Below are 57,671 nucleotides of genomic sequence, written 5' to 3' on the forward strand. Positions count from 1 at the left end.
CTCTTATACGCATATGCCACTCTACTGTAACATTTTGATCGTATATATCTTTGTTAAATTCAAATAAATGCACTTCAATTGATAATTGACGCTCATCTTCTTTAAAAGTTGGTTTATATCCAATATTACATACACCATCGTACCATTCATCGTGAACTTTTAATCTCACTGCATAAACACCTACAGGTGGCAATAAATACTCATCACTTAAACCTACATTAGCTGTTGGAAAACCAATTTGACGTCCACGTTTGTCGCCGTGTATAACTGTTCCCGCTACAGTATAGGCTCTACCTAAAATAGATGGAATTTGCTCCATTTCGCCATTTCGAATTAACTTTCGTAATGCTGTAGAACTTACTTTCTCTTCTTGAAATTCAACTTTTTCAATCACAGTCTGTGTAAACTCCCCTCTTGCATGAAATGGTAAAGTCTCCATCTTTCCTTTTCCTAAACGTCCATATGAATAATCAAACCCTGCTACTACATGCTTTACATTTAAACCAATAATATAATCATCTACAAATTGTTGCGGTAATAACCCTGCAAATGATTCATCAAATTTAATTACATATAATATATCGATTCCTAAGCTTTCGACTATTTTTTCTTTATCGCGCATCGGTGTAATATACTCCACATGCGCATCCTTTTTTCCTAAAACAACAGATGGATGAGGATGAAATGTCATAACTGCACTTTTATATCCTCGGTCGTCCGCTATTTTTTTCGCAGTTCGAATTACACATTGATGTCCTAAATGAATGCCATCAAAAAATCCTAATGCCATTACAGTAGGTGGTAATTCTAATTTATTTTGTTCATGTGGATGAGTTAAATGAATAAGTTTCACGCTTGAATTCACCTTTTTCTGTAATAATCCTTCCAATAATTCATTATAGCTTTAGTTCTTGATTATTCACAAGTACTTTCATCGGCTTTAACATACCAGGATGTTTCGGATGATGTTCATAAATTGCTAAGCAACGATCATTTTTATCAAACACTGTAATAAATGGTGCTGTTATTTCTAATTCATTTTTTAAGAACATACCATTCTTTATTTTCTCTGCTTGCTTTTCATCTACAACCATTTTTGGAAACTTACTTAATGCTTCATCAATTGAAATGAAGATAGACTCTACTGTTCCATTTTGCACGTTTTCTTCAATTTCTTCAAATGATATGCAATCTTCTAATAAAAATTCACCAGATGCCGTTCTTATAAGGTGCGACATATGTGATGGGAAACCAAGTTTTTCCCCGATCATTACAGCTAACGTTCTTACATATGTTCCTTTACTACACGTTACACGGAAACGGAATGAAATATTTTCTCCTTCAAAAACTTCACGATCATCAAGTAATATGAATTCATGAATTGTAATTGTACGAACTGGACGTTCCACCTCTTGCCCTGCTCTTGCATATTCGTATAATTTTTTCCCGTTTACTTTTACAGCCGAGAACATTGGTGGCATTTGTTCAATCGTGCCTGTTAATTCCGCAAGGACTTTCTCTACTTCCTTACGAGTAATAGTACGATCTACATTTTTCGTTTCAACAACCTCACCAGAAGCATCTTCAGTTGTCGTTGAAAACCCTAATGTTACTTCACCTTCATATGTTTTCGTTTCACTTGTTAAAAATTGTGCAATTTTCGTTGCTCTTCCAACGCAAATTGGTAATACTCCTGTTACATCAGGGTCTAATGTTCCCGTATGACCAATTCTCTTTTCTCGCAATATCTTTCTTAATTTAAATACACAATCATGTGATGTCATGCCTTTTGGCTTATGTAATAATACTACACCTTCCATATATGTTCACCTCATCATAATTCTCTCGTAGTAAATATCCAAAACTTATTTTGCATTGAAAAAATGGATAGACAAATGTCTATCCATTATTCTTCACGTTTACCGTCTTTATTAATTTCATGTAAAAGTGTATCAATTCGATGACCATATCCGATAGACTCATCAAACTCAAAGGTAATTTCTGGTGTTTTACGAAGACGAATACGTTGGCCAATTTCTGAACGAATAAAGCCTTTTGCCTTCGCTAAACCTTTTAAAGTATTTTCTTTCTGTTCTTCATCACCTAAAACAGAAATATATACTTTAGCAATTTGTAAATCACCACTCACTTGTACATCAGTTACTGTAACAAATCCAATACGTGGGTCTTTAATTTTACGACTGATAATGTCGCCTAATTCTTTTTTCATTTGCTCGCCCACACGGTTCGCACGTAATTTCATAACTCTTCACCTCATTCAATACCATTCCAAATGTGTTATTGTACGTTCAATTTCAGGAAATGAATCGATGTACTCAAGTACACGATTCATTTCTTTCTCACAGATAACACGATTTGAGGATACGGAAACAATTGCAATTTCTGTACGTTGCCATACATCTTGGTGCCCAACTTCAGAAACAGCTACATTATAGCGCTGTTTTACACGAGTTAACACACGTTGTAAAATTGCACGTTTCTCTTTTAAAGAATGCACATCGTAAATCATACACTCGAATGAGAGTGAAGCGATAATCATCGCTTCACTTCTTCCATAATGTACGCTTCAATGATGTCCCCTTCTTTAAGATCATTATATCTCTCAATTGTAATACCACACTCATAGTTTTGTGCAACTTCTTTTACGTCGTCTTTGAAACGTTTTAACGTATCAAGTTGTCCTTCGAAAATTACTACGCCGTCACGGATAATACGTACGCCACTATCACGCGTAATTTTACCGTCTGTTACGTAACAACCTGCGATTGTTCCAACTTTTGTTACTTTAAACGTTTGACGAACTTCTGCTTGACCGATTACTTTTTCTTCGAATTCTGGATCAAGCATACCTTGCATAGCTGCTTCAATCTCTTCGATTACTTTATAAATAATACGGTGTAAACGAATATCAACGTTCTCTAATTCAGCTGTACGCTTCGCGTTCACATCTGGACGTACGTTAAATCCAATTACAATTGCATTAGATGCAGAAGCTAAAATGATATCAGATTCTGTAATCGCACCTACACCAGTGTGAATGATTTTAACTTTTACGCCTTCAACATCAATTTTACGAAGTGATGCTGCCATCGCTTCAACAGAACCTTGTACGTCTGCTTTTACGATTAAGTTAATTTCTTTTACATCGCCCTCTTGGATTTGTTGGAATAAATCTTCAAGGCTTAATTTAGATTTCTCACCACGTTGTGCAACTAACGCTTCTTGTGCACGTGATTCACCAATTTGACGAGCTTTCTTCTCATCAGCAAATGCCATGAAACGATCTCCAGCCTGTGGTACTTCGTTTAAACCAGTAATTTCAACAGGAGTTGATGGACCAGCAACTTTTACACGACGACCAATATCACTTACCATTGCACGAACACGTCCGAATGAAGTTCCAACAACGATTGGATCTCCAACTCGAAGCGTACCATTTTGAACAAGTAATGTCGCGATAGTTCCTTTACCTTTATCAAGCTGTGCTTCGATTACTGTACCAGTTGCATAGCGGTTTGGATTTGCTTTATATTCTTCTACTTCACTTACAAGAAGGATCATTTCTAGTAAGTTGTCAATGCCTTCGCCTTGAATTGCAGAAATTGGTACGAAAATAGTATCTCCGCCCCAAGCTTCTGGAACTAATTCATATTCAGTTAGTTCTTGCATTACGCGATCAGGGTTTGCAGCTGGTTTATCCATTTTATTCACAGCAACAATAATTGGTACTCCTGCTGCCTTCGCATGGTTAATTGCTTCAACCGTTTGTGGCATAACACCGTCATCCGCTGCAACAACAAGGATTGTAATATCCGTTACTTGTGCCCCACGAGCACGCATCGTTGTAAATGCTGCGTGACCAGGTGTATCTAAGAATGTAATCTTCTTATCGTTTACTTCAACTTGATATGCACCGATATGCTGAGTAATTCCACCCGCTTCGCCTGCAGTTACTTTTGAGTTACGAATAGAATCCAGTAATGTTGTTTTACCATGGTCAACGTGTCCCATGATTGTAACTACAGCTGGACGTTCTTTTAAGTTCTCTTCATCATCTTGCTCATCAATGAATGTTTCAAACTCAGTCTCGCTTACAATTACTTCTTCTTCTACTTCAATACCGTAGTCGTTAGCAATTAACTCAATTGTATCTTTATCCAAGTCTTGGTTAATTGTTGCCATAATTCCAAGCATGAAGAGCTTCTTAATAATTTCAGATGGCTCTTTGCTTAATTTTTTAGCAAGATCTCCTACTGTAAGGCTTCCAGAGAAAGTAATTTTATCTGGTGTTTCTACAATTTGAGTTTGTTGTCTACCAGCAAAGTTCTCTTGACGTTTGTCTTCGTTTCCTTTGCCTTTTTTCTTTTTCTTATTGCTGTTCTTTTTACTGCGAACAACTTTTTCTTCTACTTCAAACTCATCTGCAACAGAAGGTTTTTCAGTTTGATATTCATTATCTAATTTATTTACTACTTCATCGTCTAACATTGTCATATGATTCGAAACCTCGATATTCATTTCTTTTAGTTTTGTCATAAGATCTTTACTTGAGATATTATGTTTTTTTGCATATTCATGCACTCGAATTTTACTCATACCTTCACCCCCGGTAATTTGTATCGAGCATGCTACGCAGCTTTTTCGCAAAGCCTACATCTAACACAGCTACAACGACTCGCTCATCTCTCCCAATCGCATGCCCTAATTGTTGTCGATTTTCGACCTTTCTCATTGGTACGTTGTAGTACGTAGTTTTATCTGTGATGCGTTTTGTAGTATTTACTGACGCATCTTCAGATAGCAATACAAGTTTTGCTTTGCCACTTCGTACTTCTTTTAAAACGAGTTCTTCACCCGAAATAATTTTCCGAGCCCGGTTTGCTAGTCCTAAAAACGATTTCCAATCGGACACTTATTTCGACTCCTTCTCAACAAGCTCAAGAAGCTCTTCATATAAAGAACCGTCGATTTTCGCTTTTAGATGATGTTCCAAAACATTTTTCTTTTGAGCTTGAAGAATGCTCTCCTTGTCCTTCGACAAGTAAGCACCTCGTCCTGATTTTTTCCCAGTTAAATCAATGGACACTTCTCCCTCTTTGGAACGAACAATGCGAACGAGCTCTCGTTTTGATTTCATTTCTTGCGTTGCAACACATTTTCGTAACGGAACTTTTCGATTGCTCATACTCATCACCTCTATTCGATTTCGTCTTCCACTGAATCGAATCCAAATGCGATTACGCTATCTTCTTCTGTTACAATACCAAGTTGTTTCGCATCAGACTCACTCTTAATATCAATTTTCCAGCCTGTTAATTTAGCTGCAAGACGTGCATTTTGTCCACGCTTACCGATAGCTAATGATAACTGGTGGTCTGGAACAACTACTGTTGTCGCTTTTTCTTCTTCATCTACAAGTACTTTAACAACTTGTGATGGGCTTAATGCATTTGCAACATATTCAACTGGATCATTTGACCAGCGGACGATGTCAATTTTTTCACCTTTTAATTCGTCTACAATGCGTTGTACACGTTGCCCTTTTGGTCCTACACAAGAACCAACTGGATCAACATCAGTGTTCTCTGCATATACAGAGATCTTAGAGCGATCGCCAGCTTCACGTGCTACAGAACGAATTTCTACAGTTCCATCATAGATTTCAGGAACTTCCATTTCGAATAAACGTTTTAAAAGACCAGGATGTGTACGTGATACGTAAATTTGTGGTCCTTTTGTCGTTTTTTCTACTTTCGTAATGAATACGCGAATACGATCATGTGGTTTGTATTGCTCATTAGGCATTTGCTCACTTACAGGTAATAAAGCTTCTACTTTTCCTAAGCTTACATAGATGAAACGAGCATCTTGACGTTGTACAATACCTACCATAATATCTTCTTCACGGTCACTAAACTCAGAGTAAATAACACCGCGCTCTGCTTCACGCACTCGTTGTGTGACAACTTGTTTTGCAGTTTGTGCTGCAATACGACCAAAGTCTTTTGGTGTTACTTCAATTTCTAGTACGTCACCATCTTGGTAGTTTGGATTAATTTGTCTTGCTTCCTCTACAGAAATTTCAAGACGTGGATCAAACACATTGTCTACTACGTCTTTACGTGCTAAAACTTGAATTGTTCCCACTTCTGGGTTAAAGCTCACACGAACGTTTTGTGCTTGATTAAAATTGCGCTTATAAGCAGAGATTAAAGCTGCTTCAATCGCATCAATAATAATGTCTTTGCTAATGCCTTTTTCAGATTCTAATACGAGCAAAGCATCTAATAACTCAGTGCTCATGAAGATCCCCCTTCTAACTAAAACGTAACAGCAAGTCGCGCATTTGCGACTTTATCCATCGAAATTTGGATTTCTTTTTTACGTGTTTTAATTGTTAATAATAATGTTATTGTTGTACCATCGTAAGAAAGCAGTTTTCCTTCAAACATCTTTTCACCATCAATCGGCTCATATGTTTTAATTGCCACTTGTTTTCCTACCGCTTGCTGGAAGTCTTTTTCTTTCTTTAATGGGCGTTCCGCTCCAGGAGATGATACATCCAAAAAGTAAAGATGAGGAATTGGATCCTCTTTATCTAAAGCTTCGCTTAAACGTTCACTTACCGCACCGCATTCTTCAATGTCGACTCCCTTTTCAGAATCGATGAATACGCGTAAGAACCAGTCTTGTCCTTCTTTCACATACTCTACATCTACAAGTTCAAGATTTAACTCTTCAACGATCGGCTGCGCAAATGCTTCTACAACTTCTGTGACTTTCTTATCCATAAACAGCCTCCTTCCTGCCGTCATGTACCATTTAAAAGAAGAAGACCCCGCCACTTTAAAAACGGTCTATCTTATTCTTTCTCGTTAGCTAACAAAAGCCCCTGCTGTTCAGCAGGGATTATCTGTCTTAGTATTACCAAATTTAAGAAGTAAAACTTGTAACAAAATATGTATATACGACAGAAATCTTTTACCTATCTACGTAGAGAAAACATAGATAGTAACACGAAAGAGTGGGTTTCCCCACTCTTTTCTTTACACAATATACATGACATGGTTATCTCGGTTAATAGTATATCATAGGAAATGTTGATTTGCAAAGACTTTTCCTACCTACTAGAACAGTGATAACTGGTTTTGATCCGGTAAATCTCCTAAACAACCTTGACTATCTAAATACTCAATAATTGTTTTCGAAACCTTACTACGCTGCTGCAAGTCCTCTTTTGATAAGAAGTCTCCATTTTTACGTGCTTCCACAATACTTAAAGCTGCGTTTGTACCAAGACCAGGTACCGCATTAAATGGAGGAATTAATGTGTCTCCATCAATAATAAATTCTGTTGCATGTGAGCGGTATAAATCCACCTTTTGGAATGAGTATCCACGCTCACACATTTCAAGTGTCATTTCTAGTACTGTTAATAAACTTTTCTCTTTCGGCGCAGCATCTAGTCCCTTTTGAGCAATTTCATCAATTCTTGCACGTATAGATGCTGAACCTTTCGCCATTGCCTCTACATCAAAATCATCTGCACGAACTGTAAAATATGCGGCATAGAATAACAGTGCAAAATGTACTTTAAAGTATGCGATACGTACAGCCATAAGTACGTAAGCAGCCGCATGGGCTTTAGGGAACATGTATTTAATCTTCTTACATGAATCAATATACCAACCTGGTACATTATTATTTTTCATGTCTTCTTCCCATTCTTCCGGTACACCTTTACCTTTACGAACCGACTCCATGATTTTGAAGGCTAATGATGGATCTAGACCTTGATAGATTAAATATACCATGATGTCATCACGACAACCGATAACTTCGCTCAGCGTACATGTACCGTTATAAATTAACTCGTTTGCATTACCAAGCCATACGTCAGTACCATGTGATAGTCCAGAAATTTGGACTAACTCTGAGAATGTCGTCGGTTTCGTCTCTTCTAACATCTGTCTTACGAATTTTGTACCAAACTCTGGTATACCAAGTGTACCTGTTTTACAGTTAATTTGCTCTTCCGTTACCCCTAACGATTCTGGACCAGAGAAAATTTTCATTACTTCTGGATCATCCGTTGGGATTGTTTTCGGATCAATACCACTTAAATCTTGTAACATACGAATAACGGTCGGATCATCGTGTCCTAGTATATCAAGTTTTAATAAATTATCATGAATTGAGTGGAAATCAAAATGCGTTGTTCTCCATTCAGCACCAATTGAATCAGCTGGGTACTGTATTGGTGAGAAATCAAAGATATCCATGTAATCTGGCACAACGATAATACCGCCTGGATGCTGTCCTGTTGTACGTTTTACACCGGTACACCCTGCTACTAAGCGATCAATCTCTGCATTTCGAATCGTTAAGTTATGATCATTTGCATAACCTTTTACATATCCGTAAGCAGTTTTTTCCGCAACTGTACCAATCGTTCCTGCACGATATACATAGTCTTCACCGAACAGTACTTTCGTATAGTTATGGGCACGTGGTTGGTATTCCCCGGAGAAGTTCAAATCGATATCGGGCACCTTATCTCCTTTAAATCCAAGGAACGTTTCGAAAGGAATGTCATGTCCATCTTTTACATATGGAATATTACAAGCAGGACATTCTTTATCTGGTAAGTCAAAACCAGAACCTACAGAACCATCATTAAAGAATTCTGATTGCTTACACTTCGGACATACATAGTGTGGTGGTAATGGGTTTACTTCTGTAATTTCCATCATCGTTGCAACAAATGATGACCCTACCGATCCACGCGAACCTACTAGATATCCGTCTACTAACGATTTTTTCACAAGCTTATGTGAAATTAAATAAATTACGGCGAATCCATGCCCAATAATACTTTTTAATTCTTTTTCTAAACGTGCTTCTACAATTTCCGGTAGCTCTTCACCATAAATGCTACGCGCCATTTTATAACTCATATCACGCGTTTCATCATCAGCACCTTCAATTTTCGGTGTGTATAGATCGTCTTTTACTGGATGCACATCACCAATTAATGACGCAATCTTTTGTGTATTTGTTACAACAACTTCTTTCGCTTTGTCTTCACCTAAGAATGAAAAACATTCTAACATCTCATCAGTTGTACGGAAATGTACTGGCGGTAATGAATGTCGATTTAACGGATTGGCTCCGCCCTGCGAACTGACTAAAATTTTACGATACATCGCATCCTCAGGGTCTAAATAATGCACGTTTCCTGTAGCAACAACTGGTTTATCTAACGTCTCACCTAGTTTTACTAAGTTAGAAATAATTGTTTTTAATTGACCTTCGTCTCGAACAAGCTCACGTTCTACTAAATGACGCAACACCTCTGGAGGCATTACTTCAATGTAATCATAGAACTGGGCAATTTCTTCTACCTCTTCAGGTGCCTTTTGCATCATTGCCTCGAACACTTCACCTTTATCACAAGCCGTTCCTACTAAAATTCCTTCACGATATTTTTTTAATAGTGACCTCGGCACACGTGGTACACGGTAAAAGTAATTAAGGTGAGAATATGAAACAAGTTTATATAAATTTTTCAATCCAACATCCGATGTGGCAAGTAACGTCATATGACTTGGACGGCCACGCTTATACGCATCCCCTTGTCCCATGCTATCATTTAATTGATCGTGATATTCAAATCCCTTTTCAATTACGTCTTTCAACATTTTCACAAGTAAATATCCCGTCGCTTCTGTATCATAAATCGCACGGTGATGTTGTGTTAATTCAATATCAAGTTTTTTACACATCGTATTTAATCGATGATTTTTCATTTCTGGGAATAAAAATCGTGCAAGTTCTAACGTATCAATAACTGGATTATTCGTTTTTTCTAGTCCAGCCTTTTTAAAACCTACGTTAATAAAGCCCATATCAAAGCTCGCGTTATGGGCAACAAGTGTATGGTCGCCCATCCATTCCTCAAACTTTTTAAACACTTCGTCCACTTCAGGTGCATCAGTTAACATATCATCCGTAATACCTGTCAATTCAATAATCGTCGCTGATAATGGTTGATGTGGATTTGCGAAAGATTCAAAGCGATCAATAATTTCGCCACCCTTTACTTTTACGGCAGCCAACTCAATGACTGTATCGTATACAGCTGATAAACCTGTCGTCTCAACGTCGAAAACAACATACGTTTCCTCTGCAAGTAAACGATGCGCTTCGTTATACGCTATCGGTACACCATCATTAACTAGATTTGCTTCTACACCATATATAACTTTAACACCAGCCTTCTTCCCTGCAGAATACGCCTCTGGGAAGGACTGAGCCACGGCATGATCTGTAACCGCAATAGCCTCATGTCCCCATTTACCAGCTTGAGCAACAAGCTTAGAAACTGGAGTGACAGCGTCCATTTGACTCATCGGAGTATGAAGATGCAGCTCTACTCGTTTTTCGCCTTCTGGTGCTTTATCTTTACGAGACGGTCCTGTTATTTCATTAATATCATTTGCAATCATTACTAAATCTCGAACGAATGTATCGTTTTGAACAGAACCACGCGCTTTCACCCACATTCCTTTTTTCAAGGATTGCAGCATTGGAATATCTTCTTTGTCACGCGAGAACATTTTGATCATAATAGAATCCGTATAATCCGTTATTTTTAAAGTTAATAACGTACGCCCACTACGAAGCTCTTTTGTTTCTACATGGAAGACATATCCTTGAACCGTTTTTCTTCTTTCTTCATCTTGAATTTCTCGCATCGGTGTAATCTCTTCATCTGGCTTAATAAGATACCCGAGTGTAATCGGTCCTTCATACACAACGCTGCTTTCTTCAGCTTGCTTCTTCGCCATTTCTTCCATAGCTTGTATAACACGCTCACGGTCTTCTTGCTGCGTTTGTTCACGAAACTTTTGCATTTCTTCTGTATTTTGCTGTATATGTGTGTCTAACTGAAAACGCGGGAATCCAAAAACTTCGTATTGATCCCCTACTGGTTTCGCAACGTTTTTCTTTAAAGCCGTAGACTCCAGCTCGTTATTTACATTTATTAGCAACTTCACTCCATTCACCTGTGGAAGCTGCTTCTTTAAGTATGCGAACATAGGTGAAAATGTAATTCGTTCCGTACAAAGCGGCCAATACGCCCTCACTTCTTCTTCTGTAAATTGTTTATTCTCTGTTTCTAATGCAAATGTTGTTCTTGCAATATGAGAAAATGATTGCTTAAGCTTTGTTTCTAGCAATTCATATAATTCTGTAGGCAAAATACGTGGCACTTGTAAATCAAAATGCCAACTTTTATTCGCTTTATCAATAACGAGCCTTTCAATACCACCGCCTTGTAAATATTGATTTATAAGGTCGTCTGGTATTTGCAACTGCTGGAGCAAAATTTGAAATCGCTCTTGTTGTTCATTTGTTAAAGACATAAGCACTCTCCTTCCATTTGCTATTATAAATTGAAACGTACCACAAAGAAAGATTTCTCACCTCTTCTTTTACAAAATACGTTTACAAAGAAAGAGAAGGTACCCCATTACGAGGTACCTCTTCTTATTTTAAAATATTTGCAATATATGTTTGAAGTTCTTCTACTTTTACTTCTTCAGACTCACCTGTAGCACGTACTTTCACTTCTACAATACCTTCGTCTGCTTTTTTACCAACTGTAACACGAACTGGAAGACCGAATAAATCTGCATCTGCAAATTTAACACCTGCACGTTCTGCACGATCGTCTAATAACACTTCATAGCCTTGTTCTTGTAATGAGTTGTAGATATTTTCACCCATTTCACGTTGTGCATCAGATTTCATATTTACTGGAATTACATGCACATGGAACGGTGCTACCGCTTTTGGCCAAACTAAGCCATTCTCATCGTTAAATTGCTCTGCAATTGCTGCTACTGTACGAGATACACCGATACCGTAACAACCCATAATAAGTGGTTGTGTTTTTCCGTTTTCATCTAGGAATGTTGCGTTCATTGCTTCACTATAACGAGTTCCTAATTTGAATACATGACCAACTTCAATTCCGCGTGCGAAAAGAATTGTTCCGTTTCCATCTGGAGATTGGTCTCCTTCTTGAATGAAGCGTAAATCTGTATATTGACTTACTTTAAAGTCACGTTCTGGATTTACATTTACATAATGGAATCCTTCTTCATTCGCTCCTGAACATCCGTTAACAATTGATGCTACAGCATGATCAGCAATAATTTCGATATCACCTGTTACATTAATCGGTCCTAATGAACCAACTTCACAATTTAATAATGCTTTTACTTCTTCATGAGAAGCAAGCTCAACAACTGAAGCGCCGTATACATTTTTCACTTTCACATCGTTTACTTCGTGATCACCACGAACAAGTACAACTACTAATTTCTCATCTACTTTAAACACCATAGACTTAATGCACTTGTCAGCTGCAATGTTTAAGAATGCAGATACTTCTTCAATTGCTTTTTGGTCTGGTGTTGCTACTTTTTCAAGTGCTTTTTCTGCTACGTCACTCTTCGTATACGTAGCTACAACAGGAGCCATTTCGATATTTGCTGCATAATCAGATGTGTCAGAGTATGCAATTGTATCTTCACCAACATCAGATAATACCATAAATTCATGTGTATCTTTTCCGCCCATTGCTCCAGAATCAGCAATAACTGCACGGAAATTCAAGCCACAGCGAGCAAAAATGTTAGAGTATGCTTTATATAAGCGATCGTATACTTCATCTAAGCTCTCTTGTGTAGCATGGAAAGAGTATGCATCTTTCATTAGAAACTCTCTTCCACGTAATAAGCCGAAACGAGGTCTTTGCTCATCACGGAATTTTGTTTGAATTTGGTATAATGTTAACGGTAATTTTTTATATGATTTCACTTCATCACGCACAAGATCCGTAATTACTTCCTCATGTGTCGCTCCTAATGCGAATTCACGAGCGTTACGATCTTTCATACGCATTAATTCAGATCCGTAAGAATACCAACGACCTGATTCTTGCCATAATTCTGCAGCTTGCATAGCTGGCATTAATAATTCTACAGCTCCTGCGCGCTCCATTTCTTCTCGAACGATACGTTCTACTTTGTGTAATACTTTTAATCCAAATGGTAGAAAGCTATAAATACCAGAAGCATTTTGACGCATAAAACCTGCACGAAGTAATAGCTGATGACTCTTAATTTCAGCATCAGCTGGAACTTCACGTAATGTAGGACTGAATACCATACTTTGTTTCATTTATTTGCACCTCTTCAATTTACTCTTACACGCAGTAAAACCCCTCACCTCGAGTTAGGTGAGGGATTTTATTCTACGAGCTCTATTTCATTATAAGTTTCACTTTATTTTACAAGAAAAACTTACGAATGTCATTCCAAGTTACAACTAACATAAGTAACATTAATAATGCAAAACCAATAAAGTGAACCATTCCTTCTTTTTGGCGATCAATTGGTTTCCCTCGTAACGCTTCAATTAAGAAGAAGAATAAACGGCCACCATCTAAAGCAGGAACTGGTAATAAATTAAATAAACCAAGATTAATGCTTAGAACTGCAGCTAAACTTAGTACACGCGTAAACCCATAATCTACAACTTGATCTGTTAGATTATAAATTCCTACTGGACCTGATAACTCATTAATAGAAAATTGACCAGTTACTAATTTAACAAGAGATTCAAAAATTAGTTTCGTCCATTGGTACGTTTGTTCAAATCCTGATTTAATAGAACCCATTACTGTTTTCTCTACAGGAGAATAAACACCGATTCTACCAACTTCGTCTTTTCCTTCTTTATCGAGTGTTGGCGTTACTTTCACATTAAACTGTTCATTATCACGCTTTACTTGTAACGTAATTTCTTTATTTGGGTTTTCACGTACAATAGTAACAACATCTTTCCATGTACTTGTGTTTTTCCCATCAATAGCTTGAATTGTATCATTCTCTTTCAATCCAGCTTGCTGTGCTGCACTGTTATCCATCACTTTTCCGACCATTGGTTTGTCAATAGGGACCCCTTGTACAAATCCAAGAATCACAAAAATAACAAATGCTAAAATGAAGTTCATTGCAGGACCCGCAAAGATTGTTAAAGCGCGTTGCCCTAGTTTTTTCGAGCCAAATTGTCTATTATACGGGGCAATTTGAATTTCTTCCCCCGCAGTAATAATACGAGCCTTTTCATTCACTCGGAATGTTTGAAGCTCTTCCTCGTACTCTTCATAGCCCGAAATTGTTAAATTATGCTCCAAATCAGCTTGTTCGACTTCAATAACACGAACATTTGGATACTTTTCATATCCATCAAAAACTAATTTCACAACTTCGTCTTTTTCATTTAATACAAGGCCAACCTTTTTCCCAGGCTTTAACTCAACTGTGTCCGCATCCTCGCCAGCCATTCTTACATAGCCACCAAGGGGCAGTAATCGAATCGTATACACCGTTTCATTCTTTTCAAATGAGAATATTTTCGGACCAAAACCAATCGCAAACTCGCGGCATAAAATACCTGCTCTTTTTGCGAAATATAGATGCCCTAGCTCATGGAAAAATACGAGTGCACCGAAAATTAATATAAAGGCAATCGCTGTATTCAATTCCATAACCACCTTTGCTAAATTTGTTCCATCACAAACCGTCTTGTGGCCGCATCAATTTCCAAAATTTCCTCTAAGCTCGGTCGTGCAATGACATTGTGATGGTTCATTGCTTTTTCAATGAAGTCTTCCACTGTTAAGAAATCAATTCTCTTTTGTAAAAAGGCTTCAACAGCTACTTCATTCGCTGCGTTCATTACAGCTGGCATACTTCCACCTGCTTTTCCAGCTTCATACGCAAAACGTAAACAACGGAATCGTTCTTGGTCCATTTTCTCAAAATGCAACGTCCCTATTTCCCATAAGTTTAACTGTTTTGTGTCTGAAAGAGGCAATCTATCAGGATATGTAAGTGCGTATTGAATTGGTACTCGCATATCAGGTGAACCAAGCTGCGCCATTACACTACGATCTTCAAATTCAACCATAGAATGGATAATACTTTCTTTATGTAAAACAACATCGATTTGCTCATAAGGGATACCAAAAAGCCAATGTGCTTCAATTACTTCTAGTCCCTTATTCATCATTGTAGCAGAATCAATTGTAATTTTCGAACCCATTGACCAGTTTGGATGTCGAAGCGCATCTTCTACGGTCACACGATGCAATTCATCCCTCGTTTTATCGCGGAAACTTCCACCAGAAGCCGTTATAATAAGACGAGAAATTCTTTTTTCATTTTCACCATTCAAGCATTGAAAAATAGCCGAATGTTCACTATCAACTGGAAGTAACGAAACATTATGTTTTCGTGCTGCTTCCATTACAAGATGTCCTGCAGTTACTAACGTTTCTTTATTTGCAATTCCAATTGTTTTTTTCGCCTCAATTGCACGAAGTGTTGGTAACAACCCTACGCTACCTACAACAGCATTTACTACAATCTCCGCATCTGGATGTAATGCTACTTCTAAAAGTCCTTCACTACCATATACAATTTTTGTATTACCAGAAACAGATTGTAATTTTAAAACATCTTCCTCTCTTTGCACAGAGACGATTTGCGGAGAAAATTCTTGAATTACCTTTACTGCGTAGTCAATATTTTTCCCTACAGAAAAAGCAACGAGACGGAATTGGTCTGGGTGCGAGCGTAATACATCTAAAGTTTGTGTACCAATTGATCCGCTTGCACCTAATAAACTAATGTTTTTCATGACTCCAACCCCTCGTTCATTTATTAATTGTATTGTAATAAGAAGTAGAGAATTGGTAAAACGAATAACCAACTATCTGTTCGGTCTAATATACCACCATGCCCAGGTAAAATTGTACCTGAATCCTTTACGCCATAATGACGTTTAAAAGCAGATTGTACTAAATCACCAATTTGTCCAAAAATAGAAATGATAATTGTCAGCACAATTAAAATTACTATATTCGATTCGACTGGGAAGAACACGTTGTAAACAAGTGCCACAATAATTCCACAAACGATGCCCCCTAATGAACCTTCAATCGTTTTATTTGGACTGATTTCAGGCCACAATTTTCTCTTGCCCAATGCTTTTCCTACGAAATATGCGCCTGAATCAGTAGCCCATATAACAAATAATGCGCAAAATACATATTTAATTCCTAATATTCTCGTTTCATTTAAATATAAGAATCCCATTGCCACATATGTCGTTGCCATCAGTAAAAATGAAGCATTATCAAAAGTAAATGTATTCTTAGAAAGGACTGTATATGATAAAAGTAATAAAACAATCACAAATGTGATTTCCAATTTACCTAATCCAATCCATGTAAACAGTTCTGATGCACTACTTGGAATTAAAAGAATCCACAATAATACTGCAGCTAAAACTGTTGGTACGGAAATAAGCGTAAGCTTATTCATACGAATTAATTCATATAAACCTATAGAAGCAAGTGCATACACTAAAACCGTAAAAGGCACGCCACCGTATATTACGATGGGAATGAATAGCGCGGCAGCAACCACTCCAGTAATAATTCTCTGTTTCACTACCAAACCCTCTCTTTCTACACGCCTCCGAATCTGCGCCCTCTATGTTGAAAGTCAGTAATCGCATTTAGCAAATGTTCTTCTTTGAAGTCTGGCCAATACACGTCTGTAAACCAAAACTCCGAATATGCAATTTGCCATAACATGAAATTACTAATACGTAGCTCTCCGCTTGTTCGGATTAACAACTCTGGATCAGGTAAAGAACTCGTCATTAAGTAGGAGGAAAGCATTTCTTCACTTACCTCTTCAGAACGAATTTTTCCTTCCTCATTATCTTTCATCATATGTTGCACAGCAGAAACGATTTCATCTCGACTTCCATAGTTTAACGCGAAATTAAGAATTAATCCCGTATTCTCTTTCGTATCTTCCATGGCTTTCTCCATCGCTCTGCGTGTATGCGTAGGAAGACGATCTTTTTGCCCTATTACTCGGACTTGTACGTTTTCTTCAATCAATTCTGGTAAAAATGTACCTAGAAATTCTTCTGGAAGCTTCATTAAATAATCAACTTCCTTTTTCGGTCTTTTCCAGTTCTCAGTTGAAAAAGCATAAAGAGTTAACACTTTCACATTAAGTTTACTTGCAAATTTTGTAATTTTCTTTACAACTTGCATACCTTCATGATGTCCCGCAATACGAGGCATTGCTCTCCTCTTTGCCCATCTTCCATTCCCATCCATAATGATGGCAATATGTTCTGGGATATATCCTTTTTTCACTTCTTCAACGAGATGATCAAACGATGTGTCCTTTTTACCTTTAAAAAAAGGAAAGTTTTTAAACATCATTCATACCCTCCAGCAAGCAGACGTATGCCTAAAAGTGTAAAAAGACCCCCTTAAGAAGAGGGTCATAATTGCGAAGTTATCGCTATTACACTTCCATGATTTCTTTTTCTTTGTTTTTTGCGATTTCGTCAACTTTTGCAATATATTTATCTGTTTCTTTTTGGATATCTTCAGTATATCCTCTTAAATCATCTTCTGTAATCTCGCCAGCTTTTTCAAGCTTCTTAAGATCATCATTTCCGTCACGACGTACGTTACGAACAGCAACTTTAGCTTCTTCAGCATATTTTTTCACAACTTTTACAAGATCACGACGACGTTCTTCTGTTAATGCAGGGAATGCAATACGAATTACAGTTCCATCATTAGAAGGATTTAAGCCTAAATCTGCTTTTAAAATTGCTTTTTCAATATCACCGATAGAAGTTTTATCATAAGGTTGAATTACTAGTAAACGCGCTTCTGGAACTGTAATGTTCGCTAATTGCACAACTGGTGTTGGTGCACCATAGTAATCAACTTGTACCTTATCTAATACAGACGCGTTTGCACGGCCAGCACGAACTGTTGCTAATTCACGAGAATAAGCAGCAACTGCTTTTTCCATTTTTTCATTTGAAGACTTCAATACTTGTTGTCCCATATTTATTTCCCCCTTACCACTGTTCCGATATTTTCGCCTAAAACGGCACGTTTAATATTACCTTTTTCCATAACTGAGAATACAATTAATGGAATATCATTATCCATACATAGAGAAGAAGCTGTAGAATCCATTACACCTAAACCTTCTTTTAATACGTCTAAGTAAGTAAGCGTTTCATATTTCGTAGCTGTTGGATCAATAGATGGATCCGCATTATATACACCATCTACATTGTTTTTTGCCATTAAAATTACATCTGCTTCAATTTCTGCCGCACGTAATGCTGCTGTTGTATCTGTAGAGAAGTATGGGTTACCTGTACCTGCTGCAAAGATAACAACACGTTTTTTCTCTAAGTGACGAACTGCTTTACGACGAATGTAAGGTTCTGCAACTTGACGCATCTCAATTGAAGTTTGTACACGAGTTTGAATTCCGATATTCTCCAAGCTATCTTGAAGAGCTAATGAATTCATAACTGTCGCTAACATGCCCATGTAATCTGCCCCTGCACGATCCATGCCCATTTCACTTCCAATTTTCCCACGCCAAATGTTACCGCCACCAACAACAACAGCAACCTCTACATCAAGTTCTGCAATTTCTTTTACTTGTTCCGCAACTGACTTAATAACAGTTGGGTTAATTCCAAATCCTTGCTCTCCAGCTAAAGCTTCTCCACTTAGCTTTAAAACGACACGATTATATTTCGGTTTACTCATAATGAACCTCCAATTGCTTACATCTTTATTTTAAAAAAGGGAACACAATGTGTTCCCTAATCTGTATTAGTTGCTACCTTTTACTTGGTTCATTACTTCTTCAGCAAAGTTGTCTTCGCGTTTTTCGATACCTTCACCAACAGCGTAGCGAACGAATCCTTTTAATGTTCCGCCTTTAGACTCAACGAACTGACGAACTTTCATATCAGGGTTTTTAACGAATGCTTGGTCAAGTAAGCAAATCTCTTCGAAGAATTTGCCTAAACGGCCTTCAACCATTTTTGCAACGATTTTCTCAGGCTTGCCTTCGTTTAATGCTTGTTGTGTTAATACTTGACGCTCATGCTCAACTTCTTCAGCTGTTACAGCATCGCGGTCGATGTATTTAGGGTTAACTGCAGCGATGTGCATTGCAACATCTTTAGCAGCAGCTTCATCAGTAGAACCTTCAAGAACTGTTAATACACCAATGCGTCCACCCATGTGTAGGTAAGCGCCGAATGCATCTGCATCAGTTTTTGATACGATTTCGAAACGACGAAGTGTAAGTTTTTCACCAATTTTAGCGATTGCTTCGTTGATGTGCTCTTCAACTTTTTTACCGTTTTCCATTGTTTGAGCCATAGCTTCTTCAACGTTAGCTGGTTTGTTAGTTAATAAGTGAGCAGCTAATTCTTTAATTAGTGTTTGGAAACCTTCGTTTTTCGCAACGAAATCAGTTTCAGAGTTTAATTCTAAGATTAAAGCATCGTTACCGTTTGTTTCGATGAAAGTTAAACCTTCAGCAGCAATGCGGTCAGCTTTTTTAGCAGCTTTCGCAATACCTTTTTCACGTAAGAAGTCAATTGCCTTCTCCATGTCGCCGTTAGTTTCTGTTAAAGCTTTTTTGCAGTCCATCATACCTGCGCCAGTTTTTTCACGTAATTCTTTTACCATTTGAGCAGTGATTGCCATACTTTTCATCCTCCTAAAATATGTATTTATACCTTTTATAAAGGTGTTTATACCTTAAAAAAGGTGATAAAAGGCCGAACCCCTTATCACCTTTCCAACTTTGTTACGCAGTAACAGTTTCTTCACCTTGTTTTGCTTCAAGGATCGCGTCTGCCATTTTAGATGTAAGAAGTTTTACAGCACGAATTGCATCATCGTTTGCTGGGATAACGTGATCGATTTCGTCTGGATCACAGTTTGTATCAACGATACCGATGATTGGAATGTGTAATTTGCGTGCTTCAGCAACTGCAATACGCTCTTTACGAGGGTCTACTACGAATAATGCACTTGGAAGACCTTTCATATCTTTAATACCGCCTAAGAATTTCTCAAGACGCTCTAACTCTTTTTTAAGTTGAACAACTTCTTTCTTAGGAAGTACTTCGAAAGTACCATCTTCTTGCATTCTTTCGATGTCTTTAAGACGCTTGATACGCTTTTGGATTGTTTGGAAGTTTGTTAAAGTTCCGCCTAACCAACGTTGGTTAACGAAGTACATACCAGCACGAGTTGCTTCTTCTTTAATAGCTTCTTGTGCTTGTTTTTTAGTACCTACGAATAAGATGTCTCCGCCTTCAGCAGCGATGTCGCGCATCGTTCTGTAAGCTTCCTCAACTTTTTTCACAGTTTTTTGTAAGTCGATGATGTAGATACCGTTACGCTCTGTGAAAATGTAACGCTTCATTTTTGGGTTCCAACGACGAGTTTGATGTCCGAAATGAACACCAGCTTCAAGCAATTGCTTCATAGAAATTACTGACATAATATAGTTCCTCCTAAATGGTTTTTGATATCCTCCGTTTACTTCATCTCTAAGCGAAACTACAAACGTAGCACCAACACTTAAATCAGTAAACGTGTGTACTTTGTACTGACACCACTGCTTACTATATCATACTGAAATATTACAATCAAGTCGAAAATGCGAACAATGTAAAACTTTCTTTGTGCATACTCGAATTCTAGTATTACCAACCTTCATTTCTTTTAAGCAAAAAAATAAATACAATTAATAGTTTTCTCAGAAAACACGCTTATGACACTTTTCACAAGCACCATCTATCCATTGCACATAAAAAACTCTCCTCGATTGAGGAGAGTTTTTTACAAATTAGTTTGTTTTTAATTTAGCAAGTTCCTGTAGAAACTTGTCGTTTAGCACTTTAATGTATGTTCCTTTCATACCTAAAGAACGAGACTCAATAACACCAGCACTTTCTAATTTACGTAGTGCATTTACGATTACAGAACGAGTAATTCCTACGCGATCAGCAATTTTACTTGCAACAAGTAAACCTTCTGTTCCATTTAATTCTTCGAAGATGTGCTCAATCGCTTCTAACTCACTGTAAGATAATGAGCTGATCGCCATTTGAACAACAGCTTTACTACGTGCTTCCTCTTCGATTTCTTCTGCTTTTTCACGTAAGATTTCCATACCTACAACAGTTGAGCTGTACTCAGCAAGGATTAAATCATCATCTAAGAACTCTTGACCAAGACGAGCTAATACTAATGTACCTAGACGCTCACCGCCACCAACGATTGGTACGATTGTAGTTAAACCTTGACCAAATAATTCTCTGTTTTCTACTGGGAATGCTGTGTAAGCACTGTTCACATCTAAGTTTGAAGATGTTTCTGTAATGTTGAATAAGCTTTGTGTATATTCTTCTGGGAATTGACGTTCTGCAAGCATTTGCTTCATGCGTTCGTTTTCGATTTGTTGGTGAATTGCATAACCTAGTAATTTACCACGACGGCTAACTACGAATACGTTTGCTTCGATTACTTCACACATTGTGTCAGACATTTCTCTAAAGTTTACAGGCTTCCCTGCTGCGCTCTGTAATAACGCATTTAATTTTCTCGTTTTTGCTAATAATTCCATTTCAAAAGTTCCTCCTACATGTTACTCACATATTTTTTCATCACTTGGAAACTAGGGCGAGTCACCTGATGACACTATTACAAAATAAACTGGCTCACATCTTTATTTTTAGCAATTGTTGCTAATTTCTCCTCAACGTATTGAGGTGTTATCGTTATTTTCTCTAACGTAATTTCAGATGCTTCAAACGATAAATCTTCAAGGAGCTTCTCCATAATCGTATGAAGTCTTCTTGCTCCAATATTATCTGTATCCTGATTAACTTGATAAGCAATCTCAGCAATCTTACGAATAGCTTCGTCTGAAAATTCAATTTCTATACCTTCAGTCGCTAATAATGCCATATATTGTTTAATTAACGCATTGTCAGGCTCGATTAGTATTTTAACAAAATCGTCTGTCGATAATTTTGTTAATTCTACTCGAATCGGAAATCTCCCTTGCAATTCCGGAATTAAATCCGACGGTTTAGACATATGGAACGCTCCAGCTGCAACGAATAAAATATAATCCGTTTTTACTGATCCGTATTTTGTCGCAACATTCGACCCTTCTACAATCGGCAAAATGTCACGTTGCACACCTTCACGTGATACGTCTACGCTATTCGACTGCTTACCAGCAATTTTGTCAATTTCATCGATAAAAATAATCCCGAGCTGTTCAGCACGATAAACAGCCTCTTGTGTAACTTCATCCATATCAATTAAGCGCTGTGCCTCTTCATTTGTCAAGAGTTTTCTTGCTTCTTTTACAGAAAGTTTACGTTTTTTCGTTTTTTTCGGCATAAAACTTCCTAGCGCATCTTGGAAATTCATTCCCATTTGCTCCATGCCAGTTCCTTGTAACATATCAAACATGGAAGACTGTTGTTCAGTCACTTCAATCGATACAATTTCGTCTTCAAGAAGCCCTGCAGCAAGCTTTCTCTCCACATCTTGACGCTTCTTTTCGATTTCAACATCTTCTTGTGTATCAGACGTTTGATTCGAATTTTGAGTACCTCCAAAAAGCATCTCTAATGGATTTTTGAATCCAGATTGTTTCTCTGGACTCGGTACTAAAATTTCAACAAGACGTTGATTCGCTTGCTCTTCGGCTTTATCTTGAACTTTCACTACCATTTCTTCTTTTACGATACGAACCGATGTTTCCACCAGGTCACGTACCATTGACTCTACATCTCTACCCACATATCCAACTTCTGTGAATTTTGTAGCCTCAACCTTAATAAAAGGTGCTCCAACGAGTTTCGCCATTCGTCGTGCTACCTCTGTTTTCCCAACACCTGTCGGTCCAATCATTAAGATATTTTTAGGTGCAATTTCGTCACGTAAATTTTCAGCTAATTTACTGCGACGATATCGATTTCTCAACGCTACAGCAACCGCTTTCTTTGCGTCTTTTTGACCGATGATGTATTGATCTAATTTTTCCACAATTTGGCGCGGAGTAAAATGTAAATGCATATAAAATGCCTCCCTTACGATTCTACAATTCTTCAACAATTATGTTGTGATTCGTATAAACACAAATATCGCCAGCAATCTCTAAACTCGCTTTCGCAATTTGCTTCGCTGTTAAGTGTTCACTTGCATATTGCTTTAAAGCACGACCTGCAGAAAGTGCATAATTCCCACCAGATCCAATTGCTAAAATACCATCATCCGGTTCAATCACTTCTCCTGTACCTGAAACAAGGAGCATAGTTGTTTTATCCATGACAATGAGCATTGCTTCTAGCTGACGTAACATTTTATCGCCACGCCATTGTTTGGCCATTTCAACAGCAGCACGCTGCAAGTTGCCATTATACTCTTCTAATTTCCCTTCAAACATTTCAAAAAGAGTAAATGCGTCAGCAACTGATCCTGCGAAACCAGCTAAAACTTTACCTTGGAAAAGTTTACGAACTTTACGAGCTGTATGTTTCATTACAACAGCATTTCCCATTGTCACTTGGCCATCTCCAGCCATTGCACATTCTCCATTATGATGAACTGCAAATATCGTTGTAGCGTGGAAATTTCCCATAGAAAAAACTCCTTTATTTGTTTTTATAGCTTTTAAAGCAATTTATGCCCGCGGGTGATGCTTCATGTAAACAGAACGCAATCTTTCTTTAGAGACATGCGTATAAATTTGTGTCGTCGACAAATTTTCATGGCCTAATAACTCCTGTACAGTACGTAAATCCGCCCCTTCATCTAGCATATGTGTAGCAAATGTATGCCTTAACATATGGGGACTTATCCGCATTGTCAGCGAAGCCTTTTTAATGAGTTCATTTAAAACATAACGAACTCCACGACTTGTTAGCGGTTTACCTTTCGCATTTAAAAATACCATATGAGAGTCTTCGTCAGTCTTATTAACTAACTGTTTTCTCCCATTCTCTATATAAGTAATTAAAGAATCTTGCGCATAGCTTCCGAACGGAATATACCTTTGTTTTTTTCCTTTTCCCATTACTAAAATTGTTCCCACCGCAAAGTCAATATCGGTAAGTTGTAAATTGACACATTCACTCACACGGATCCCAGTCGCATACATCAACTCTAACAAAGCTTGATTCCTTTGACCTAATGGTGTTTCCGTGTCAGAAACTTCAAATAATTCCTCTAACTCTTCAGCATATAAAAACTTTGGGATTGACAATTCTTTTTTGGGGAGTGACGCAAGTGCAAACGGATTATCCTTTCGATAACCTTCACGCATCAAAAAACGATATAAACTTCGTAAGCTTGATACTTTTCTTGCGACAGATTTACGGGCTAACTTCTCATCGTGCAACGTCGTTAAGTACAAACGAACATCCGCGTATGTAACGTCTAAAAAAGAGGATATGCCTTCTCGTTCCATAAATTGCACAAAATGTTCTAAATCATTTTGATAACTTGCAATTGTATATTTTGAATAATTTCTTTCAATTTGTAAATATCCAACGAATAATTGTAACAATTTCTTCACATTCACACAACTCACCTCAATAAAGGCTACTAAATCGTATCACAACTTAGTAGCCTTTGCAAGAAATTTAACTAAATATTTACAAAATTTCGAATCGTTTCTAAAGCGCGTGCTGCGTACGCTTCATTTCGTTCTGCTTTCTTTTTAATCTTCTTCTCTAACGGTGCAAATAGACCGAAGTTCGCATTCATCGGTTGGAAGTTTTTAGCGTTCGTTGCCGTAATGTAATTTGCCATGCTACCCATCGCAGTTACTGGCGGTAATACAACTGGCTCTTCACCTTGCACAAGACGCGCAGCATTAATTCCTGCTAATAATCCTGATGCTGCTGATTCAACATATCCCTCTACTCCAGTCATTTGACCAGCGAAGAATAAATCATCCCGTTGTTTATATTGATATGTTGGACGAAGCAAATTAGGTGAATTAATAAACGTATTACGATGCATTACACCATAACGTACAATCTCTGCATTTTCCAATCCTGGAATTAACTGTAGCAATTCTTTTTGCGGTCCCCACTTTAAATGTGTTTGGAAACCTACGATATTGTATAAAGTTCCCGCTGCATCATCTTGACGTAACTGAACAACAGCATATGGCGTTTTCCCTGTTTTTGGATCTTCCAATCCAACAGGTTTCATAGGTCCAAATACTAACGTCTGTCTCCCTCTACTTGCCATAACCTCTACTGGCATACAACCTTCAAAGAAAATTTCTTTTTCAAACTCTTTTAAAGGCACTGTCTCAGCAGCAATTAGAGCCTCATAAAAACGATCAAACTCTTCTTCTGTCATTGGGCAATTTAAATATGCAGCTTCACCTTTGTCATAACGCGATTTTAAATATACTTTATTCATGTCAATGCTGTCTTTTTCTACGATTGGGGCTGCAGCATCATAGAAGTAGAAATAATCTTCTCCTGTTAATTCTTTCAATTTTGCAGAAAGATCAGGAGATGTTAATGGACCTGTAGCAATAATTGTCGGTCCCTCTGGAATATCTGTAATTTCTTCATTCATTACAGTTACATTTGGATGGTTCTTTACGTATTCTGTTACTTTAGCTGCGAACTCATGACGGTCTACAGCTAAAGCGCCTCCAGCTGGTACAGAGCACTCATCCGCCGCACGAATAATTACAGAATCCATTAAGCGCATTTCCTCTTTAATAACTCCAACTGCATTTGTTAAAGTGTTTGCACGAAGTGAGTTACTACATACTAATTCAGCGAATTTATCTGTGTGATGAGCTGGCGTTTGCCTTACCGGTCTCATTTCATATAATCTAACTTGGACACCACGTTTTGCAATTTGGTAAGCTGCTTCACTTCCTGCAAGACCTGCGCCAATGACGTTTACTACTTGTGTTGTCATTTATATCACCTTTCCTTTTCTTCCCGAAAAAAATGTGAGCAGTTACGCTCACATTTGTTGTTCTTCTTCATAATCGCACGAAATACATTGTACTTGCACGCCTTTTTTCAACTTTTTCTCTACAAGCATGCCTTCGCACTTCGGACACTTACGACCAATTGGCTTATCCCAAGATACAAAGTCGCATTCCGGATACGTACCGCACCCATAGAAAAGACGTTTCTTTTTATTACTACGGCGTTCAATAATTTGACCCTTATCACACTTTGGACAAGTAACACCGATTTCTTTCACAATCGGCTTTGTATTACGACAATCTGGGAAATTCGAGCAAGCCATAAATTTCCCGTATTTACCCATTTTAAAGACCATTGGGTGATTACATAATTCACAATCTTCCCCAGCTGGTTCATCTTTAATTTCCACTTCACGCATTTCTTTTTCCGCTTTTTCTAAACGCGGTTCAAAACCTACGTAGAAATCATCAACAATTTTTACCCAATTCGCATTTCCTTCTTCTACTTCATCAAGGCTTTGCTCCATATTGGCAGTAAATTCAATGTTAATAATTTCTGGGAAAAACTCTAAAATAAGTTCAATTACTATTTCACCAAGTTCAGTCGGAACGAAGCGTTTATTATCCAAGCCTACATACCCACGCTTTTGAATCGTTTCAAGTGTAGGTACATATGTCGACGGTCTTCCAATTCCAAGTTCTTCAAGTGTTCTTACTAGGCGAGCCTCTGTATAGCGCGGAGGAGGTTGTGTAAAATGTTGCTTTGGTTCTAAATCCTTTGAAAATACAGTTTCCCCTACTTCTAAAGGCGGCAACATCTTATCCTTTTCTTCAGCACCATCATCTTTTGACTCTACATACACTTTCATAAATCCTGGGAACTTTACAACCGATCCACTTGCACGGAACTGAACATTGTTATTAATGAGTCTCGCTGTCACAGTATCCATTATAGCAGACGCCATTTGACTTGCAACAAATCGCTCCCAAATCAATTTATATAATCGAAGTTGATCACGACCTAAGAAACTTTTTAGTTCCTCTGGCTTTCTCATTACCGAAGTAGGACGAATTGCCTCATGCGCATCTTGTGCATTTGACTTTTTCGTTTCTTTCTTCTTTTCTGTTCCTATGTATTCCGTACCATACGCTTCAGTGATGTAAGTACGAGCCTCTGTTTGAGCTGTTTCTGAGATACGTGTTGAATCAGTTCTCATATACGTAATAAGACCTACAGTTCCTTGTTTTCCAAGATCTATCCCTTCATACAATTGCTGTGCAAGCATCATTGTTTTCTTTGCTCGCATGTTTAACTTACGGGCTGCTTCTTGTTGCAAGGAAGATGTTGTAAACGGTAATGCAGGGTTACGTTTTCGCTCTTTGCGCGTTACATTGTCAACTGAAAACGCATTGTCTTTCATCTGTTCAATTATTTCATTCACTTGCGTTTCATTTGTTAATTGAACTTTTTCACCATCTACACCGTAAAAGCTTGCTTCAAATGTGTCTTTTCCTTTTACAAATTCTGTTTTAATTGTCCAGAATTCTTCAGGTTCAAAGTTTTGAATTTCCCTTTCACGCTCGATGATTAAACGAACTGCTACAGATTGTACACGTCCTGCACTTAATCCTTTTTTTACTTTCTTCCATAATAAAGGACTAATATTGTAACCAACAAGACGATCAAGTATACGTCTTGCTTGTTGTGCATCCACTAAATCCATATTAATTGCACGAGGATGTTTAAATGATTCTTTGATTGCATCTTTCGTAATCTCATTAAACACAACCCGACAATCTGATTCAACGTCCACATTTAACGTATTCGCTAAATGCCAAGCAATCGCTTCCCCTTCACGGTCTGGATCGGCCGCGAGATAGACTTTCTTTGCTTTTTTGGCCGCTGATTTTAAATCTTTTAAGACGGGACCTTTACCACGAATGGTAATATACTTCGGGGTGAAGTTGTTCTTTACTTCTATCCCCATTTGACTTTTTGGCAAATCGCGAACATGTCCCATAGACGCGACAACTTTGTATTTTTTCCCTAAATATTTCTCAATGGTCTTCGCCTTAGAAGGCGACTCCACGATTACGAGGTAATCTGACATGCTAGTGCCTCCTTAAGAGGTGGATTCAAGTCTTCATTAATCTTATTGATTTCTCTTGTTTTTGTCAATCAAGAATGAATATACCATACAGTGCCAATCTACCATTTGTCAATAATTGTTTAATAAAAACATAAAAATATAAGGTTAATTTAAAATCTCTTCCAAGATATCTTCTGCATTTCTTACTAGTTTTGCTCCTTGCTGAATAAGATGATTCGTTCCCGATGCCCCCTCTATAAATATAGGTCCAGGAAGCGCAAACACCTCTCTATTTTGCTCTAACGCAAGGTCCGCAGTAATAAGTGTTCCACTTCTCGATTTCGCTTCTACAACTAAAACACCTTTACTTATACCACTAATAATCCTGTTCCTTTTTGGAAAATACCATTTTTTCGGTGCATAGTGCGGCGGATACTCTGTCAATAACAATATATATTCCTTCCACATTTCATATAAATGTCTATTTTCTTTCGGATACATAAAAGACAATCCATGCCCTAATATCGCAATAGTCGGGCAATGATGCCTTACTGTAATCTCATGAGACATTGTATCTATCCCTTTTGCAAACCCACTGACAATAAGCCACTCTCTTTCTAATAAAGGGTGTAAAATAAACTTCAAACTCTCATGACCATATAATGATGGTTCTCTCGTTCCAACAACTGCTAATTTATTTACTTTATTCAGGAAATCTTTCTCTCCTTTTCCATATAAAACGAAGGGAGGGTCTTGTATTTCACGTAATAATTGCGGATAATCTTCATCCCATACCGTTATATAAAAAATACGATTTTTCTCTAAATAAGATATATATTGCGGAAGATTTGAACTTTGAAGAAATTTTACTAGTTCTGAAGATTTTTCCGAGGACATTCCAGTGTAGTGTTCCATTTGTTTTTCGTTAAAATTATATATGTTCTTTAATTCTGGATCGACATATATTAGCCTCTCCATCGCTTTCCAATAATCTGCTAGCAAGTAATGAACATGTAATAATCTCTCTCTTTTCATCTTGATTCTCCTTACCCATAATTTTTATTATGTAAACAGAAAAAAGTGTAAAAAGACACCCTCAAGTAAGAAGGTGTCTTTCAACAGATTAATAGTTTTTACAAGTCTCAAATAAACCTTTTTCTTTTAAAACAGAGATTAGCGTTTCTCCCATAACTGCTGGAGTTTCAGCTACTTTAATGCCACAAGCTTCCATTGTTTTAATCTTTTCAGCAGCAGTTCCTTTACCGCCAGAAATGATTGCACCAGCATGGCCCATACGTTTGCCAGCAGGCGCTGTTTGACCACCAATGAAGCCTACAACAGGTTTTGTCATATTAGCTTTTACCCATTCAGCTGCCTCTTCTTCTGCTGTACCGCCGATTTCACCAATCATAATTACAGCATGTGTTTCTTCATCTTCATTAAATGCTTTTAAAGCATCAATAAAGTCTGTACCGTTAACAGGGTCTCCGCCGATACCTACAGCAGTAGATTGGCCAATACCTTCTTGTGTTAACTGATGTACAGCTTCATAAGTTAATGTACCAGAGCGAGATACGATACCAACATGACCTTTTTTATGAATATACCCTGGCATAATACCAATCTTACATTCATCTGGTGTGATTACACCTGGGCAGTTTGGTCCAAGTAAACGTGTATGTTTACCCGCCATATATCTCTTTACGTTTACCATATCTAATACAGGAATCCCTTCAGTAATACATACTACTAAATCAATTTCTGCATCAACAGCTTCCATAATTGCATCTGCCGCAAAAGCGGGTGGAACGTATACAACTGAAGCGTTTGCGCCTGTTGCTTTCACTGCATCTTCTACTGTATCAAATACTGGTACACCTTCAATATCAGTGCCGCCCTTACCTGGTGTTACACCACCGACAATTTTCGTACCGTATTCAATCATTTGTTTTGTATGGAATAAACCTTGAGAACCTGTAATACCTTGAACAATAACTTTTGTATCTTTATTAACTAATACGCTCATTTTTCTCCCCCGCTTTCTATTAGCCCACTAGTGAAACAATTTTTTGTGCACCGTCTGCCATAGATTCTGCTGCAACAATATTTAAGCCAGACTCATTTAAAATTTTCTTACCTAGTTCTACGTTTGTACCTTCAAGACGTACAACTAAAGGTAACTCAAGACCTACTTGTTTCGTTGCTTCAATAACACCTTCTGCAATAACATCACACTTCATAATGCCACCAAAAATGTTAACGAAGATACCTTTTACATTTTTGTCAGAAAGGATAATTTTGAATGCTTCTGTAACTTTTTCTGCAGTTGCACCGCCACCAACATCTAAGAAGTTAGCTGGGTCACCGTGGTAATGTTTAATGATATCCATTGTAGCCATCGCTAAACCTGCACCATTAACCATACAACCGATATTTCCATCTAAAGGAATGTAGTTTAAGTCGTATTTTGAAGCTTCAATTTCTTTTGAATCCTCTTCATCAAGATCACGAAGCTCTAAAATGTCTTTATGGCGATATAACGCATTAGAATCAAAGTTTAATTTTGCATCTAATGCCATAACTTTACCTTCGCCTGTTGTAACAAGTGGGTTAATCTCAGCGATAGAGCAATCTTTTTCGATAAACGCACGATATAAGCCCATCATAAACTTCACAGCTTGTCCTACAAGCTCTTTTGGAATATTGATGTTAAATGCAATTCGGCGCGCTTGGAAACCTTGTAAGCCTACTGCTGGATCAATATATTCTTTAAAGATTTTTTCAGGTGTTTTTTCTGCTACTTCTTCAATTTCTGTTCCGCCTTCTTCAGACGCCATTAAAACAACTTGAGAAGTTGCACGATCTAAAACTAGACCTACATAATATTCTTTTTTAATATCGCAACCTTCTTCGATAAGTAAGCGTTTTACTTCCTTACCTTCAGGACCTGTTTGATGTGTCACAAGTGTAGTTCCTAAAATGCTTTCTGCATATGTACGAACTTCATCTAAATTTTTTGCAACTTTTACTCCGCCAGCTTTGCCGCGTCCACCAGCGTGAATTTGTGCTTTCACTACACATACATCTGTTCCTAATTCTTTCGCTGCTTCTACAGCTTCTTCTACTGTAAATGCAACCTTCCCGTTCGGAACGCTAACCCCATAGCTTCTAAGGACTGCCTTACCTTGGTACTCATGGATATTCATGGTCCCATCCTCCCCTGTTTTCCTGTTTTACTCGAAAAGTTTTTTAATGTTTAAAAAACATTACATTGCCATTGTATAAGATGATTGGCACCCTGTCTACAATAAAGTGTCAGAAAACTGAAATCGCTTTATTCTTTTTCGAAAATAGTAATGTTTATATGCCAAAATAAAAAAATAAGCTGTATATTTACAGCTTATTTTTGAATCATATCTTTAATTGGTGCGAATGACTTGCGGTGTTCATCTAGTACTCCATGCACTTGAATTGCCTCTAGATGTTGCTTTGTGCCATATCCCATATGTTGCTCAAATCCATATTCAGGATACTTCTCTCCCAGTTCTTTCATCATACGATCTCTCGTTACTTTTGCGATAATGGATGCTGCTGAAATCGAAACACTTTTCGCATCACCTTTAATAATTGATGTTTGCGGAATTGGTGTAGGAAGCTTCATCGCATCAATTAATAAATGTTGGGGTGTACAAGATAAATTTGCAACTGCATCTAACATCGCTTGTTTCGTTGCTTGGTAAATATTAATGTCATCAATAACTTGCGGTGATACAATTCCTACTCCAATTGCAATTGCTTGTACTTTTATTTCATCATAAAAACGCTCACGTTTCGCTTCACTCAACTTTTTCGAATCATTTAACCCTGGAATATAAAAATCCTCAGGAAGAACGACAGCTGCCGTCACAACAGGCCCAGCCAATGGCCCGCGCCCTACTTCATCAATACCCGCGATATATGTGACCCCTTTTTCACGCAAAGCATTTTCATACTTGGACATTTCAAAAAACTTCTCTTTTTCTTTCTGTTCTAACTCTTTTTGTTTATACCACTTCAAAACGAGCTTTTGAACACCTTTTCGATCATCTTTCATTAACAGTTGAAAGCGATCATCTTCTTCATTCATAATTTCTTTCAATACATTTTCCGCTTCTTTTATCGTCATAGTTTGCATTTATACAAGCTCCTTTTTAAACATATCCAAAAAGAAAAGACGCACAAACGCACGTCTTATACTTCTTCTATTTTTTCCACATCTTCTACTTGCTCTGCAAACTCTTCCGGTGTTTCAAACGTCATTTTTCCAAGTTTGCCACCACGAAGCTCACGAAGCACAAGCTCAGATGTCTTATCATAATCAATCATTCCGCCGCCCATTAAGCAGCCTCTATTTTTTCCAATTGCATCGAATAATTCCACAATATCTTCTGGAATCTCATTTAAATTATAGCGTTCTTTCAAGCGTTCTGGATAATGTTTCTCCATAAAACGTAATGCGTAAACAGCTACATCTTGTAAATTTAAAATTGAATCTTTAATTGCACCCGTTGTCGCTAAGCGAAGACCCACTAATTGATCTTCAAATTTAGGCCACAGAATACCTGGTGTATCTAACAATTCCATTTCCTTCCCAACTTTAATCCATTGTTGAGCTGTTGTCACACCTGGACGATCTCCTGTTTTAGCAATATTTTTCTTTGCCAATTTATTAATCAATGTAGATTTACCAACATTTGGTATACCTACAATTAATGCACGAATCGCTCTCGGTCTAATACCTTTTGCAACCATTTTATCAAATTTTTCTTTAACAAGCACTTTACAAGCTGCTGCAATTTCCTTCATACCTTGTCCAGCTTGCGCGTTAATTGAAATTGCCATATGGCCTTTTTCTTTAAAATATGCGATCCATTGTTTTGTTAAACGATCATCTGCCATATCCGCTTTATTTAAAACAACAAGCCTTGGCTTATGTGTAATGATTTCATCAATCATTGGGTTTCGAGATGATAATGGTAATCGAGCATCTACAAGTTCAATTACAACATCAATTAATTTTAATTTCTCCGTTACTTGGCGTCTAGCCTTCGCCATATGCCCTGGAAACCATTGAATTACCATGTTGCCACCTTCTTTTTCATTTATTTCACAATACGTGCGTCTTCTAACGGCCAATATAACATATTAGCTTTACCAATTACTTGATCCATTGAAATCGTACCGATTGAACGGCTATCTTTACTAAAACGACGATTATCACCTAAAACAAATAATTGATCTTTTGGAACGGTTTTCTTGCCTGTCATTTCTTCAAGATTAAAATCATATGTAAGCGGTCCGTCAGCAATTTGCTTTTTCTGCTTGTCTAAATACGGCTCCTCATAAGCCTTTCCGTTAACATACAGTTTATCATTACGATACTCTATTTCATCGCCTGGCAGGCCTATAATGCGCTTAATGTAATCTTTATCTTCTGTTGCTCGAAATACGATAATATCAAAGCGTTTTGGATCTCCAATGTGATAACCAATTTTATTCACAATCATTCGATCACGATCATGTAAAGTAGGTGCCATCGATACCCCGTCTACGAGAATTGGCGCAAAGAAAAACTGTCTAATAACACCAGCTAATACAACAGCAATCAAAATTGCTTTAATCCATTCCCAAAGTGAACTCTTCTCTTTTTTCATGCATTTCCCCTCCACGGTTATGTAAACTGCTCGTATTATACCAAAATTTCATATAGATTGGAAAAAGGGAGCTTGTGCATTTACAAGCTCCCATACATGTCTTATCGAATTTCTTTAATACGTGCTTTTTTACCGCGAAGGTTACGTAAGTAGTATAACTTAGCACGACGTACTTTACCACGGCGAAGTACTTCGATTTTCGCGATTCTTGGCGTGTGAACTGGGAATGTACGCTCAACACCTACACCGTAAGAAATCTTACGAACTGTGAATGTTTCACTGATTCCGCCACCACGACGTTTAATTACAACACCTTCGAAAAGCTGAATTCTTTCACGAGTTCCCTCAACAACTTTTACGTGTACACGTAAAGTGTCACCAGGACGGAATGAAGGAAGGTCAGTTTTTAATTGGCCTTTTGTAATTTCTGCGATTAATTGTTGCATATTAAATTCTCTCCTTTAAACAGATGCTCTTATAAAGTCTTAATAAATTACAGCGGAACATCGTTAATACGGCTACTGATTTCAGTAGCACAAATGTTATAATAGCATATTACTAGGCCTGTTGCAATAGCAAATATATGAAGTTATTACTGCTCTCGCTTTATTTCCTCAAGCCATTTTTTCTCTTGTTTAGATAACTCTCTCTCATCTAATAAATCAGGTCTACGCGTATACGTTCGGCGCAAAGATTCCTTATGTCGCCATTCATCAATGTTTTTATGATTCCCTGACATTAATACATCCGGTACCTTCATACCACGAAAATCAGCTGGACGTGTATAATGAGGATGCTCTAATAAACCTGTACTAAACGAATCCTCTACTTGTGAAGCATGATTTCCTAGCACACCTGGCAAGAGACGTACCACACTATCAGTAATAACCATAGAGGCTAATTCTCCGCCCGTTAATACATAGTCACCAATAGAAATCTCATCCGTTACGAGATGCTCACGAATTCGTTCGTCATATCCTTCATAATGCCCACATACGAAGATTAAATGTTCTTCCCCTGCAAGCTCTTCCGCTTTCTTCTGCGTAAATCTTTCGCCCTGCGGACACATTAAGACAACTCTCGGCTTACGCTCTGTCTCTTTCGTCAAATCTTCTACAGCATCAAAAATAGGCTGAGGAGTAAGCACCATACCAGCTCCTCCGCCGTAAGGATAATCGTCTACGCTATTATGCTTACTTGTTGTATAATCACGAAAGTTAACAACACGAAGGTTTACCGCTTCTTTTTCTTGCGCCTTCTTTAATATAGAAGATCCAAATACACCGGTAAACATGTCTGGGAACAACGTTAAAATATCAATTTTCATTATAGCAGCCCTTCCATTACATGAATGGTTACTAATTTATTTTCAATATTAACTTGAAGTACAACGTCATCGATATAAGGAATTAAGAGATCTTGACCCTTCGGGCGTTTAATTACCCAAACATCATTTGCACCAGGAGATAGAATCTCTTTGATTGTCCCTAGCGCTTCTCCTTCTTCCGTTACAACACTGCAACCAATAATTTCATGATAGTAGTATTCACCTTCAGCAAGTTCACCTAACTGCTCTTCTGGTACTTTTATTAAAGAACCTTTAAACTTCTCTACTTCATCTACATTGTTATATCCTTCAAATGTTAATAAATCGAATGTCTTATGTTGGCGATGAGAAGTTACCTTTACCGGAAGATAGTCTGTGCCTTTCTCATTCGATATGTATAGCGTGTTTCCTACTTTATATCGCTCTTCTGGAAAATCAGTACGAGAAATAACACGGATTTCTCCTCTTACGCCATGAGTATTTACAATTTTCCCTACGTTAAACCATTTTGTCATAAATAGTATGTCACCCCTGGTTTCTATATAAATTAAGCATCTCCATTTCACAGATGGAACATGCAATCTCTATTTAAATGTTAAAAAAGGGAGAGGAATAACTCCTCGCCCTTTTTACGTTTATTGAATTTCCAGTGTTACTTTTTCATCATTATGATGTCCCACTGAATACAAGAGCATTCGAATCGCTTTCGCAACTCTCCCTTGCTTTCCAATGACTTTTCCAACATCCTCAGGATGTACAGTTAATCGATACTTTATCTCTCCGTTGCAAAGTTCCTGTGTAACTTTTACATCTTCAGGATAATCGACAAGAGGCTTGACAATCGTCTCGACTAACTTCTTCATAGTCATTGCCTCAATTACTTACCTTGTTTAGATAAGTGGAATTTCTCCATGATACCTTGGTTAGAGAATAAGTTACGAACTGTATCAGATGGTTTAGCACCATTTCCTAACCATTTTAATGCTGCTTCTTCGTTGATCTTAACTTCAGCTGGTTGAGCAACTGGATTGTAAGTTCCGATTTCCTCAATGAAACGTCCGTCACGAGGAGAACGAGAATCTGCAACAACTACACGATAGAAAGGAGTTTTTTTAGCTCCCATACGTTTTAAACGAATTTTAACTGCCATTTATAAAGCACCTCCGAATTTATTTCACACAGATAATTATATTAGCAAAAAGACTATTGCTTTGTAAAGTATTTTTTCTTAACAGAGCCATCTTTTTTTCCTTACATGAATGGAAACTTCAATCCACCTAGTCCTTTTTTCTTACCTTTTTGCATTCCCGTCATCGTCTTCATCATTTTTTTCATGTCATCGAATTGCTTAATTAGACGATTGATTTCTTGTACAGTTGTACCGCTACCTTTGGCAATGCGCTTTTTGCGACTAGCATTGATTATTTCCGGTTGTTCTCGTTCTAATTTAGTCATAGAACGAATAATTGCCTCAATATGCCCAATTTGTTTTTCATCAACTTGCGCATTTTTCAGCCCTTTAATTTTATTTGCACCAGGAAGCATTCCTAACAATTCATCAAGCGGCCCAAGTTGGCGCACTTGTCCAAGTTGTTCTAGGAAATCGTCAAGCGTAAACGAAAGCGTACGCATTTTTTGCTCAAGTTCTTTTGCTTTCTCTTCATCAACTGTAGCTTGCGCTTTTTCAATCAATGTTAAGACATCGCCCATCCCTAAAATACGGGATGCCATACGCTCTGGATGGAACGCTTCAATTGCATCTAGTTTTTCACCCATACCAGCAAATTTAATCGGCGTGTTTGTTACAGCCTTAATAGATAATGCAGCACCACCGCGCGTATCACCATCTAATTTCGTTAATACAACACCTGTTAAACCTAACTGTTCATGAAAACTTTGTGCAACATTTACCGCGTCTTGCCCCGTCATCGCATCGACAACAAGGAAAATTTCATCCGGTTTCGCAACTTCTTTCACTTTCGCTAATTCATCCATTAATTCTTCATCAATATGCAGGCGACCCGCTGTATCGATTAAAACATAATCGTGATGATCTTCTTTTGCTTTTGCAATCGCTTGTTTCGCAATTTCAACAGGACTTACTTGATCTCCTAAAGAAAATACAGGCATGTCCAATTGCTTCCCTAATGTTTCAAGCTGTTTAATCGCTGCTGGACGGTAAATATCCGCTGCAACAAGCATCGGTTTACGATTATGCTTTTTACGAAGCAAATTCGCAAGCTTACCTGTCGTCGTTGTTTTACCCGCACCTTGCAGACCAACCATCATAATAACAGTCGGTGGCTTATTAGCAACAGCAATTTTGCTTTGCTCTCCGCCCATAAGTTCTGTAAGTTCTTCCTGTACAACTTTAATTACTTGTTGTCCAGGTGTCAAACTTTTCATTACATCTTGTCCGACAGCACGTTCAGACACACGCTTCACAAAATCTTTTACTACTTTAAAGTTAACATCCGCTTCTAAAAGAGCTAGACGAACTTCTCTCATCATTTCTTTCACATCGGCTTCAGAAACTTTTCCTTTGCCGCGGATTTTTTGCATTGTCTGTTGAAGTCGGTCGGCTAATCCTTCAAATGCCATATTGCCGCCCTCCTAATCTAATTTTTCGATAGCTTCAACAACTTGTTTCATTTCTTCATTCACATGCTCTTCTTCGCTGATTAGCTGTTTTAGCTTTGCAACAAGTCGCTGTCGCTCTTGAAACTTTTGAAGTAATACTAATTTTTCTTCATATTCTTCAAGCATCGCTTCAGTCCGTTTAATGTTATCATACACGGCTTGGCGACTTACATCAAATTCTTCCGCAATTTCACCAAGAGATAAATCATCTAGATAATAAAGCGACATATAACTTCTTTGTTTTTGCGTTAACAACGATTGATAAAAATCAAATAAATAGTTCATTCTCGTTGTTTTTTCGAGCATGTTGGATCATCCTTTGTTAAGTGATTTCCCTTTACATGAATTAGTTTACATGTAGTCCAAAAGAGTGTCAAGTTTTTTTCTTAACATCATATATTTTTTATAGAAAAAGAAGCGGAAATACCGCTTCTTTCGCTTATACTTCTTCTGTTTCTACTAAGTTCGCAAATAAACCATACACATATTGTTCTGGATCAAACTGCTGCAAGTCATCCATTTGTTCTCCTAATCCAACAAACTTCACCGGTACATCCATTTCGTTACGAATCGCTAATACAATACCACCTTTAGCAGTTCCATCTAACTTCGTTAAAACAATACCAGTTACATTCGTTGCTTCACGGAATGTTTTCGCTTGGCTTAAACCGTTTTGTCCTGTTGTTGCATCAATAACAAGCAATACTTCATGAGGAGCACCTGGTACTTCACGCTCAATTACACGCTTCACCTTTTCTAACTCTTTCATTAAGTTCACTTTATTTTGCAAGCGTCCTGCTGTGTCACATAGTAATACATCTACCTTACGTGCTTTCGCTGCTTGTACAGCGTCATACATAACCGCCGCTGGATCAGATCCAGATCCTTGTTTAATCACTTCTACACCAACGCGATCGCCCCATACTTCTAATTGTTCAATCGCTCCAGCACGGAATGTATCTCCTGCCGCCAATAGGACTGACTTACCTTCTGATTTAAACTTATGCGCCAGTTTACCAATTGTCGTCGTTTTTCCTACACCATTAACACCAACAAATAAAACGACCGTTAATTGGTCCTCTTGCATATTAATTTCGTTACTAAAATCGCTGTCACCTTTGTAAATTCCTACTAGTTTTTCTGAAATAACAGCTTGTACTTCTTTTGGATCTTGAATGTTACGACGTTGTACTTCTTCTTTCAATTGGTCAATTAATTCCATTACCGTCGCAACGCCAACGTCTGCACCGATTAAAATTTCTTCTAACTCTTCGAAGAAATCTTCGTCCACTTTACGGTAACGATACACTAAATCATTCACTTTATCCGCAAATGAATTTCTCGTTTTTTCTAATCCTTGTTTAAATTTCTCTGTAACTGTATCCGTTTGTTTTGAAATTTTTTCTTTTAGTTTTTTAAAAAAACTCATACTTTCCCATCCTTCCTATTCACTTGCAATAAGTTCTTCTCCGGCGTCTAAACGAACCGAAACAAGTTTAGATACCCCCGATTCTTGCATTGTTACACCGTACAACACATCAGACTCTTCCATTGTACCTTTTCTATGTGTAATTACAATAAACTGCGTCTCATCACTGAATTTCTTTAAATACTGTGCAAAACGAGCTACATTCGCCTCATCAAGGGCTGCCTCTACCTCATCTAGTACACAGAACGGTACTGGGCGTACTTTTAAAATACCAAATAAAAGCGCAATTGCTGTTAAAGCACGCTCTCCACCTGAAAGTAAACCTAAGTTCTGCAGTTTCTTCCCTGGCGGTTGTGCTACAATATCAATACCCGTATTTAGTAAATCCTCTGGATTAGTCATTACTAAATCCGCTCTACCGCCTCCAAATAATTCAGAGAATACCGATTGAAACTCCATTCTAATGCCTTCAAACGTAGTAGAAAAGCGTTTTTTCATTTCTTCATCCATTTCGGTAATAAGCTGGTGCAATGTCGCTTTCGCTTCTTCTAGGTCGTCTCTCTGCTCTAGTAAGAATGTATGACGCTCCGCTACACGTTCATATTCATCAATTGCCCCTAGGTTCACTGTACCTAACTCTTCTATGGATAATTTGATTAATTTTACTTTCTTACTCGCATCTTCTGCAGGCATTGTCATTGTATATTTTAGTTTTGCCGCTTCAAATGAAATCGTATATGTTTCACGTAAATGTTGTAATCTATTTTCCAACTCTACATCAAGTCGATTTATTCTCACTTCTTGATCTTTCAACATTTCAAGAATATATTTATGTTTACCTGTCGTTTCTTTCAAATGGTGCTCTAAATGTTCTACTCTCTCTTGCAACGATACACGTTGTTCACGACGAGAGCGAATTAATTCTGAAGTTTGATTACGATCATATGCTTTCTTCTCAATCATATTCGTAATTTGCTCTTCACCACTTGAATTAGATGTCATTTCTTGTTTTAAGAACGCTAAATCCTCTTTCGTTTTTACAAGTGTCGCATCCGTTTCTTCTTTTTCCTTCGTCAATCGTTCAACTTTTTCTTTTTGATTAGATAAGCGTTGTTGCTTTTCAGCTGCCAGCACTTTTAACTCAGTCATTTCTTTTTGAACTTTTTCTTTCGAAGAATGTTGCTCACTTTTTTGTTTTGTTAAAGCTACAATTTTACTATCTAACTTAGTGATTTCAGCTTGAAGATTCGTTAAAACCCCTTCTAACTCCTCTTTACGCCCTTGCATTTTTACTCGATCTTGTAAAAACCCTTCAATCTCTAAATCATAAATAGACAACCGATCATTAATACGATGTTCTTCTAATTCTAAACGATTAATCTCTTCTCTTAATTTCTGCTCATCTACACGATCTGCTTCTACAGTTTGCCTTAGTTCGCGTATTTTCACTTCTTTTTCTTGAATCTCTTGTTTTACTGCTTTAACAAAGTTTTCTAACTTCGTTGTTTTTTCTTCCATATCAGTTAACTTGCGAGTCCACTCTTCCAGTTCACGTTGGCGTCCTAATAAAGAAGATTTCGCTTGCTTTACCGCCCCACCAGTCATAGAACCGCCAGGATTCACTACGTCACCTTCGATTGTTACAATACGATAACGGTATTGCAGTTGTTTCGCCAACTCATTTGCTCCACGTAAATCTTTCGCAACAATAACAGTACCTAATAAATTTGAAACTACATTTTCATATTTATTGTTGTACTGCACAAGTTCTGCCGCCACACCTACAAACGATGGGTGTTGATTTGCAATGCGTAATTGCTCAAATGATAACGATCTGCTTTTAATAACAGCTTGCGGTAAAAACGTTGCACGTCCATGTTTATTTTGCTTTAGAAATGCAATCGCATTACGAGCATGTTCCTCTGTTTGTACAACAATATGCTGCATCGCTGCACCTAGAGCGATTTCCATTGCAACTTCGTATTCTTTCGGTACCGTTAACAGTTCCGCAACAGCACCCTCGATACCTTGCAACCTATTTTCTCTAGCTTTCAATACTTCACGTACACCTTGATAGAATCCAGAATAATCTTCTTGCATCTCTTCAAGCATTTCTTTTCGAGAACGTGCCTGTTGCACAAATTGATATGCTTGATACAGTTTTGTTTCATTTTCACTATACTGCGTCTTACATTTCCCAAGCGCCGCCTCTGTCTTCTGTATATTTGAGAGAATGCCAGCTACTTTTTCTTTCGCTTGTTCGTAACTTTCTACAAGTTTCGTCTTTTTCGCTGTAATTTCCATACGCATTTCTACATATTTCGCATTCTCTTCATCTAGACGTTCGTTTTTAGACGTTTGCTGTTTCGATTGTTCTTCAATCATAGATAATTCATTACGATGACTAGCTTGTTGATTTAAAAGCTCAATATAGTCACCTTTTAAATTCTCAATCTGTTCCTCTAAATTGTCAGCAAAAGTAGCAAGCAGTTGCTCATTATCATGCAATTTTTGCTCCAACTCTTTTACTTCATTCACAAATTGCATTAAAGATTCTGTACTTGACTCAATCTCACCATCGTAACTTTTAGCTTTCTCAGTTAATTCAACAATTAACTGCTCAAGTTGCGCACAATGCGTCGTAGCATTTTGCTTTCTTTCTTTTAACAACTCACGCTGCCCTTCTAGTTTTTCTAGCTCTTTACTAGAAAGAAGAAGTACTTCTTGCAACGAGTCTACAGACTCGTCTACCGCTTGTAATTGTCCTCGTAATTCCTCAAGCTCTTCTTCACTTTTTTGTAAATTCGTTGACATTTTAGCTTCTTCGTTTTTATTATGCCCAAACTGATTTCGAAGCGCTTCCCATTTCTCATGCAATTCTTCAATTTCATGAACAATAAGCGCAGCTTCTACTTTCTCTAATTCTTCTTTATTCTCAAGATAATCTTTCGCAATAGAAGCTTGTCTTTCTAAAGGTTCTACTTGACTACTTAATTCATGAATTATATCTTGTACACGATTTAAGTTTTCTTGTGTTTCTGCTAGTTTCCCTTCAGCTTTCTTTTTGCGAAGTTTGTATTTTAGTACGCCTGCCGCTTCTTCAAATACACCTCGACGCTCTTCTGACTTACTACTTAAAATCTCTTCCACTTTCCCCTGGCTAATAATTGAAAAAGCTTCTCTTCCCATACCAGAGTCCATAAATAAATCGATAATATCTTTCAATCTACATGATTGTTTATTAATATAAAAATCACTATCACCTGAACGAGATACACGACGTGTTACACACACCTCATTGTATTCAATTGGTAAACGTTGATCTTCATTATTTAAAGTTATTGTTACTTCAGCAACATTAACCGCTCTCCTCGTATCACTGCCTGCAAAAATAATATCCTCCATCTTTGCACCACGTAATGATTTTGCAGATTGTTCACCAAGTACCCAGCGAATTGCATCAGTAATATTACTTTTCCCGCTTCCATTAGGTCCTACTACAGAAGTTACACCTGGGACAAAATCAACAGATACACGCTCAGCAAAAGACTTAAACCCTGCTATTTCTAATCTTTTTAAAAACACGAAAGGCCTTCCTCCTATTCTCCGTCGTTATAAATGTTCTCTATATAAAAACAAGTATTATACGGATTTACCTTCTTTTTCTTTATAAACAAAAAGAAAGTTTCATTCTATGCATAAGGAATCCCCCTCATTCAAAGGGGGATTCCTTATAGTTGTTCTTTTAATTTTTTCAATGCTTCTGCAGCAGCTTGTTGCTCTGCTTCTTTTTTCGACTTACCACTACCAAGACCTAAAGCTACGTTATTTAACGTAACACGTGACACAAATTCTCGATTGTGAGCTGGTCCTTTTTCTTGCAAAATTTGATACTCAACATTGCCACTGCCATCACGCTGAATCAATTCTTGCAACTGACTCTTATAATCCATCACATGAGAAAAAGCACCCTCATTAATTTTCGGATATACAATTTCTTTTAAGAATTCCCAAACTGTTTCTAGCCCTTGATCAAGATAAAGGGCACCAATAAACGCTTCAAAGACATCCGCTAATAAAGCTGGTCGTTCACGTCCACCTGTCATTTCTTCACCTTTTCCTAATAAAACAAGGCTGCCAAATGACAATTCGTTCGCAAAACGAACAAGAGATGGCTCACATACAATAGCTGCACGTAGTTTTGTTAACTCTCCTTCGCTCATTGTCGGATATTTTTGAAACAGATACTGTGATACAGTCAGTTCCAATACTGCATCTCCAAGAAATTCAAGACGCTCATTATCTTCATGCGGTTTTTTTCGATGCTCATTCACATACGATGAATGCGTAAATGCTTGAATCAATAATTTTTCATCTGTAAACGTAATACCTATCTTTTCTTGAAACACTTTAAATGCTTCACGATATTTTGTTTCGTATTTTTTTTCTCTATATTTTCGGTACGGCATAGGTCCCTCCAGATATAAGCCAGAAAGCCCCGCTAAAAAACGGGACTTCACTTAAGCATTATAGATGACTCTCTATGTAAGTCACAGCATCGCCAACAGTAGCAATCTTTTCAGCATCTTCATCAGAAATTTCCATTTCGAATTCATCTTCTAATTGCATTACAAGTTCTACTACATCTAGGGAGTCTGCTCCTAAATCTTCCTTGAAGCTTGCAGCTGGTACTACCTCAGTCTCTTCTACTCCTAAACGATCAACGATGATTTTTGTTACGCGCTCTAAAACATCTGCCATTCCATTCACCTCCCCTCAAATATTATATTAAATATTGACCAAAAAAACTAGGTGAAATCGATTCTTTTATTACATTACCATACCGCCATCAACATTTAACGTTTGACCTGTAACATATTTGCTTTGATCAGAAGCAAAAAACGTTACAGCATTCGCGATATCTTTCGCTTCACCAAATTGAGCAGCTGGAATAACTTTTAACATTTCAGCTTTAATATTCTCATCTAGTACATCCGTCATATCAGTCGCAATAAAGCCCGGCGCAATTGCATTCACTGTAATATTTCGACTTGCTAACTCTTTTGCAGATGTTTTTGTTAATCCAATAACACCCGCTTTAGCAGCAACATAATTAGCTTGTCCTGGGTTTCCTATGACACCAACAACAGAAGCGATATTTATAATTCTACCATGACGTTGACGCATCATATAACGAGATACTGCTTTTGTACATAAGAATACACCTTTTAAGTTTGTATTAATAACTGTATCCCATTCTTCTTCTTTCATACGCATTAATAAATTATCTTTCGTTACACCAGCATTATTTACAAGAATATCAACTTGTCCAAATGTATCTACTGTTTGTTTCACCATATTTGTAACATCATCAGCATTTGCAACATCTGCTCTTACCGCAATTGCATCAGAACCTAATTTTTTAATTTCATCTACTACTTCATTTGCTTTTTGTTCATTGCCAGCATAATTTACTACAACATTTGCCCCTTGTTTCGCTAAATCGATCGCAATCGCGCGACCAATTCCACGTGAAGCGCCAGTTACTAATGCTACCTTCCCTTTTAACATCAGTTTTCTCCTCTCAAATTTGAAATGGTATCTTTTAATGTCTCTTCATCGTATATCGCATATGCTTTTACTGATGAATCAATTGACTTCATAAGTCCAGCAAGTACTTTTCCAGGTCCAATTTCAATAAATGTATCTACTCCCTGCTTCACCATATATTCAATAGACGGGTACCATAATACAGGCGAATAAAGCTGTTCGATTAACTTTTCTTGAATGTCTGCACCACGTGTAATAACTTCCGCTGTAACATTTGCAATAACAGGAATATTCGTGTCATGAATTGTAATTTCATTTAAAACACTTTGGAACTTCTCAGCTGCCGGCTTCATAAGTGAAGAATGGAATGGCCCACTTACTTTTAGTGGAATCGCTCTCTTTGCACCATTTTCTTTCGCTCTTTGAGAGGCAACCTCTACGCCTTGCTTCGTTCCAGAAATTACAATTTGCTTCGTACTATTCATATTAGCGATTTGCACTGCATATCCTTCACTTGTTACTTCTTCTGTAACTTGTTTCAGCATATGTGGGTCAGCACCTAATATAGCTGCCATTGCGCCTTCCCCGCCCGGAACAGCTTCTTCCATATATTCCCCGCGTTTCCTTACAGCATATACAGCATCTTCAAAAGTTAATGCACCAGCTGCTACAAGAGCGCTATATTCACCTAAACTATGACCAGCGACAAAGTCAGGTGTAATGTCATACTCTTTCAAAGCTGTCAAAATAGCAAAACTCGTTGTTAATAATGCAGGCTGAGCATTTGTTGTTAATGTAAGCTTTTCCTGCGGGCCTTCAAAAATCACTTCTGAAAGTGACTCTTGTAACACCTCATCTGCTTTTGCAAACACTTTTGCAACCTCTTTATTATTCTCTGCTAATTGTTTACCCATTCCAACTGCCTGTGAACCTTGGCCCGGAAAAAGAAATGCTATTTTTCCCATTTCAAATCCTCCTCTTATTGGAGTGACTCTTTCTCCATTACGCTTGAAATTGTAGGAATTACTTCTTTCGCTACCATTTCTCTCGTTTGACGAATCGCACTAAATATCGACTGGTCATTAGAAGAACCGTGAGCCTTAATGACAGGTGCTTTCAATCCAAATAATGCAGCTCCCCCATACTCCGAATAATCCATTTTATCTTTTAATACCATAAGTTTTGGCTTTAATACCGCCGCTGCTAATTTGCTCGTAAACGAACTCATTAGTTGTTCTTTCAACATAGAGAATAGCGCAAGTGCTGTTCCTTCTAATGATTTCAACGCTACATTCCCTGTAAAACCATCACATACAACAACATCTGCTACACCTTGCAATAAATCTCTCGATTCAACGTTCCCAACGAAATTAATTGGCGCATCTTTAAGCATTGCAAATACTTGCTTTGAAAGCTCGTTTCCTTTTCCATCCTCTGTTCCAACGTTTAATAGTCCAACACGAGGATTTTCAATTCCTCTTACCTTCTCAGCATAAACAGATCCCATTACTGCATATTGATATAAATGAATTGGTTTTGCATCAACATTTGCTCCAACATCTAACATAACAAAACCTTTTCCATCTACAGTCGGCATTGTAGGCGATAAAGCTGGTCGCTCAATTCCTTCCATACGACCGACAACAAATAATCCAGCTGCCATTAAAGCTCCTGTACTACCTGCGGATATACAAGCGTCTGCTTCTCCATCCTTTACTTGTTGTGCCGCAAGCACCATTGAAGCTTGTTTTTTTCGACGAACCGCTCTTACTGGTTCCTCCGTTGATTCTATTTTTTCGTCTGTATGAAGAATAGTAATTCGTTCATCACTCGTTAAGTATTGACGAATTTCCTCTTCTTTCCCTACTAACGTAATATGTAAATCAGAATATTCCTTAATAGCTTTCATTGCCCCTAATACTACAGCCTTTGGAGCGTGATCTCCGCCCATTGCATCTATTGCGATTTTCATAAGTTGTTACCTTCCTCACTATAATTACTAGATCGATACATTTCAAAAGTGCCTGTAAAAACAAGTTCTTCTCCAACGAAGCTACGCACTTTGACAACCGTCCGTCCCTTATCATTCTCTACATCTTCAACGCGCGCTTTTGCAACAACACGCTCTCCTAATTTTACAGGGCGAATGTATCGAATGGTAGACTTTGCAGTTAAAGCTAATTCTTCATCAATAACCGCAACAGCTAGTGAGTTTGCTTGCGCAAACAGATGATGCCCACGGGCAATTTGATTTCTTTTAAATACATGTTCTACCTTTACTTCAAAGATAGAGATTGCATGTCTATCTAATTCAATATCAATAATTTCTCCAACAACCTCTTCTAACGGTAAAGATTTCACATCTTCTTCATGTTGCTTTGTAGCTACATGTTTAATTCTCTCTCTTAATTCAGGAATAGACAATTCCATACGATCAAGTCGTACTGTTTGTATACTCACTTGAAATTTTTCCGCTAAATCTTCATCCGTAATAAAAGGATTTGATTCGATTGTTTGTTGTAATAACTCTTGTCTTTCTTTTTTACTTCTTCTTTTTTTCATACCGCACCATCCATTTTTATGACTAGGTACTAACAGTAGTATATAATCATTAAAAGTAGAATGCAACAAAAACTTTTGTTGACTCCCTTTAATCGAGCTTCTCTCCTTGGAACACACCTGTCCCATCAAGATACGTACGCAAGGCAGCGTACTGATCATTGTGCCAAAACGCTTCTGAATCTACTAGTATCGCCGCATCTTGCCTTGCTGTTTCTAACGCTCGATAATCATGTACCATGTCAGCAACCTTAAATTCTGGTAAGCCACTTTGCTTACTCCCAAAGAAATCTCCAGGACCTCGTAATTCTAAATCTTTTTCTGACAATACAAATCCATCATTTGTTTCAGTCATTATGCGCATTCTTTCTTTCCCTGTTTCTGATTTAGGGTCTGCTATTAGTAAACAATATGATTGCTCACTACCACGGCCGACACGCCCTCTAAGCTGATGAAGCTGCGATAAACCGAAACGTTCTGCATCATAAATAACCATTACAGTCGCATTCGGTACGTTCACACCTACTTCAACAACTGTTGTCGATACAAGAATTTGCACTTTATTTTCACTAAACTGTCCCATTATCTCTTCTTTTTCCTGAGACGATAATCTCCCGTGCATCAATCCAACTTGGCATTTCCCTTGGTAATGATGCGTCAGCATACTATGTAAGTCGATAGCATTTTGCACATCAAGTTTCTCAGATTCTTCAATTAGAGGACAAATAACGTATGCCTGTCTTCCTTTTTTTATCTCCTTTTCAACAAAACCGAGAACGCGATCTAACATATCATGTTTTGCCCAATATGTTTCAATCACCTTTCTACCTGCTGGCATCTCATCGATTATCGAAACATCCATCTCTCCAAATGCAGTAATTGCAAGCGTACGCGGAATTGGTGTCGCTGTCATAAATAATACATCTGGACTTTCACCTTTCTCCCGTAAAACTCGGCGCTGCGCTACACCAAATCGATGCTGTTCATCTGTAATAACGAGACCCAACCTATGAAATATAACTTCATCTTGAATTAAGGCATGCGTTCCAACAAGAATATCTATTTCTCCTTGTTCTAACTTCGCTAAAATTTCTCGACGTCTCGCACCTTTAACAGAACTTGTTAACAGTTCCACCTTCATACCAAAATGCGAAAACGTTTCAGCAAGCGACTGATAATGTTGCTCAGCTAAAATTTCTGTAGGAACCATTAAAGCACCTTGATAATGAGCTAATTTCGATGCATAAAGGCCAATCGCAGCAACAACTGTTTTCCCAGAACCAACGTCACCTTGCAATAGTCGGTTCATCCGATAAGGAGATGTCATATCTTTCAAAATTTCATCTACAACTCGGCGCTGCGCACCCGTTAATGGAAACGGCAGTGCATCGATAAATTCTTGTAATTCTACTGACGGAATCTCTTTCTTCGTCCCTTTTGAATTTTCCCTCTCCATTTTCCGGAGCGTTTGCATTTTCAGCTGAAATAAGAAAAATTCTTCATATACAAAACGGCGACGCGCTTGCTTCAAATCTTCCTGTCCTACCGGAAAATGCAATGCCCTAAGCGCTTCATATCTTGGTAATAATTTATATCGCCCTAACAAACCATCCGGTAACACTTCGACTATAGAATCTCCATATTCCTTTAACGCTTGAGCAATAAAACGACGCATCTGTTTTACTGTAAGTTTCCCCTTTACTGAATAAACAGGTTCCACTTCTTGTTGACGTACAACCGGCCCAAAATGAAGTTCTGATACAGCAATTGTTTGACGATGTTGATCCCATTTACCAGTAATCGTTACCGTTTCATCTAACTTTAATTTTTGCTTATAGTAAGGCCTATTAAAACATACCGCCGTAATTAAATAACGACCAACGAGAACACGAACTGTTAAACGCGATTTCTTCTTACCATAATATTGCAGCAAAGGAGCACTATGAATCTTCCCTTCAACCGTTACACGTTCATCATGCTTTACTTCAGCAAGATCTTTCATCGCATAATCTTCATAACGGTACGGAAAATGTTCTAATAGATGAGAAACTGTATAAATACCCATCTCATGTAGTAACTCAGATGTTTCTCCTCCGATCCCCTTTACATCCGTAACAGGAACTTGTACAACATCATTCAAGATTCTCACACCCCGTCACATTATTTTCTTTATTGCATTTTATTTGAGTACCAATTAGCATCTGTAATCGCTCTCTTTCACCTTATATATTCTATCATAGGCATTCTAAGAGAAACTACTCAAATCCCTTATATAAAACAAGTAAAAAAGAGCCTCACTATTAGCAGCAAGGCTCTTTTCTCTCTTCAATATGCTAGCCTTTTGAATAAAAACTAGTAATAAACTTCATATTACTACTTCTTATCCATTAGCAAGTAAGTAATCCATTTATTTTCAAAACGAATCTTATCTTATTCTACAGAGAAGATGAAAGAATACACTGGTTGGTTTCCAGCATGCACTTCTACTTCTGCATCTTCAAATTTCTCTTCTACAAATTCAACTAACTCCGCTACTTCTTCGTCAGTTGCATCCTCACCTTGTAGAATCGTTACGATTTCAGAATCTTCATCAATAAGCGCTTCTAGTAATTGCTTCGCAGCTCCTACTTTTTCAGCATTTGTAGATACAATTTTCCCATCTGCAATACACATGAAGTCATCTTTTTGAATTGCTACACCATCAATTTCCGTATCACGTACAGCATACGTAATTTGACCTGTTTTCACATGAGATAAAGCTTCTTGCATGTTTTCTTCATTCTCTTCTAACGTTCCAACTGGGTTAAATGCTAACATTGCTGCCATACCTTGAGGAACTGTTTTCGAACGAACAACAATAACTTCTTGATCTACAACTGATGCCGCTTGTTCTGCTGCCATTACAATATTTCCGTTATTCGGTAAAATAATGATTTTTTCAGCATTTGCTTCTTCAATTGCCTTCACGATATCCTCCGTACTTGGATTCATCGTTTGACCACCTTCGATAACTTTCGTTGCGCCGATGCTCTCAAATAAAGTTTTAATACCAGACCCCATAGCTACAGTTACGATACCATATGGTTGTTTTTCTTTCGATTGAGCTGGTTGTTCAGGAACCATAGTAGGTTCATCTAATAAAGCAGTATGCTGTTCACGCATATTTTCTACTTTAATCTTAATTAAACTACCGTATTTTTGCCCGTAGTTCATAGCGTCTCCAGGATGTTCTGCATGGATATGAACTTTTACAATTTCATCATCAGACACAACTAGTAGAGAATCACCATATACACTAATATCTTCACGGAATTTTTGTTCAGAGAAATTATGCTCTTTCACCTTTTCAGCCTCTAATTTCACCATGAATTCCGTACAATATCCATACTTAATATCTTCTGTACTCAATTGGCTTTGTACACTACGGTGATGTTCTGCGCGTACCATTTCATTCATAGATGGTTGCGTCGGTGCATCAGAAGAAATCGTTTCTCCTTTTAAGTCAGCTAAAAATCCTTCGTATACCACTACAAGACCTTTACCACCGCTATCTACAACGCCAACTTGTTTTAATACAGGTAATAAATCTGGCGTACGATTTAACGATGCGTTTGCTTCTTTCACAACGTCTTCCATAAACAAAACAAAGTCGCGCTGTTTTTTCGCAACTGTTACTGCATATTTACCCGTTTCTCTTGCAACCGTTAAAATCGTTCCTTCAATCGGTTTCATAACCGCTTTATAAGCCGCCTCTACTCCAGCTTCTAGTGCTGCAGCAAAATCAACTGTTGTTAATTCTTCTTTTTGTTCAATGGATTTAGAGAAACCACGGAACAACTGAGATAAAATAACTCCAGAGTTACCACGAGCTCCCATTAATAATCCTTTGGCTAAACTTACGCCGACTTTACCAGCATGCTGTGAAGGGTTTGCTTTCACTTCACGCGCACCTGAAGTCATAGATAAGTTCATGTTTGTACCGGTATCGCCATCTGGAACTGGAAATACGTTTAATGCATCAACAAGCTGAACATTGTTTGTTAAATTATTCGCTCCTTGCATGATCATTTGTGATAAACGTTTTCCATCAATTTTTTGAATTGACACAGATTTTCCTCCTTAATGCACATTACAAGTTTATTACTTTAACTCCTTGTACGTAGATGTTTACAGAATCTACTGCTAGTCCTACAGTTTGATCTAATGTATATTTCACTTTCGTCTGCACATTATGTGCCACTTCTGAAATTTTCGTACCATAGCTCACAATAATATACATATCAATATGTACTTCATCTTCATCTTTACGAACAATAACACCTCTAGTGAAGTTTTCTTTTCGTAAAATGTCTGTTAATCCATCTTTTAACTGATTTTTTGATGCCATACCTACGATACCGTAGCAATCTACCGCGGCACCTCCAGCAATTGTTGCAATTACATCTGTACTAATATCAATTTGACCGTACTTCGTTTTAATTTCAATTGACATCTCGTTTCCCCCTTCATAAATGGTGAAAGTGAGCTAGACTACTTTAGTTACTATCATATAATCTTTTTAAAGAAAATTCCATCGTTCTTTCTTTTCACTCTCATATTTTATGTTTTAAATTACACTTTTTTATGATGAGCAAAATAGTCCATTGTTATTATACAACATGTACCACTATAATATGTCAAGCAATTTTTATGGATTTCAACTTTTCTTCATTAACATATAGTGTCAAGTAAATTTTCTTGATTTCTTTTTTCTACGGTGTTGCATTCTCTTTTTAGTTGTGTTAAATTATAGTAGTGTTTTTAGCATCGCATAAAAGACTAACATTGAAAAATTACGTATGGTAAGGTATCAAGGGAGGGAAATATAAATGGCTCGTGTTTGTGCTATTACTGGAAGAAAAGCTCGTTCTGGTAACTCTCGTTCTCACGCAATGAACGCTACAAAACGTAAATGGGGCGCTAACCTTCAAAAAGTTCGCGTACGCATCGACGGAAAAGTTCAACGTGTTTACGTTTCTGCTAGAGCATTAAAATCTGGCAAAATCGAACGTGTTTAATAATAAAAAAAAGAGCCGATAGGCTCTTTTTTTACTATAACAATGGAAAAAGCACCGGTGATAGGTGCTTTTTTTAATCTTTTTTGAAGGTATTTAACATTGCACGAACTATTCCACCAAGAAATTTAGGTAACTTAATTGTATAAAATCTCATGGTTTCCCTCCTAATCCCCATTACTCCACTTGGTCACTATATGATGTAAGGAGCAAAATTGTTTCTTCAATCAGTGCTTCTTATCAACATTAATATGCCAGAAGTAAATGAAAAAGTACCTTTTTCCTCAACGAGTTCGTTACTAATACAAAGTGTTGATCCCCACTCTATTGTTTTATTAGTAAGAGGGTACTTAAAACCAAACAATGTAATCCCTTCCACTATTTCAGTAACTGGTACAAAAGATACATAAGGAAAATTTTTATTTTCTTCAATTATATGTGTACCCATTTTTTTAACTGTTATTTCATTTTTATCGTCCACAATACACATTTCTATCTCTACTTCTAACCCTTTTAAAAGCATCTGTATATTTGCCAAACCGTGATCAAGCCTTCCACCAGTAGCACCAAAAATACGAATTAGTGCCGGCTTCTGTTCTAATGCCCAGTTGATTGCAATTTCTAAATCCGTTTGATCTTTTTCCCGCGGAACAATATGTAATTCGTTCGTTTGCTGTCCCATCCATACTAATTCTTCTTCAGTAACTGAATCGTAATCTCCAAACGCAACAGCCGGGGTAATCCCTTTCTTTAATAGACGGTATACTCCCCTATCAACCGCTGCCCACACTACTTCCTCATTCTCGTATCGAGCAAAATCTGCGCAATATTCCGAAGGTCCTCCTGCCAAAATATGAATAATCATTTTTTCTTCTCCTTCCATTGTAAAAAGGCAATCTGCCATTCGGTAGATTGCCTTTTTACATATTTTTATCCTATCCTATAAATGCCTTACTAGGATAAAAGTTCATCACTACCCACGAATTACGCGAATTGCTTCACCGCGGTCTTTTTGATTGTATACTGCTGACCCAGCTACAAGTACATTTGCTCCTGCTTCCACACAAAGTCTTGCTGTTTCAGCATTTACACCACCATCAACTTCAATTTCCACTTCTAGATTGCGCTCTTTCACCATGTCTGCAACTTGTTTAATTTTCGGTAATACAGAATGGATAAACTTCTGTCCACCAAATCCAGGGTTTACTGTCATAAGTAATACCATATCTATATCTTCTAATACATGCTCAATCACTGAAACTGGCGTATGTGGATTTAATACAACGCCCGCTTTAATACCATGAGATTTAATTAACTGAATTGTACGATGTAGATGCGGACACGCCTCTACGTGAACAGTAATAATATCCGCTCCCGCTTGTGCAAAAGTCGGGATATAGTTATCAGGATTTTCAATCATTAAATGTACATCTAATGGTAATGATGTAATCGGACGGATTGCTTCTACAATTAACGGTCCAATCGTAATATTTGGTACGAAATGTCCATCCATTACGTCAACGTGAATGTAATCCGCTCCGCCCTTTTCTACATCTTTAATCTCTTCCCCTAATTTTGAAAAATCTGCTGATAAAATCGATGGTGCAATTTTAATCATAACTAATACCTCGGCTTTCTCTCTCTAATTTCTTCTACGAATTGTTTATAGTTCTTATAGCGATATTCTGTAATCTTCCCTTCTTCAACCGCAGCTTTCACCGCACATTTCGGTTCAGAAAGATGTGTACACCCTCTAAATTTACAGTATTGGCTCGCTTCTTTCAACTCTGGAAAACAATATGTAAGATCTTCTACTTCTATATCAATGAAATCTAGTGAACTAAAACCCGGTGTATCTGCTACAAGTCCACTCCCAATTGCAATTAATTCTACGTGTCTTGTCGTATGCTTCCCGCGTCCTAAATGGGAGGAAATATCATTTGTTTTCAGCTCTAATTCTGGACGTAGCACATTAAGCATTGAAGATTTCCCAACACCAGATTGACCCGCAACGACAGAAACACAATTTTCTAAGTATGGTTTTAATATATCAATACTTTCTGACGTATTAATAGAAGTAAATAAAACATCATAACCCATCTCACGATAATCATTCGCATAAGCTTCAACAGTTGCTTTCATCTTTTCATCTACTAAATCCATCTTGCTAATACAAATAATTGGCTTAATGTTATGATATTCAATCAGCACTAAAAATCGATCTAACAGTCCAGGATTAAAATCTGGTTCTACTGCAGAGAACACAAGGATCGCTTGATCGACATTAGCAATAGGAGGTCTAACAAGTTCATTTTTTCGATCAAACACTTCAAGCACATAACCTTCAGTTGGATTATCTGCCTGAAAAACAACTTGGTCTCCTACAAGTGGTGTAATTTTATTTTTTCTAAATACACCTCGCCCACGACATTGCGTAACCCCTTCTTCATGCTGCACGTAATAAAACCCACTTAAAGCTTTTATAATTTTTCCTTCTGGCATAGAATTCTCCTTTTTTGTATAAGGTGATGCTGAATTTAAAAATGAATGGATTTAAATTTTCCAAATAACGATTTCAAAACCTACCATATATACTTTCGCTAATATACATTGAATTTCCCATTAAATGCAAAAAAATATTTACAGCTGCATCACTTTACTAGCTTTTTGAATCATATATTTTTGCCTGCTATACTGTCCACTTTGTAGACAGCATAACAGGCAATAATAATAATAATAATAATAATAATAAGTAGACTTTCACTATTATTGAGTTGGATATGGTACTTCTTTATCAATAATCGTTACTCCATCCCGTACAATTTTATAGTGTCCCTTTGAACCTTCTTGAATTACAAATTCTAAAGAAATAGTCGCTGATTCAGTAATTGTTCTCGTTTCAACCGGTCTATCCATTTTTTGCTGCATGTCTTCTTTATAAATTTCTATTGTTTGCGGCTTTTTTTCACCTGTTACAGCAGGCTCATATGGGATAGAGATATTGTCCACTTTTATCGTTTTAGTCACTTTAGGCTTTTGACCATCAGAGATAATAATAGTTACTTTATCTCCCTCTTTTAATGGTGTACCTGGTTTTGGAAATTGCGAAATTACAAGTCCTTTTTCGACTGTATCTGAATACTCTCGTTTTATATCTGACGTTAGTTTTCTCTCATTCAAATAACCAGTTACACTATTTTCAGTCCACCCCGAAAAGTCACCTGGTCTAATTTGATAAGGACCTTTACTTACCCAGATTTTCAGTTCTTGCTCCGCTTCTATAACCATCTGATCAGGCGTCGGAATTTGTTCTACAATTTCACCTTTCGGCTTATCATTTTCAATATAATTTACCGTAACTTGTTTATATTTTTCTTCTAACTCAGCTTTTACACTCTCAAAGTTTTGACCTGTGAAATTTGCCATCTTACTTTTCTTTTTTCCACCTGATTGATAGATAGTAATTTTAGCGTTTTCTTTTACGACTCTTCCTGCTACAGGGTCCGTTTTTATTACATCCCCAACTTCAACATCATCTGTATATACAATATTAGGCTCCGTCACCTCAAAGCCCTTTTCTACTAATGTATTTACAGCTGTCGTGTATTTCATACCAGCCACATCAGGAACTTTCACATCTTTCGGAATAAATAATCCTGGAATAACCGTAAGTGCTAATGTTATTCCTATTGCTAAAAATAAAAATGTTGAAATTAAAACTTTAAGCCACTTGCTACTCCGTTTTTTCTTCTTATCTAACTCAGCTGCTTCTGCTCTTATCGGTTCTTCCATCTTACTCCCTTTTAAAACAATCGTTTCATCACTTACATTTTCAAATAATTGTTCTTGTTGAATAATCGGAATCGCTTTTGTCGCTTCCATATCTTCCGGTATGTAAAATGGTTGCTCATTTATCCTCTCTGGATATAGCGCAGTTTCAATATCTCGCTTCATCGCATTAGCAGATTGATATCGGTGAAACGGATCTTTTGCAGTTGCCTTTAATATAATATTTTCAACACTTTGCGGAATATTTTCATTCCATCTTTTTGGTGATGGGATTTCACTTTGTAAATGTTTTAAAGCTATGGCAACAGCAGATTCGCCAGAAAACGGTTGTCTTCCTGTTAACAATTCAAACATAACTATCCCAAGAGAATAGATATCTGATTGTTTATTTGCTATCCCACCACGTGCCTGTTCTGGTGATAAATAATGGACTGAACCGAGCACTGAATTTGTATGTGTAATTGTTGTTGCACTTGTAGCTGTCGCAATTCCAAAATCTGTTACTTTTATTATTCCATCAGCTCGAATTAAAATATTGTGCGGCTTTATATCACGATGCACAATTTCAAAATGATGGGCGTGTGCCATAGCGGATGTTAACTGCTCCATAATATCAAGAGCTTCTCCTATAGGTAACATCCCTCGCTCAATTATGTATTGCTTCAATGTTTGCCCTGGTACATATTCCATGACAAGATAGTATATACCATCTTCTTCTCCGACATCATACATATTCACAATATTTGGATGCGACAACGTTGTAACAGACTGCGCTTCTCGATGGAAACGTTTAATAAACTCTTCGTTATTTGAGTAGTCGAGTCTTAATATTTTTACCGCTACATCTCGGCCAAGTATATCATCATGAGCTAAATATACATTGGCCATTCCGCCACCACCAATCATTTTCAGCAGCTTATAACGGTCATTTAAGCGTTTTCCAATCAGCACGTTGCACTTCACCTACTTTCGTTTGTCGAACCCGCATAATCAATAAGAACAAGTGTGATATTATCTTCTCCACCGCGATCATTTGCCAATTGAATGAGACACTGCCCTTTACCTTCAAGCTGTTCATTTAACTGTAAAATTTGTCGCATATCATCAATAGAAACTTTGTTTGATAATCCATCAGAGCAAAGAAGTAATTGATCATCTTCCTCAATCACCAACGTTTTAACATCTAACTCAACTTTTTCTTCTGTTCCTAATGCTCTTAATAACACATTCTTTTTCGGATGATACTCTGCGTCTTCCTTTGAAATTTCACCATGTTTCACAAGCTCATTTACAAGTGAATGATCTTCCGTTACTAGCGTCATTTCTCCTTCTGATACCATATAGCAACGACTATCTCCTATATGCCCTATTGTCACAAAGCTTGGTGTACAAACAGCTATTATAAGCGTTGTTCCCATACCATTACATTCTGCATTTTGCTGAGCGTATTCATATATACGCTCATTAATAATCCCAACACTAGTATGTAACCATTGTTCTACTTTTTTCGGCT

Annotated in this window: 56 protein-coding genes (1 of these 56 only partly in view); 1 reads left to right on the forward strand and 55 read right to left on the reverse strand. The window is 37.4% G+C overall.

The features are described from left to right. The 49 genes from ribF to HMPREF2590_RS05130 all read right to left on the reverse strand — a co-directional run. Window positions 1-853, reverse strand: an 853-nt coding sequence (gene ribF, locus HMPREF2590_RS04890) for a bifunctional riboflavin kinase/FAD synthetase (protein ID WP_070861370.1), incomplete at its 3' end; no start/stop codon positions are given. A gap of 43 nt (window positions 854-896) precedes the next feature. After that, a complete protein-coding gene (gene truB / locus HMPREF2590_RS04895) occupies window positions 897-1,820 on the reverse strand; it encodes a tRNA pseudouridine(55) synthase TruB (protein WP_000399348.1) in 924 nt (307 codons plus the stop codon). A gap of 86 nt (window positions 1,821-1,906) precedes the next feature. Then, the gene (gene rbfA / locus HMPREF2590_RS04900) at window positions 1,907-2,263 is read right to left on the reverse strand and encodes a 30S ribosome-binding factor RbfA (protein WP_000776437.1); all 357 of its coding nucleotides are present in this window, start codon (window positions 2,261-2,263) and stop codon (window positions 1,907-1,909) included. Window positions 2,264-2,278: 15 nt separating this feature from the next. After that, on the reverse strand, window positions 2,279-2,560 hold the full coding sequence (locus tag HMPREF2590_RS04905; RefSeq protein ID WP_000582363.1) for a DUF503 domain-containing protein: 282 nt from the start codon (window positions 2,558-2,560) through the stop codon (window positions 2,279-2,281). Continuing rightward, window positions 2,557-4,617, reverse strand: a complete 2,061-nt coding sequence (infB, locus tag HMPREF2590_RS04910; RefSeq protein ID WP_000036343.1) for a translation initiation factor IF-2 — start codon at window positions 4,615-4,617, stop codon at window positions 2,557-2,559. The genes HMPREF2590_RS04905 and infB overlap by 4 nt, the downstream gene beginning before the upstream one ends. Window positions 4,618-4,621: 4 nt before the next feature. Further along, window positions 4,622-4,933 (reverse strand): YlxQ family RNA-binding protein, encoded by a 312-nt coding sequence (locus HMPREF2590_RS04915; RefSeq protein WP_001286524.1) that lies wholly within the window; start codon window positions 4,931-4,933, stop codon window positions 4,622-4,624. Beyond that, complete coding sequence (gene rnpM, locus HMPREF2590_RS04920) at window positions 4,934-5,206, reverse strand: RNase P modulator RnpM (protein ID WP_000071127.1); 273 nt, start codon at window positions 5,204-5,206, stop codon at window positions 4,934-4,936. A gap of 11 nt (window positions 5,207-5,217) precedes the next feature. Next, entirely contained in the window at window positions 5,218-6,324 is a 1,107-nt protein-coding gene (nusA, locus tag HMPREF2590_RS04925) for a transcription termination factor NusA (protein ID WP_000102604.1), read from the reverse strand. A 17-nt stretch (window positions 6,325-6,341) separates the two neighbouring features. After that, window positions 6,342-6,812, reverse strand: a complete 471-nt coding sequence (gene rimP, locus HMPREF2590_RS04930) for a ribosome maturation factor RimP (RefSeq protein WP_000359096.1) — start codon at window positions 6,810-6,812, stop codon at window positions 6,342-6,344. A gap of 336 nt (window positions 6,813-7,148) precedes the next feature. Further along, a complete protein-coding gene (locus HMPREF2590_RS04935; protein ID WP_000060005.1) occupies window positions 7,149-11,450 on the reverse strand; it encodes a PolC-type DNA polymerase III in 4,302 nt (1,433 codons plus the stop codon). Between the two features lie 124 nt (window positions 11,451-11,574). Next, window positions 11,575-13,275: a proline--tRNA ligase gene (locus tag HMPREF2590_RS04940; RefSeq protein WP_000814315.1), complete on the reverse strand. Its 1,701-nt coding sequence runs from the start codon at window positions 13,273-13,275 to the stop codon at window positions 11,575-11,577. Between the two features lie 109 nt (window positions 13,276-13,384). Further along, a complete protein-coding gene (gene rseP / locus HMPREF2590_RS04945) occupies window positions 13,385-14,641 on the reverse strand; it encodes an RIP metalloprotease RseP (RefSeq protein WP_001090243.1) in 1,257 nt (418 codons plus the stop codon). 17 nt (window positions 14,642-14,658) lie between these two features. Next, window positions 14,659-15,801: a 1-deoxy-D-xylulose-5-phosphate reductoisomerase gene (gene dxr, locus HMPREF2590_RS04950; RefSeq protein ID WP_050822097.1), complete on the reverse strand. Its 1,143-nt coding sequence runs from the start codon at window positions 15,799-15,801 to the stop codon at window positions 14,659-14,661. Between the two features lie 23 nt (window positions 15,802-15,824). Beyond that, window positions 15,825-16,616 (reverse strand): phosphatidate cytidylyltransferase, encoded by a 792-nt coding sequence (cdsA, locus tag HMPREF2590_RS04955; RefSeq protein WP_000813591.1) that lies wholly within the window; start codon window positions 16,614-16,616, stop codon window positions 15,825-15,827. 17 nt (window positions 16,617-16,633) lie between these two features. Next, on the reverse strand, window positions 16,634-17,410 hold the full coding sequence (gene uppS, locus HMPREF2590_RS04960) for an isoprenyl transferase (RefSeq protein WP_000971296.1): 777 nt from the start codon (window positions 17,408-17,410) through the stop codon (window positions 16,634-16,636). A gap of 85 nt (window positions 17,411-17,495) precedes the next feature. After that, window positions 17,496-18,053, reverse strand: coding sequence for a ribosome recycling factor (gene frr, locus HMPREF2590_RS04965; RefSeq protein WP_000531501.1), 558 nt, complete (start codon window positions 18,051-18,053; stop codon window positions 17,496-17,498). 2 nt (window positions 18,054-18,055) lie between these two features. Further along, a complete protein-coding gene (gene pyrH / locus HMPREF2590_RS04970; protein ID WP_000042668.1) occupies window positions 18,056-18,778 on the reverse strand; it encodes a UMP kinase in 723 nt (240 codons plus the stop codon). Between the two features lie 66 nt (window positions 18,779-18,844). Continuing rightward, window positions 18,845-19,732 carry a translation elongation factor Ts gene (tsf, locus tag HMPREF2590_RS04975; RefSeq protein ID WP_001018578.1) on the reverse strand — a complete coding sequence of 296 codons (888 nt, stop codon included), beginning with the start codon at window positions 19,730-19,732 and terminating at the stop codon, window positions 18,845-18,847. Window positions 19,733-19,835: 103 nt separating this feature from the next. Then, window positions 19,836-20,537 (reverse strand): 30S ribosomal protein S2, encoded by a 702-nt coding sequence (gene rpsB / locus HMPREF2590_RS04980; RefSeq protein ID WP_000111485.1) that lies wholly within the window; start codon window positions 20,535-20,537, stop codon window positions 19,836-19,838. Window positions 20,538-20,885: 348 nt separating this feature from the next. Beyond that, on the reverse strand, window positions 20,886-21,665 hold the full coding sequence (gene codY / locus HMPREF2590_RS04985) for a GTP-sensing pleiotropic transcriptional regulator CodY (protein WP_000421290.1): 780 nt from the start codon (window positions 21,663-21,665) through the stop codon (window positions 20,886-20,888). 77 nt (window positions 21,666-21,742) lie between these two features. Continuing rightward, window positions 21,743-23,134, reverse strand: coding sequence for an ATP-dependent protease ATPase subunit HslU (gene hslU, locus HMPREF2590_RS04990; RefSeq protein WP_000550087.1), 1,392 nt, complete (start codon window positions 23,132-23,134; stop codon window positions 21,743-21,745). Between the two features lie 22 nt (window positions 23,135-23,156). Further along, the gene (gene hslV, locus HMPREF2590_RS04995) at window positions 23,157-23,699 is read right to left on the reverse strand and encodes an ATP-dependent protease proteolytic subunit HslV (RefSeq protein ID WP_000526272.1); all 543 of its coding nucleotides are present in this window, start codon (window positions 23,697-23,699) and stop codon (window positions 23,157-23,159) included. Window positions 23,700-23,741: 42 nt separating this feature from the next. Beyond that, complete coding sequence (gene xerC / locus HMPREF2590_RS05000; protein WP_001101241.1) at window positions 23,742-24,641, reverse strand: tyrosine recombinase XerC; 900 nt, start codon at window positions 24,639-24,641, stop codon at window positions 23,742-23,744. A gap of 65 nt (window positions 24,642-24,706) precedes the next feature. Beyond that, window positions 24,707-26,011, reverse strand: coding sequence for an FADH(2)-oxidizing methylenetetrahydrofolate--tRNA-(uracil(54)-C(5))-methyltransferase TrmFO (gene trmFO, locus HMPREF2590_RS05005; RefSeq protein ID WP_000213001.1), 1,305 nt, complete (start codon window positions 26,009-26,011; stop codon window positions 24,707-24,709). Between the two features lie 48 nt (window positions 26,012-26,059). Next, a complete protein-coding gene (gene topA / locus HMPREF2590_RS05010) occupies window positions 26,060-28,138 on the reverse strand; it encodes a type I DNA topoisomerase (protein ID WP_001286960.1) in 2,079 nt (692 codons plus the stop codon). A 144-nt stretch (window positions 28,139-28,282) separates the two neighbouring features. After that, entirely contained in the window at window positions 28,283-29,152 is an 870-nt protein-coding gene (dprA, locus tag HMPREF2590_RS05015; protein WP_000818058.1) for a DNA-processing protein DprA, read from the reverse strand. Window positions 29,153-29,240: 88 nt separating this feature from the next. Then, window positions 29,241-30,143, reverse strand: a complete 903-nt coding sequence (gene sucD, locus HMPREF2590_RS05020; protein ID WP_000115178.1) for a succinate--CoA ligase subunit alpha — start codon at window positions 30,141-30,143, stop codon at window positions 29,241-29,243. Between the two features lie 19 nt (window positions 30,144-30,162). After that, window positions 30,163-31,323, reverse strand: a complete 1,161-nt coding sequence (sucC, locus tag HMPREF2590_RS05025) for an ADP-forming succinate--CoA ligase subunit beta (protein WP_001020791.1) — start codon at window positions 31,321-31,323, stop codon at window positions 30,163-30,165. A gap of 194 nt (window positions 31,324-31,517) precedes the next feature. Further along, entirely contained in the window at window positions 31,518-32,291 is a 774-nt protein-coding gene (locus tag HMPREF2590_RS05030; RefSeq protein ID WP_001194266.1) for a ribonuclease HII, read from the reverse strand. 56 nt (window positions 32,292-32,347) lie between these two features. After that, window positions 32,348-33,238: a ribosome biogenesis GTPase YlqF gene (gene ylqF / locus HMPREF2590_RS05035; RefSeq protein ID WP_000236702.1), complete on the reverse strand. Its 891-nt coding sequence runs from the start codon at window positions 33,236-33,238 to the stop codon at window positions 32,348-32,350. A gap of 20 nt (window positions 33,239-33,258) precedes the next feature. Further along, entirely contained in the window at window positions 33,259-33,810 is a 552-nt protein-coding gene (gene lepB / locus HMPREF2590_RS05040; RefSeq protein WP_000711853.1) for a signal peptidase I, read from the reverse strand. Between the two features lie 101 nt (window positions 33,811-33,911). Further along, on the reverse strand, window positions 33,912-34,256 hold the full coding sequence (gene rplS / locus HMPREF2590_RS05045) for a 50S ribosomal protein L19 (protein WP_001186516.1): 345 nt from the start codon (window positions 34,254-34,256) through the stop codon (window positions 33,912-33,914). A gap of 146 nt (window positions 34,257-34,402) precedes the next feature. Continuing rightward, on the reverse strand, window positions 34,403-35,137 hold the full coding sequence (gene trmD, locus HMPREF2590_RS05050; RefSeq protein ID WP_000686903.1) for a tRNA (guanosine(37)-N1)-methyltransferase TrmD: 735 nt from the start codon (window positions 35,135-35,137) through the stop codon (window positions 34,403-34,405). Continuing rightward, complete coding sequence (gene rimM, locus HMPREF2590_RS05055) at window positions 35,137-35,652, reverse strand: ribosome maturation factor RimM (protein ID WP_000170278.1); 516 nt, start codon at window positions 35,650-35,652, stop codon at window positions 35,137-35,139. Before rimM ends, trmD begins: the two co-directional genes overlap by 1 nt. A gap of 120 nt (window positions 35,653-35,772) precedes the next feature. Continuing rightward, window positions 35,773-36,000, reverse strand: a complete 228-nt coding sequence (locus HMPREF2590_RS05060) for a KH domain-containing protein (protein WP_000737401.1) — start codon at window positions 35,998-36,000, stop codon at window positions 35,773-35,775. A gap of 14 nt (window positions 36,001-36,014) precedes the next feature. Beyond that, window positions 36,015-36,287, reverse strand: coding sequence for a 30S ribosomal protein S16 (gene rpsP / locus HMPREF2590_RS05065; RefSeq protein WP_000268750.1), 273 nt, complete (start codon window positions 36,285-36,287; stop codon window positions 36,015-36,017). A 101-nt stretch (window positions 36,288-36,388) separates the two neighbouring features. Beyond that, a complete protein-coding gene (ffh, locus tag HMPREF2590_RS05070) occupies window positions 36,389-37,738 on the reverse strand; it encodes a signal recognition particle protein (protein WP_000863460.1) in 1,350 nt (449 codons plus the stop codon). A 12-nt stretch (window positions 37,739-37,750) separates the two neighbouring features. Continuing rightward, on the reverse strand, window positions 37,751-38,083 hold the full coding sequence (locus tag HMPREF2590_RS05075; RefSeq protein ID WP_000891062.1) for a putative DNA-binding protein: 333 nt from the start codon (window positions 38,081-38,083) through the stop codon (window positions 37,751-37,753). A gap of 133 nt (window positions 38,084-38,216) precedes the next feature. Continuing rightward, the gene (gene ftsY / locus HMPREF2590_RS05080; RefSeq protein ID WP_000007655.1) at window positions 38,217-39,206 is read right to left on the reverse strand and encodes a signal recognition particle-docking protein FtsY; all 990 of its coding nucleotides are present in this window, start codon (window positions 39,204-39,206) and stop codon (window positions 38,217-38,219) included. Between the two features lie 15 nt (window positions 39,207-39,221). Beyond that, the gene (gene smc / locus HMPREF2590_RS05085; protein ID WP_050822098.1) at window positions 39,222-42,791 is read right to left on the reverse strand and encodes a chromosome segregation protein SMC; all 3,570 of its coding nucleotides are present in this window, start codon (window positions 42,789-42,791) and stop codon (window positions 39,222-39,224) included. A gap of 146 nt (window positions 42,792-42,937) precedes the next feature. After that, window positions 42,938-43,675, reverse strand: coding sequence for a ribonuclease III (gene rncS, locus HMPREF2590_RS05090; protein WP_001146875.1), 738 nt, complete (start codon window positions 43,673-43,675; stop codon window positions 42,938-42,940). Between the two features lie 58 nt (window positions 43,676-43,733). Further along, window positions 43,734-43,967, reverse strand: a complete 234-nt coding sequence (acpP, locus tag HMPREF2590_RS05095) for an acyl carrier protein (protein ID WP_000786062.1) — start codon at window positions 43,965-43,967, stop codon at window positions 43,734-43,736. 69 nt (window positions 43,968-44,036) lie between these two features. Further along, on the reverse strand, window positions 44,037-44,777 hold the full coding sequence (gene fabG / locus HMPREF2590_RS05100; RefSeq protein WP_000911773.1) for a 3-oxoacyl-[acyl-carrier-protein] reductase: 741 nt from the start codon (window positions 44,775-44,777) through the stop codon (window positions 44,037-44,039). Continuing rightward, window positions 44,777-45,721: an ACP S-malonyltransferase gene (fabD, locus tag HMPREF2590_RS05105; protein ID WP_000515911.1), complete on the reverse strand. Its 945-nt coding sequence runs from the start codon at window positions 45,719-45,721 to the stop codon at window positions 44,777-44,779. Before fabD ends, fabG begins: the two co-directional genes overlap by 1 nt. A gap of 14 nt (window positions 45,722-45,735) precedes the next feature. Then, the gene (gene plsX / locus HMPREF2590_RS05110; protein ID WP_000684100.1) at window positions 45,736-46,728 is read right to left on the reverse strand and encodes a phosphate acyltransferase PlsX; all 993 of its coding nucleotides are present in this window, start codon (window positions 46,726-46,728) and stop codon (window positions 45,736-45,738) included. Continuing rightward, on the reverse strand, window positions 46,725-47,318 hold the full coding sequence (gene fapR / locus HMPREF2590_RS05115; protein WP_000747349.1) for a transcription factor FapR: 594 nt from the start codon (window positions 47,316-47,318) through the stop codon (window positions 46,725-46,727). Before fapR ends, plsX begins: the two co-directional genes overlap by 4 nt. An 88-nt stretch (window positions 47,319-47,406) precedes the next feature. Further along, complete coding sequence (recG, locus tag HMPREF2590_RS05120; protein ID WP_001000813.1) at window positions 47,407-49,455, reverse strand: ATP-dependent DNA helicase RecG; 2,049 nt, start codon at window positions 49,453-49,455, stop codon at window positions 47,407-47,409. A gap of 290 nt (window positions 49,456-49,745) precedes the next feature. Further along, on the reverse strand, window positions 49,746-51,422 hold the full coding sequence (locus HMPREF2590_RS05125) for a DAK2 domain-containing protein (RefSeq protein ID WP_000027129.1): 1,677 nt from the start codon (window positions 51,420-51,422) through the stop codon (window positions 49,746-49,748). Between the two features lie 22 nt (window positions 51,423-51,444). Continuing rightward, window positions 51,445-51,807 carry an Asp23/Gls24 family envelope stress response protein gene (locus tag HMPREF2590_RS05130; protein WP_000021109.1) on the reverse strand — a complete coding sequence of 121 codons (363 nt, stop codon included), beginning with the start codon at window positions 51,805-51,807 and terminating at the stop codon, window positions 51,445-51,447. A 376-nt stretch (window positions 51,808-52,183) separates the two neighbouring features. Between HMPREF2590_RS05130 and rpmB the strand changes: the two genes are divergently transcribed. Continuing rightward, window positions 52,184-52,372, forward strand: a complete 189-nt coding sequence (gene rpmB / locus HMPREF2590_RS05135; RefSeq protein WP_000124776.1) for a 50S ribosomal protein L28 — start codon at window positions 52,184-52,186, stop codon at window positions 52,370-52,372. A gap of 73 nt (window positions 52,373-52,445) precedes the next feature. Here rpmB and spoVM read toward each other — a convergent pair whose 3' ends face one another. The 6 genes from spoVM to HMPREF2590_RS05165 all read right to left on the reverse strand — a co-directional run. After that, a complete protein-coding gene (gene spoVM, locus HMPREF2590_RS05140) occupies window positions 52,446-52,526 on the reverse strand; it encodes a stage V sporulation protein SpoVM (RefSeq protein WP_001213599.1) in 81 nt (26 codons plus the stop codon). Between the two features lie 66 nt (window positions 52,527-52,592). Beyond that, window positions 52,593-53,273 carry a thiamine diphosphokinase gene (locus HMPREF2590_RS05145; RefSeq protein WP_000752662.1) on the reverse strand — a complete coding sequence of 227 codons (681 nt, stop codon included), beginning with the start codon at window positions 53,271-53,273 and terminating at the stop codon, window positions 52,593-52,595. Between the two features lie 69 nt (window positions 53,274-53,342). After that, the gene (gene rpe / locus HMPREF2590_RS05150; RefSeq protein ID WP_000589974.1) at window positions 53,343-53,987 is read right to left on the reverse strand and encodes a ribulose-phosphate 3-epimerase; all 645 of its coding nucleotides are present in this window, start codon (window positions 53,985-53,987) and stop codon (window positions 53,343-53,345) included. Between the two features lie 2 nt (window positions 53,988-53,989). Next, entirely contained in the window at window positions 53,990-54,871 is an 882-nt protein-coding gene (gene rsgA, locus HMPREF2590_RS05155; protein ID WP_001113932.1) for a ribosome small subunit-dependent GTPase A, read from the reverse strand. 264 nt (window positions 54,872-55,135) lie between these two features. After that, a complete protein-coding gene (gene pknB, locus HMPREF2590_RS05160) occupies window positions 55,136-57,109 on the reverse strand; it encodes a Stk1 family PASTA domain-containing Ser/Thr kinase (RefSeq protein WP_000904742.1) in 1,974 nt (657 codons plus the stop codon). A gap of 8 nt (window positions 57,110-57,117) precedes the next feature. Next, window positions 57,118-57,671: the 3' portion of a Stp1/IreP family PP2C-type Ser/Thr phosphatase gene (locus tag HMPREF2590_RS05165; RefSeq protein ID WP_000648702.1), read on the reverse strand. 199 nt of this gene lie beyond the right edge of the window; only the last 554 of its 753 coding nucleotides appear in the window; its start codon lies beyond the right edge, outside the window; it ends in the stop codon at window positions 57,118-57,120.

Origin of the sequence: Bacillus sp. HMSC036E02 (assembly GCF_001836235.1) — a bacterium.
Taxonomy (GTDB): Bacteria; Bacillota; Bacilli; order Bacillales; family Bacillaceae_G; genus Bacillus_A; species Bacillus_A cereus.

Coding starts and splice junctions, on each gene's coding strand:
- truB (WP_000399348.1), bottom strand. CDS start 1,820: ATGGAAGGTGTAGTATTATTACATAAGCCAAAAGGCATGACATCACAT.
- rbfA (WP_000776437.1), bottom strand. CDS start 2,263: ATGAAATTACGTGCGAACCGTGTGGGCGAGCAAATGAAAAAAGAATTA.
- HMPREF2590_RS04905 (WP_000582363.1), bottom strand. CDS start 2,560: ATGATTATCGCTTCACTCTCATTCGAGTGTATGATTTACGATGTGCAT.
- infB (WP_000036343.1), bottom strand. CDS start 4,617: ATGAGTAAAATTCGAGTGCATGAATATGCAAAAAAACATAATATCTCA.
- rnpM (WP_000071127.1), bottom strand. CDS start 5,206: ATGAGCAATCGAAAAGTTCCGTTACGAAAATGTGTTGCAACGCAAGAA.
- nusA (WP_000102604.1), bottom strand. CDS start 6,324: ATGAGCACTGAGTTATTAGATGCTTTGCTCGTATTAGAATCTGAAAAA.
- rimP (WP_000359096.1), bottom strand. CDS start 6,812: ATGGATAAGAAAGTCACAGAAGTTGTAGAAGCATTTGCGCAGCCGATC.
- HMPREF2590_RS04935 (WP_000060005.1), bottom strand. CDS start 11,450: ATGTCTTTAACAAATGAACAACAAGAGCGATTTCAAATTTTGCTCCAG.
- HMPREF2590_RS04940 (WP_000814315.1), bottom strand. CDS start 13,275: ATGAAACAAAGTATGGTATTCAGTCCTACATTACGTGAAGTTCCAGCT.
- dxr (WP_050822097.1), bottom strand. CDS start 15,801: ATGAAAAACATTAGTTTATTAGGTGCAAGCGGATCAATTGGTACACAA.
- uppS (WP_000971296.1), bottom strand. CDS start 17,410: ATGATGTTTAAAAACTTTCCTTTTTTTAAAGGTAAAAAGGACACATCG.
- frr (WP_000531501.1), bottom strand. CDS start 18,053: ATGGGACAACAAGTATTGAAGTCTTCAAATGAAAAAATGGAAAAAGCA.
- pyrH (WP_000042668.1), bottom strand. CDS start 18,778: ATGAGTAAACCGAAATATAATCGTGTCGTTTTAAAGCTAAGTGGAGAA.
- tsf (WP_001018578.1), bottom strand. CDS start 19,732: ATGGCAATCACTGCTCAAATGGTAAAAGAATTACGTGAAAAAACTGGC.
- rpsB (WP_000111485.1), bottom strand. CDS start 20,537: ATGTCAGTAATTTCTATGAAGCAATTGCTTGAAGCTGGTGTTCATTTC.
- codY (WP_000421290.1), bottom strand. CDS start 21,665: ATGGAATTATTAGCAAAAACGAGAAAATTAAATGCGTTATTACAGAGC.
- hslU (WP_000550087.1), bottom strand. CDS start 23,134: ATGCATTTACATTTTACTCCGCGCCAAATTGTGGAAAAATTAGATCAA.
- hslV (WP_000526272.1), bottom strand. CDS start 23,699: ATGGGAAATTTCCACGCTACAACGATATTTGCAGTTCATCATAATGGA.
- trmFO (WP_000213001.1), bottom strand. CDS start 26,011: ATGACAACACAAGTAGTAAACGTCATTGGCGCAGGTCTTGCAGGAAGT.
- topA (WP_001286960.1), bottom strand. CDS start 28,138: ATGTCAGATTACCTCGTAATCGTGGAGTCGCCTTCTAAGGCGAAGACC.
- dprA (WP_000818058.1), bottom strand. CDS start 29,152: ATGAAAAGAGAGAGATTATTACATGTTCATTACTTGCTAGCAGATTAT.
- sucD (WP_000115178.1), bottom strand. CDS start 30,143: ATGAGCGTATTAGTTAATAAAGATACAAAAGTTATTGTTCAAGGTATT.
- sucC (WP_001020791.1), bottom strand. CDS start 31,323: ATGAATATCCATGAGTACCAAGGTAAGGCAGTCCTTAGAAGCTATGGG.
- HMPREF2590_RS05030 (WP_001194266.1), bottom strand. CDS start 32,291: ATGCAAACTATGACGATAAAAGAAGCGGAAAATGTATTGAAAGAAATT.
- ylqF (WP_000236702.1), bottom strand. CDS start 33,238: ATGGTAATTCAATGGTTTCCAGGGCATATGGCGAAGGCTAGACGCCAA.
- lepB (WP_000711853.1), bottom strand. CDS start 33,810: ATGAAAAAAGAGAAGAGTTCACTTTGGGAATGGATTAAAGCAATTTTG.
- rplS (WP_001186516.1), bottom strand. CDS start 34,256: ATGCAACAATTAATCGCAGAAATTACAAAAGGCCAATTAAAAACTGAC.
- trmD (WP_000686903.1), bottom strand. CDS start 35,137: ATGAAAATTGATATTTTAACGTTGTTCCCAGACATGTTTACCGGTGTA.
- rimM (WP_000170278.1), bottom strand. CDS start 35,652: ATGACAAAATGGTTTAACGTAGGGAAAATTGTAAATACTCATGGCGTA.
- HMPREF2590_RS05060 (WP_000737401.1), bottom strand. CDS start 36,000: ATGAAGAAGTTAGTCGAGACGATTGTCAAGCCTCTTGTCGATTATCCT.
- rpsP (WP_000268750.1), bottom strand. CDS start 36,287: ATGGCAGTTAAAATTCGTTTAAAACGTATGGGAGCTAAAAAAACTCCT.
- ffh (WP_000863460.1), bottom strand. CDS start 37,738: ATGGCATTTGAAGGATTAGCCGACCGACTTCAACAGACAATGCAAAAA.
- HMPREF2590_RS05075 (WP_000891062.1), bottom strand. CDS start 38,083: ATGCTCGAAAAAACAACGAGAATGAACTATTTATTTGATTTTTATCAA.
- ftsY (WP_000007655.1), bottom strand. CDS start 39,206: ATGAGTTTTTTTAAAAAACTAAAAGAAAAAATTTCAAAACAAACGGAT.
- rncS (WP_001146875.1), bottom strand. CDS start 43,675: ATGCCGTACCGAAAATATAGAGAAAAAAAATACGAAACAAAATATCGT.
- acpP (WP_000786062.1), bottom strand. CDS start 43,967: ATGGCAGATGTTTTAGAGCGCGTAACAAAAATCATCGTTGATCGTTTA.
- fabG (WP_000911773.1), bottom strand. CDS start 44,777: ATGTTAAAAGGGAAGGTAGCATTAGTAACTGGCGCTTCACGTGGAATT.
- fabD (WP_000515911.1), bottom strand. CDS start 45,721: ATGGGAAAAATAGCATTTCTTTTTCCGGGCCAAGGTTCACAGGCAGTT.
- plsX (WP_000684100.1), bottom strand. CDS start 46,728: ATGAAAATCGCAATAGATGCAATGGGCGGAGATCACGCTCCAAAGGCT.
- fapR (WP_000747349.1), bottom strand. CDS start 47,318: ATGAAAAAAAGAAGAAGTAAAAAAGAAAGACAAGAGTTATTACAACAA.
- HMPREF2590_RS05130 (WP_000021109.1), bottom strand. CDS start 51,807: ATGTCAATTGAAATTAAAACGAAGTACGGTCAAATTGATATTAGTACA.
- rpmB (WP_000124776.1), top strand. CDS start 52,184: ATGGCTCGTGTTTGTGCTATTACTGGAAGAAAAGCTCGTTCTGGTAAC.
- spoVM (WP_001213599.1), bottom strand. CDS start 52,526: ATGAGATTTTATACAATTAAGTTACCTAAATTTCTTGGTGGAATAGTT.
- HMPREF2590_RS05145 (WP_000752662.1), bottom strand. CDS start 53,273: ATGGCAGATTGCCTTTTTACAATGGAAGGAGAAGAAAAAATGATTATT.
- rpe (WP_000589974.1), bottom strand. CDS start 53,987: ATGATTAAAATTGCACCATCGATTTTATCAGCAGATTTTTCAAAATTA.
- rsgA (WP_001113932.1), bottom strand. CDS start 54,871: ATGCCAGAAGGAAAAATTATAAAAGCTTTAAGTGGGTTTTATTACGTG.